Here is a 57,671-nt window from a genome sequence, read left to right on the forward strand (position 1 = left end):
GAGCCGTATGAATCGAGAGGTTCACGTACGGTTCTGTGAGAGGTTTAGGGGTGAAACTCCCCTTTACCTACTCGACTGTGCTTTCGTGCTTTTATTTTTTAATTAACCAATCATGTAACTCATTTAAAAAGGAAAATTCATCCTCTGTAACTGAGTACTGATGAAAGTTTTCATTTCTCAATTTTTCAAGTTTAACCATCCATTGAGTTTTGGCGTCTTTTCCGCCACTAATTTTCTGTTCTGTTGGCTTTGTGTAATGTTTTTCAAAAACATCTCTCCAATTTTTTAAAGCTATTGCCCTGTAAGCTATAATTGTCAAACAATCCCAAACTTCGACTTCATCTTCTTCATTTTCAATTTTCAAGTTTTTTTCAAATGCTATTTCATTAGCTTTTTTAGCTACTTGTGGCGGAACACCTTTTTTAAACCAAGACTTACCAAATTTATCTTCCAGTCTTTCTTGAAAATCTTTCTTGAAAAATGTCTCAAGATCTCTAATTATCTCAAAAGCTTTTGTGTTGAATTCTTTAGCTTCTTTTTTATTGTACTCTTCTAAACCGTCTGGCACAAAATCTGTATGGACTTCAGAAACTTGCTGTTGTAATGTTCGCCAATATTTTATATCTCCATTACCACCATATGCTTTCCTTAATGCTAATTCAGTTTCTTGGTCTATGTTCTCAAAAAATGTTATTATTGGATCTAAATAAGTTTTACTTTCTTCAAAAACTTTATTTGGATTATTAGTATTCTTTAATACTCCTTGTTCCAGTAAAAAATCAATAATATCACTTTGAAGTCTTATAATAGCATATATTCCTTTATTCATTACTATTATATTATTTTCAGCTTCCCATAATTCAGGTAATGAGTCTTTTATGTAATTAAATACTAAAGTCAATAATTTACTTAATCTATCATATGTTGTATCTAAATCTCCATTGTAAAAACTACCAAGTTCCTCTATTTTAGACTTTGTAACTTTACCAATAAGATTAGATTTTTTTAATGCGTTGATAATTGTCGCTTGAGTAACAATCTTACTATCTTCACCTATAGATATTTTATCAAACAATGCGGATTTTCTTACTTCGCCTAAATAAATTGCTATTCTAGCACATAGTGCTTGAATTTGATCTGTGTAGCTATCTGATGTCCATTTTAGATCAGCATCTAATGTTGTTCTTAAATTCTTAGAAACAGCTTTTTGGTTTTCATTTATCTGCATGAACAACTTAACTTGCTCTTCTCTGTCTAGATTTAGAAAAGCGACAACTGGTATTGAGTTACTACTTTTATACATTGAGTCTGAATAACCATATAATCTATGTTGTCCATCAATTATAAAGGCTGACCTGTATCGTTTTGGTAAGTGTAATATTCCAATTTTTGCAATGCTAGATTTACTTTGTGTATTTGCAGGTTCAAATTTTAGTTCCTTTCGTCTTCCTGAATCCAAACTAATTATTATTGAATTAGGGAAGTAACCTTTTTCTTCATCTATGAAGTTGTGAATAGATTTTAATCTTGAACGTTTTATGATACGTTGATATGTAGGCATCATATTGACATTTGCTTTATTTCTATGAAGTACATATCCTATTTTCAACAATTTCTCAGGTTCAATAGAAAATGAATAATATGTATGTCCACCCATTTTGCCTTTAATTGCTGGAATTTTATTGTCTAATTCGGGAATCTCTTGATCATGAAATAAATTTCCAAGCAATTGATATTTTGTAGCAATTCCAATTTGACGAAGCATTTTAGAATAATAGTCTATTTGTTCTTCATCAAAGTGTATTCCGTTGATATTTTTTAACCTATTTAAATCATTATCTGATAAAGCATAATTTTCTGTAGCAAAAATGAATCTAAATTTCAATTTTTGATCTGGGAAAATTGATCTTAACGAGGTTCTGATCCCTTCTATTTTGCTGTTATATGCTTCAAGTTCTTTTTTGAAGTCTCCTTTCTTGTTTTTCTCTTTTGTAGATTTACATTCTACAATAATTAACGACTCATCATCTTTTGCTAGAACATCTATCTGTTGAGTTAAATTCGGATTATTTTTATCATAAGGAATATCTAATTTTCTATTTCGGTTTAAGATTTTGAATCCAAGAGAAGCGAACATGGTCCATACCTTATCTTCAAAAAGAACATCATGAGTTTTTAATTTTTTCAAGCGAATTTTAGTTTTGAATTCTCGCTCTAACTCCCAATCTTTTGCATAATATTCTTTTAAAAGTTCTTCATTTTTTTTAAGAATACTTTCGCTGATGAAATCCTTTTTTCTAGTCCGTAATTGGGTTTTGATTTCATTACCTGAAACTAGTTTTTGAAGTATAGCTATTTTTAAATCTTCTGTCATATTTCAGTATTGGTTATAATAATTTCTCTATAATTTGTTCTAGATGCCCCTTTACCACCAATAGTACTTGATCTTGAGATTGGTATTTGATTACCTGTTGTATATAATTCTCTTATTGAATCGTGAAATGCATTAGTTACTAAAAAGTGCACACCTCTGTTTTCAAAATCTTCTGTGATTTTTGCTAACTGAATTTGATTTTTCCATGAAAAAATTGATTGATTGTATTGAATAAAACCATTATTTTCATGTGCAACAGTATATGGTGGGTCAATAAAAACGAAGTCATCAGTATTTGGCTTTCTGCATCTGTCCTTGAAATCTTGCGTTGAAAAATAAGTTTTATCCAAAATTTTAGATATTTCTTCTAAATGTTTAAAATCATAAATTTTCTTAAGCTCTCTTTTTCCATATGGTACATTATATTTACCATTTAGATTTACTCTGTAAATGCCATTGAAAGAAGTTCTATTTAAATAGATAAATTGTGATGCTTTTTCTATAGGATTTTCAAAATTTTCTTCTCTCATTCTGTAATATTCTTCTTCATTATCTTCATGATTAGATAAATGATTTATTAGTTCTGGAAGATTATTTTTAATTACTCTGTAAGTGTTTATTAAATCTTTGTTTGAGTCAGATAGATATGCTTTATTTTTGATTAAGCCTTTAGATTTTAAATAAAAAAAGATTGACCCTCCGCCTAAAAAAGGTTCGTAATAATTTTCAAATTGATTAGGTACAAAGTTTTCAATGTGCTTTCTAAACCAATTTTTTCCACCTGCCCATCTTAAAAATGGTTTTATGTATGTGTTTTTTTCTTTTTTAGTCATTTATTCTCTTTCTGTTTAGGCATGAAGCACAACAATTGGCTAATCGTATTACGTTTAGCCAACCTATATCTTTTTACCAAATATAACATTAATTTCAAGCACTTCGCCCTTCTAACCCTCTAAAGTAAGAGCAGTTACAGGCCCAATCACAAAAAAAACCTCCTTGTCGCTATCCGATAACAAGCATTTATAAACACTTACCTTCGATTAAAATGATAAAACAAAAAGCGCTCTCAATTCAATTTTAATCTTCGTTGTTAATCCTCCAAGTCCTTCAGCTCTTCTTCAACAAATTCAGCCAATGCTTTGATGTTCTTTTTTGAGAAGTCAAAGGTAATGTTTGCCGTTTCGTAAACGCCAGGAATTGATTTGGTGTATCCTAAAGCCAAAGCCTTTTTATATGCTGAGATGGTCTTTTTAAAATCGTCTTTGCTGTTTTTCCAAACGGCCAATGCTCCCAATTGCGCCATTCCGTATTCGATGTAGTAAAAAGGCACTTCGAATAAATGCAATTGACGCTGCCAAGAGTATTCACGAACAGCTTCGTAACCTGTCCAGTCCGTAATTCCTGTTCCGTATTCATCCAGTAGGGCAATCCACTTTTCTTTTCGTTCCTCTTTTGAATGCGTAGGGTTTTCATAAATCCAGTGTTGGAATTCATCAATTGTTGCTACCCAAGGAAGTACTTCCAAAACGGTTTCTAATTGCTCGATCTTTGCGCGGGTCAAATCTTCTTGATTGTCGTAAAATTCATCCCAATAATCCATGGTTAACATTTCCATGCTCATTGAAGCCAATTCAGCAATTTCTGAGGGGAAACTTTTAAAAGAAGTCAACTCCAAATCTCTTGTTAAAAACGATTGAATGGCATGTCCTCCTTCGTGAATCATGGTGATCAAATCTCTTTGTGAACCAACAGAATTCATGAAAATAAACGGAACTCCAATTTCATACAAAGGATAGTTGTAACCTCCTGGAGATTTCCCGTCTTTTGAATCTAAATCTAGGTAACCCATCGCATCCATGGTTTTTAAACAATCACCAAAGTAAGGATCGATTTTATCAAAAATAAGGGTTGTTTTCTCTAATAATTCTTTGCCGTCTTTAAATGGTTTCAAAGGTTTTCTTCCCAAAGGATCAACCTGACTGTCCCATGGTTTTAATTTCTCTTTACCCATCAATTCTGCCTTTTTTTGACTGAATTTCTTGACCAAAGGCACAATTTCATCTTTTACAGACTGGTGAAAGTCAAAACAATCTTCTTTGGTATAATCGAAACGACCGAGTTCGTCAAACATGTAATCGCGGAAGTTGTCATAACCGGCATTGGTGGCTACTTTATGACGCAATTGAATCAATTCAGTAAATAAATCGTCCAATTGTTCAGTGTCTTCAGCTCGACGTTTGGCCATTTTTTCAAAAATGGTTTTACGTAAAGTTTCGTCGTTTTCTTTTAATAAAGAACTTGCTTTTTGCATCGTGATTTGCTCTCCTTCATGCTCAATAGATTGCGCACCACTTACTGCTCCATGAATTTGACTTTTCTCCGCCAACTCAGCATTTAATGGAATATTTTCTTCACGAAACAATTTAATCGCTGTGTCAATTCCTCTAAAGTAGATTTTATACGCTTCGTCTTTAAATTCAGATTTGAATGGAGAAGCCGATAGTTTTTTATTTAAACGAAAGGAAAAAGGCTCAAGTTTGGGTTGAATTTCTTGAACGAAAAAAGAATATGCTTCCGCTAATTCTTGATCCTTTGTGTCAATGGTCATTTTAATATAGCGCCACGCTAAATCTTCAGAAATCACTGCTTCCAATTCACTTTGGTCACTGATCCATTTTTCAAACGTTTCTTTTGTATCGATAGCGCGGTTTTCTAAATCAATAAAAAATGGCTCTAAATTCTCCCAAGTATCTATTTTGAAACTATCGGGTAAAAATGTTCTTTTTGGACGTGTAACTTTCATTGTGATATTGTTTTCTGAAAATGATTACGTCCCGAATAAAACTCGGGACGTAAAATTTAAAATGCTTATGAATAAAAAGATTATTTCTTTTCTTTATCTTCTTTCTTTGCTGCTTTTTTTGGAGCAGCTTTCTTAGTCGTTTCTTTTTTCGCCGCTGGTTTTTTGGCTGCAGGTTTTTTATCTGCTGCTTTTTCAGTTGCTTTTTTCTTTTTAGCTTCCTCTTTAGGTTCTTCTTCCTTTTTTTCTTCTTCCAACTTAATTAAACCCGCTTTCTGAAGAATGTTATACCACTGGAATAATTTCTTAATGTCAGAAGGATATACACGGTCTTGATCATAATCAGGAAGAATTTCTTCTAAATAAGCTGATAATTTATTTAAGCTTTCTTTATGAGAAGGTCCCTCACCACAATTTTCTTTGGTAGCTAAACTAGTGTATACTTCTTTCAAAGGAACATCTTCTTCGTAAGTATAAATACTAATGTCTTCTAAGGCTGAAATACGATCAGTTGAATAAGCAGGGATGCGCTTATTGTCAATTAATGACTCAACGATAATGTTATTCTTTGATTGGGCAACTACTTTAAATAATCCAGGCTTTCCTGAAATTGAGATTATTCCTGATAAATCCATATAATTTATTATTATTTTAGAACGTCAAAAATAGAAAGAATATACTAAAAAGTAGCTTTACTATTCTTTAAAAAATGGTAAGACCTTTATTCCTTTGTTCGATTCTACCTTTATAAGGTAAGCACCACTGGATAAATGGGTGATGTCAATATTTTGTTTTTGCCCGTGAATTGGGCTTGTCATTACTTTTTGACCGGTAATGTTGGTAATTTCAAATTGAAGTAGGTACTCTCCTTCGGTCTTGATGTTTAAGATGTTATTGGCTGGATTTGGATAAATTACCAGTGTGGATTGATGCTCTTTTGAAACATTTAAAGTCCATTCAATTGCATTGGAAAAGCTTTTACAATTATCTGGTCCTTGAATTGCCACGCTGTAATAACCCATCTCTGTCGGGGTATAACTTTGTTGCGTTGCTCCTGGAATTGGAGTGTCATTCAAATACCATTGGTAATTTGGAGCGCTGCTAGAAATTAAAGAATCTCCCGAAATATTGATGCTGGGATTCTCTAGTGGACTGCCTTGAACAATAATGACTGTGTCTGAATAAATTTTACAAGCTTGTAGGTCTCTTCCAAAAACAGAAATTGTGTCTGGTTGAGGAACAATAACTTCTGGTGCGAAGGAACCGTTCGACCATTCATAGCTTAACATAGGAATGTTGGTGGTCAATTCAACTGGCATTTGGCAAATTGCAGAGTCTCCTAAAATCTGAAGGTTTCCATTCCTACTTACCAGTAAATCAAAAGCATTAATTTTTCCATATCCATATCGATTGTTTGGTGTTGTTCCGGTATAAACGTCACTCTCAGCAGTTCCGAAAAGGTCATTTTTGAAATCATCAATTGAACTGTTTGGACATCGTTCAAGATAAAGCGCTGCAATTCCTGCAACTACTGGCGAGGCCATAGATGTCCCTCCATTTCTTAAATGATAACCTCCTTCGCCTAATGATCCATTGTATGCTGGATTGCCCACCATAAACATGGGGGCACTTCCTAAAGTAACGTCCCCTGCTGCACTAATGTCGGGCTTAGTTACTCCACCACGTGAAGGTCCTCGACTAGAAGAAGGAGCTATTTTGCCTGTTGGCGTTACATCTGAAGGGGTGTAGAAATTTCCATTGTGATCAGTATGACCTTGTCTTCCTCTTAGGTTTGCTACGGAAAGTATTTTCGGCGAACAATTCCATGAGGAGACTACACTTTGCAAACTGTCCGGCATTACATAATTTACAATAGGTGGAAAATCGCTTGCTGAAGGTGGATTGGCGACAATGGTATTCAGTCCAAACGAATAACCACTCCAAAGGTCGTATTTCCCATTGCCCGTTGTGCTGAAACGCATCAGATAATCAGTAGAGTCAACTGTAGAGAAAAAGCCTTGCATGTGGTAATTACTTCCTACATATTCGGTGTAAATCTCTAAGGTTGCAATGCGCTCTCCATTTTGATTATATAAAGTGTCGTAAATAGGAATGCCAACATTTAATTGCGCAAATCTGTATTGCGTTTCTGCAACATTTGAATAAGAAGGAGCGTTTTTATTCGCACCAAAAGAATAATGAAATTGAGCATCATTGATATCGGACCATAGGTCAAAAAACACGGTATTGTTTCCTAAACTACCAGAGGGATTGTTTTCAAACCAAACAAAGTTGGTGTCTGTTGAGTTCATGATTTGCTGCGCGTGGTAGGGGGCGTTGTTTCCAGAGTTCCCAGCAGCGCCAATGATAATTCTTCCATTTTTTTCTTCAACCAGTTGGGTCATGAATTCACCCGCGGGGTCTTTTCCGTCATGACTACCCAAATAACTTCCAACACTTAAATTGATTACTGCCGGTTTCCCTAAGCTATCAGCAACTTTGAATACATAATCGCAGGCATCTGCAACGGTAAGCGTCCAGTTGGGTAAGTTAAAGTTGGTTTCTATAAAAATGATTTCGGCTTCAGGCGCCATTCCTTTATTTTTACCATTGGCCAAGCCATTTCCAGCACAAATTCCTGTAACAGAAGTTCCATGACCAACAGATTCTTCTGTGCTCGTAATGGTACCATCTTGAATTTGGTCTTCGTACCAGATTTGACCATAATTATAAGGGGCTGGTGAGTTTGTAGGGTTGGTGATGGATTGGTCCCAATAACGAATAATGCGATTTTTACCATTGGCGTCTGTAAAGTCGGGATGGGTGTGGTCTAATCCCGCATCGACCAATCCGATAATTACTCCTTTCCCAGTATAGCCTTCGAGAAGTGGAGGAATCCCGCTGTGGGCTTGATTAACATTGTGCATCACACGAACAGAATCATCGAGAAGTGATGGGGGAGCATATTCAAAATAAAAATCAGAAATATTGTGCTCATTGATTTGTTTGAATACCCATTCAGGAGATTGCGTAATATAGAGCCAATTTTCTGTCGTTTTTTTGATTTCTATTCCTTCAGACCTTAGGAAGTTGATGTTTTTTGTATTGTTTTCTAAAGAAAAAGGCATGATTGTTCCAGGGGCTTCTTTGATTAACTTGTTGAATCCCAGTTTTTGTGAAAATAAAGTACAAGGACTCAAGAGGAGTATTAAGTATAATATGTATTTTTGGAACACCATTTGTTTATGTATTTGACCAATTATTTTATGAAATTTGTCGTACAAACAATAAATATCGTAAAATTGTTAAATAATTTCAACATTTGCGTTAAATTCAACGTGTAAATAAAAACAAGTATGAGAAAAATATTTTTAAGGCTTATAATGCCTGCACTTATTGGAGCTTACTTTTCTACAGCAACAGCACAAGTAGATAAGAAGGTTTTAAATTGGTACAACTCTTCGAAAACGGGGATGTCAACAGACAAAGCATACAAAAAGCTGAAAAAAATCACTCCTGATACAGTGATTGTAGCAATCATTGACTCTGGAATTGATACAAAACATGAAGATCTTCAGGGTGTAATTTGGGTAAACAAAGGAGAAATTCCAGGAAACGGAATTGATGATGATGGAAACGGGTACATTGATGATATCCACGGTTGGAACTTTTTAGGAAATGCCGATGGAGAAATGCAAGGACCTGCACGTTTAAATGTAACAAGAATCTATGCTGAATTAAAGCCAAGATTTGAGGACGTAGAAGCAGATGATGTAAAAGCAGAAGACAAAGAAGATTATGCTTTATACCTTGAAACAAAGGCCGTAGTAGAAGAGAACCGTGAAAAGTACGGAAACTATATTGCTCAAATCACTCAGTTGAAAGACCAAATGCTGCCAATGTTGCCAGAAATGATTGCCAACATGATGGGCGTTGAAGAGTTAACTGAGAAATCTTTGAAAAAATGGAAAGCTGAAGGTGCTCAAGAAAAACAAATGAAGCAGTTAGGTCTTCAAATTCTTTCTGGAGAACTAACAGAAGAAACATTGAATGAACAAATCGAGCAACTTCAAGGAATGATTGATCACCACCATAATCCTGATTATGATGATAGGTCTTTAATCGGGGATGATGTTTACGATATTACTGATACCAACTACGGTAACAATAATGTGAAAGGACCAGACTCAGAGCACGGAACTCACGTTGGTGGAATTGTAGCTTCACTTCGAGGAAACGGATTAGGTGGAGACGGTGTTGCAGATAACGTGAAACTAATGTCTTTAAGAGCAGTTCCTGATGGAGATGAGTTTGATAAAGATGTCGCTTTGGCTATTCGCTATGCTGTTGATAACGGAGCAAAAGTAATTAACGGTTCGTTTGGTAAATCTTATTCAAGCCTTCCACATGCAGTGTATGAAGCAATTATGTATGCGCAAGAAAACGATGTGCTTTTCGTTCATGCTGCAGGTAATTCAGCTTTAGACTTGGCATTAAATCCAAACTTCCCAGCAGTGAAATATGATTTCCAAGAGAAACCGTTTACACACTTGTTGACGATTGGAGCATCTACACGTGTTCATGATGAGGAATTAGCAGCAAGATTCTCAAACTATGGTAAATGTGAAGTAGATATCTTCGCTCCAGGATTTGAAATCTATAACGCATTCCCAGAAAATGAATATAAAGCAATCGCTGGAACATCAATGGCTGCACCAATGGTGTCTGGAGTAGCAGCATTGTTGAAAGGATACTTCCCTTCTTTGACAATGGCAGAAGTGCGTCAAATTATTCTTGATTCTGGAGACTATTTTGGTGATACCTACCAAAAAGTTCCTGGAAGCGATGAGTTAGTTATGTTTGACAACTTGTCTAAAACTGGAAAAGTAGTGAACGTACTTTCTGCAGTTAAACTTGCACAAGAAAGAGTTGATGCGAAAAAAGCAAAATAGATGAACTCTATGTTAAAAACGAAAGTTTAAATAAACGTTTATAATAAAAATATAAAAAGGGTGTTCTATATTGGACACCCTTTTTCATACCAAAGAATTATGATTAAAAATTTCATTCTTTTATCCTTACTATTGATTGTTACTTATGGTTCAATGGCCCAAGAGGTTTTTCCTTATCTTGACAATAGGGATTATTTTAAAAGCTTTCACGAAGGTCGATCTACACAATTGGACCATTTAAAACCTATCGATGTTAAGTTTTCTGAACACATCATTGCGTTTATTGACAATAAAAGTGACCTTATCATTTTTGATGGAGTAAAGACAGAAAAACTTTCTGGACTTGCAAATGATTACAAAATTGGACTTAATCTTGTAGCCTGGAATACTGGACCAGTGGTATACGTGTGGGATGATGGTTTCAAACAAATTTTAACTCACTTTGGTAGAGGATATGCAGTTTCGGATAGCTTAGTTGTTTTCGAAGACATTAGAGACAATGCCGTAAGGGTTTATTACAATGGTCAAATTCATGATCTGTATTATAGTGTTTCAGATATTTATTTACCTCAACACATTGGTTCAAACACGGTCGCTTTCCAAGGAAACGGAAATGTTAACTATGCCTTTATTTCAGGTGAAATCGTTGAAATAGGTGTGTTCAACGAATATATCCAATATGCACCAGGAGGAAATCTAATCGCTTTTAACGATCCTTTTAATCAATCTTTTGCTGTCGTCTTTAAAGATGAGGTGGTCGATGTTGAACCGACAATGGTTCAGAGTTACAAAACTGGCTATGATATGATTGTTTATTTAGACCGAAACAATAACTTAAAAGGATATATTGATGGCGAATTGGTCACTTTAAGTTCTTATGCTTCCAGTTATGAAGTGTTTAGAGATATGGTTGTTTGGATTGAGAATGGTGTGCTCTATACTTTTAACAAGGGCAGAAGGTATGAAATTGCCAACTATGTTCCTGAAGAATATAAAATTCGTGAAGGTATTGTAGCTTTTAGGAATTTGAATGGAGGAGTTTCAGTTTTCCATAATAATGAAGTAGAAATTGTCAGCAACTTAACTGGTGCTCCTTTTGAAGTCAATGGGAATACAGTAAAAGTAACCGTGCATAGGGGAAATTATATTTTCTTTAAGAATGGATATTCCTATCAGCACTAAATCATACGATAATACTTTCTTAATCTTGAGCTAATCTTCACTTCTTAAGATATTTTGAGTTTTGCATAAAAAAAATGGAACTATTTTTTTATGCATTCGCAGCAATTATTTCAATTGCTAACCCTTTAGGAACCTTACCGATATTTGTAGGGTTGACTTCCGATTACTCGAAAAAAGAACGCCGAAAAACGGCCTTGCTCACAAGTTTTAACGTACTGGTGATATTTCTAATGTCCTTTTATTTGGGGTCATATTTGCTTGACTTTTTCGGAATTAGTTTGAATTCACTGCGTATTGCAGGAGGATTAATAATTGTTTCCTCTGGGTTTGCTTTGTTGACTGGAAGATTCAATAAGCACAAAGGAATGGACAAAGAACGTGTTAAGTCCGATATTGCTTCAAGAGAAAGTATTTCTTTGACCCCACTCGCTATACCCATGCTGGCAGGGCCTGGCTCAATTTCTTTGTTGATTGGTCTGCACCAAGAATACACTTTATGGAATGCGCATTATCTAATTATCATAGCTATATTACTGGTATGTCTGGTGATCTGGGGAATGCTAAGTGCATCTTCAGTAATTGTTAAATACCTTGGAGCATCTGGAATCAATGCTGTTTCACGCATCATTGGTTTTATAGTCATTGCAATAGGAATAGAATACATCAGCACTGCCGTGGTCAATGTTGTGTTGTCGATAATTGCTTCAGTTTAGTTTTGGGAATCAGTCTCAAAAGTTGGTGAAGGATTCATCCCTCACTTATTGAGTAAGCAAATGATTGATTAGTGGTTTTAACCACTTTTATGGTCAAAATATTGATTAATCCTATTTCAGATAGATAGATATTTATCAATTAGTCTTGACGCTAATTTTGCCTGTTTTTTTATCATACTATATTTAATTTAATACTATTCACACAGCTATATTTTAGAATTAGGGAAAACCCTTGGTCAAGAGTTGAGCAAACACCATACTTTTGTTATATAAATTTTAAAAACAAACGTTATGAAGTTAAACAGACTATTATTATTGAGTTTAGGAGTTGTCTTGTTGATGGCATGTAGACGAGAAGGTTGTACAGACCAAACCGCAATCAATTATGACGATAAAGCAAAGAACGACGATGGAAGTTGTATGTATGATGATGGAACACCTGGAGGTGGAGGTTCTGGAGGAACAGGACCTGGAGGCGAAACATTGCCGATTAGGTTGACAGGGACTGAGACAAGCAATATTACCATTCAAGATCAATCTACGAATCCAAATGTTGCTGATTATTATATAGACAATACTTGGTCCATTGATGCTGCTGTTACAATAGAGCCGGGTGTTAAAATAGATATGCGCTCTGGAGCAAGGATAGTTGTGAAAAGCAACGGTTCTTTAAACGCTACGGGTACACCAACGAATAAAATTGTATTATCAGGATCCCAAGATGTTGCTGGTTATTGGTACGGAATTGATTTTGAGAGCAATAATCCAAACAATAAGTTGATTCATTGTAACATTTCAAATGGTTCAAAGTATTACAATTCACAACCTGCAACTATTGTTGTTGAAAATAATGCACAGGTTACAATTCAAAACACACACCTTAGAAAAGGAGGCGATTATGGAATAATGACAGATGGAGGCGATGCAAAATTACCTGACTTTATGAACAACACCATTAGTGAGTTTGGAGCTGCGCCTTTATTGTTGTCAGGATTAGGTCACACGCGATATCTAGACAACTCTACACAATTTTTAAACAATGCAGTTCAAATGATTTATATAAATGGATCAGATGTAGAGAGTGCATTAACAGTTCCTAAGCTTTCGATTCCCTATTCATTCAGAAAGAATGTTTTCCATAATTCTGGACACACTAGTGTGGAGGCTGGTACTGAGTTTAGAATGGCTGCAAATATAAGATGGATGGTTGGTATTAATGCTTCATTATCTTTAGATGGTACTTCCTCAAACCCCATTACAGTTACTGGAGTGCAACCTTCTAAAGGGTGGTGGTACCATATTCAATTTGAGAGTAATAACATGAATAATAATATCTCCTATGCCGATATATCAGGAGGTAATAAATACTATAATAGTCAGCCTGGTATGGTTTATATTAAAAATGCAGGTAGGCTTTCAATGGATAATACTCACTTGTCAAACTCCTTGACTTCTGCAATTGATGCTGGTACTCCTTCGAACTTTACAAACAATAACGGTAATACTTATAATGACTGTGATGAGGGGGGAGGTTTACTTCCTTAAGTTCAAATATTTTATACCTTTGTTATAACATTAAATACTTAAAAAAATGAAAAATATATTAGCAGCAGTATTCTTATCAGTGTTGTGTATCGGATACACTCCAAATACACAGGCGCAAGAAGGGTACGAAGGGAAAAAGCTTTACCTTGATTTAGGTGTAGGGTTATCGAGATATGGATTTGTAGATAATTATTTATATAATTACTACGGGTATGATAGATACTCATTGCCAACACTAAGAGCGAACTTGGAGTATGGGTTTAACCACTTTATTAGTGGGGGTCTTTATGCAGGATACAATCACTATGGTTATAAAGGAACTGATGTTTATAATTCACTCGAATATGAATATAGAAACCATACCAGCTATTTTTCTGTTGGGGCAAGAGCTACTTTTCATATTTGGGCTTTCTTGAACAACCATCTAGATTTAGGTCTTGGTGTAAATCAATTGGATCTATATGCATCCGTAATGACAGGTATTCGAGTTAGGACACATACAACTAAAGACCTTTCGAAAACAAGTACAAAACGTACTTTTGGTGGTCACTTTGGTCCAACAGTAGGTGCAAAATATTACTTTGTAAACAATATGGCTGTATTTGCAGAAGGAGGATATGGTTCTTCAAGCTTTGGAGTATTTGGAATTACATTCAAGTTTTAACAGCCTAAACAATCAGCAGTAGCTGATTAACTTCAGGAAGCGGAGCTCTTTTTTAGGCTCCGCTTTCTTTTTCCTTGAAATACCGTCTGTTATTCCTGACGGGAATTAGTTAAAATGCTTTTAATTAGAGAACTAGTTTATCAATCAGGAATCCTTATATTTGTTTTTATTATTATAAAAGCAGATTTATGCTACCTAGATTACTCTACAAAATACTGGCCTCCTTAGTGTTTAAGCTATTTGCTTTTTCTTCAGTAATAGCGCAAACAGAATTCCATGATGATTCATTGAAAATTGTCGAAAACGCCAATAAAATACTTGCTGTTGAAATTGATATTGAAAATCAAGAAGAGATTATTGATTTCTTGGGACAAGGAGTAGTGCGTCAAAACGAACTTGCAAAAGATTTAATTCAGTTCTACCTGGCTCGTTTTTATTACCTAAAACAGCAATTGCCTAAAGCCATTATTGTAGCCAATAGAAACATTGAAGACAACTACAACCCTAACGATAGTGATGCGAAGTTTTTTAATATTAAAGGGGCTATTCACAGTCTAAGGCGAGAGTACAATCTTGCTATTCAATCATTTTTAAAGGCGGCTAAAGGATATCAGAATCAAGGCAACGAATTGCGTGAACATGTGATTTACAACAATATCGCTAATATCTACCTAGCATTAGGCGATCATAAACAAGCCTATCATTACAGTAAATTGTGTTTTTCTGTGTATGGCCAATATCCTATGAAACCCAATTTTTTGAGTTTTTTAGGAATTTTAATCGTTTGTGAAAACAACTTGGACATGCTGGACAGTGCAAAAGCTCACATTGATTTAGGAATGAAATATGTCGATACCACTAAAGATATTCAAGGGAAAATATTAATGAACTTTGTTAAATCAGAATGGGAGTATAAAAATAAAGAGTTTCACAAAGCGATCCCTTTTGCAATCAAAAGTTTAAGACTGAGCGAGCAATATCAACTGAAACAATTTGTAATTATGAGTGAAATTCTATTGATGAATATTCACAATGAATTAAAGGAATATCGATTGGCACTCGATTATGGACTTTCAGCAAAAAACAATCAAAAGTATTACAGCAATATTTCGATGCAACATTCTATCACCAATGGTTTGTCGGTGGCGTATGCAGGAATCGGAGAATATGAAGAAGCGTATCTTTTTATTAAAGAAACAGATTCTTTAAAAAGCATTGATCGATCTGAAAAAAACAAGAGAAGTATGGATAGCTTGTTGGTGCAGTTTGAATCTTTGACCCATAAAAATAAAATCCTAGGTCAAGAAGCTGTTATCGCCATTCAAAACCATACGATAGAGCGTCGTAATAACGTGTTAATTATCATTGGATTCACTTTGTTGCTTCTGTTTCTTTTTATTATCTCTTTCTTTATTTATAATCGTCAAAGGTTAAAACTGATAAAAAACCAACAGGAAGTTGAAATTGCAAACGCCATCACAGCCTCTGAAGAAGCAGAACGAAACCGATTGTCAAGTGAGTTACATGATGGACTCGCGGCTGAGCTAACCGCTTTGAAGTTAGAATTAGAACAACACAATTCTATTTCTGAACGTGTTTTCTTTATGCTGAATAAAGCCCATCAAATTACCAGAAGAATATCACATAACCTTTCGCCATTCGTGATCAATAAAAAAAGTCTTGTAGATGCACTAGCATATCTAGTGGGCAATAATAATGTCAATGGAAACCTGTCTTTTTATTCTAATGTTTCTAATGATCTCAACCTGAAGCCTAAAGTAAAAACCTTATTGTATCGGTCTACCCAAGAATTGCTTCAAAATGCACTTAAACATTCAAATGCAACAGAGATTGTTGTACAAGTAATTTTAAATAAAGACATGTTGACCATAAGTGTTGAGGACAATGGAGTTGGAATGGAGAAAGAACTTATTCATAACTCTGTAGGTTTAGGTTCTTTGATGAACAGAATTCAATTAATCAATGGTAGTTTAGACATTGATTCATCGCCAAATCGAGGAACAACAATATTTATTAATTATAAAATTGAAAAATGAAAGATCAAGCCTTTAACATATTAATCGTAGATGATCATCAAATGCTACTTGAAGGAGTGCGGAGTTTTGTTGCAGGCCAATTTCCAAACGCATCCATTCTGTTGGCTTCTTCTCATAAAGAAATTTTAGGCATCTTGAATAAAAGGAATATTGATGTATTGCTGCTGGACCTTATTTTAGGGAATGAAGATTCAAGAACCTTCTTGTCTCAACTTTTGCAAATTCAACCCGAAATGAAAATCATCGTTGTTAGTTCAATGGAAGAAGAATCAATTGTAAATGCCTTACTTCAAAATGGTGCTAAGGGTTTTGTGGGTAAATCAAGCTCTACAATGTATATTGCCGAAGCTATTAATGCTGTAGCTGCTGGAGAAGTATACATTGATCCTTTGCTAAAAAGTCATATTCAAAAAAAGAATGAACACTTAAATACGACTGCAATTGTTTTGACACTTAGAGAGAAAGAAGTGTTGAGTGAAACCTTGAAGGAAAAAAGGATAAAAGAGATTGCAGAAGCACTATTTATTTCTGAAAAAACAGTAGAAAATCACCGCTCGAACTTGTTTACAAAGTTTGAAGTTTCAAATGTGTCAGGTTTGGTGAAAAAGGCTCTTTTACTAGGGTATATCCCCGGAAAAATTGATTAATTCAGTGACTTATATTCAGCGATCCATTGTGGATCCATGACGTCTTTCAATAATTTAAAAAAGCTAGTGTCGGCAAAAAAATCTTGGTCATATCCGCGAACGCCATACCGATCATAAATATAGGCTTGTTGCTTAAGTGAAGGCCTGATTTCGCCCATGCTCCATCCATCTCCTAAACGATGATCAAAGGGATGTGATTTGAAACGGACTTTCCACAATGAATCAAAAGCGGCACCATAGTCGATTACAGTTCCGTCATCTAAAGTATCATTGTACATGCCGTGCTCTTCAAAGAAATCGTGAAATGTAGTGGTCCTGGGAATAGGCCATTGACCAGTGCCGATTTTAATTAAGCGATCTAAGCTCACTTCTTGAATGGATTGAAGACGTTCTCCTTTATAAAAAACCAAAGCGTATTGCGTAAGTCCCCCTGTTGGAATAATACCAATCTTGACACCAAAAGAAACTTTGTCTGGTGCGCTCCCTTTCGCTGAATTGTTTTTTTGAGTCAAACTTAACCCAACAACCAACAGCAGAATAACAACGCTATATAATAGACCTCTTTTCATAATTTATAAGTCTAAATTACAAAAGGGATGCGTTAAATCAAAACATATTAAGATTGCTCAAGGTGAGATTTGTTAAGTAAATCTAAAACTGTTTTTACTGGAGTAAAAGTTTCCGAAGGAACCTCCACAAAAACACTTAACCAATCAGACATGCTGCCATTCCATAATCCAGGTCGCTCAATAAAGCGAATGTCTTTGTCTTGATAAGATTTTTCTACAATGAAATATTTCCCAGGATCTGCAAAGTCCTTCAAATCTAGCTTTTTTCCATTGATGTCTTTTGTGGAAACCGCCATGAGTACTGGGTTAAAGTACTGACTTTGAACCATGAGCCTGTATTGATCTCCATCTTTTCCAATTTGAGATTTCTCAACAATTTGCTTTGAAATTTTTCCGTTTTCTTTTACCCAAAATGGTCCACCACCAGGTTGACCTTCATTTCGGACCATCCCACAAATGCGAATTGGGCGATAAACAATTGATTTGATCTCCTCATCCGACATTTCTGCAAAATTTGTTTCTGGATTTACAAATTGATATTGCAGGTTTAAGGTCGTCAATTGAGCTCTTGTATTTTCGCTTTCCATCGCCTCTTTTAATTCCGATTTCAGAATGTCAAGCATTCCTCCTAAGTACTTTAGGTTTTCAATTGAAGGCTCTGATTTGGCTTCGTGTTGAATATTATCAATGTTCTTGATGAAAATAATATCGCTTTCTATAGCGTTGAGATTCTCCAGTAAAGCACCATGTCCAGATGGACGTGTAAGTAAGTTTCCTGCTTCATCTGTGAGGGTGTTCTTGTCTTTGTCAAAGGCAACAGAATTCGTTAACGGATCTTGTTCAGACCATTCGATATTACAGGCTCTACCTGTAAGTTGACGAATAGAGTCTAACGCCGAAGCAATTTCTGATTCATGCGCTTTGTTTATAGTGAAGTGGAAGTTGATCTTGTCTTCTTTTAACCTTAGTCCTTGCAATAACTGTTCTTGAAAAGCATTCAATACAAAGCTCCTTGATTTATGGAAAGGAACCAATCCTTTTGGAATTAGACCTAAACCTAGTCCTTCAGGTTTTAATAAATAAGAAACAAAGTCATCAAGACTTATGTCGTATTCTCGCACTTTTTTCTTTAAGTCATAAGGCAGAATATCAAAAAAGGCAAAAGATTCAATCGCATTTAAAAAACGTTCGGTAGAACTGCGGGAAACTTCGTCTGGCTGCGCCAAGAATTCATATAAAAATTTAAACATTCTTGATCCAGTTCCAGATGCTGGAATGAAAAAGTAAATGGTTTGTTGCCCATTCTCAAAACGAATTTTGAAGCGATTTTTCTCAAAGTCAGAATGGCGAATAATTCCTTCGTTCAACCTACATGGGCTAACTAGGTTGATTTCAGGTTGGCTACTGAACACCATTTCTTTGTGCTTCTCAATTAAAGTCGATTTTTTATCTATTTCCATACCATTTCAATGTTATGATCACTATATTTATCCTTGATTCTGGTTTATTATGCTGATTTTAATTCGTGAATATATAAAATATTGCTTGATTGCAAAGCGCAGGCATGGTATTCATTCCCCATTCATGTTCGATTTTGGAGATAAATGCTTGAATTTGTCAGTGCCCACCTATGAGTTCGAAATGTTCAAAGCATTAAAGGCTTCATTTTTAAAGAACAAAACCTTGATCGAGGTAGATGATTTGGGAGCAGGATCTAAGAAGTTGAACCGTCAACGCTCAATTCAACAAATCGCTAAAATTTCGGGCAGCAACGACAAGTACGGAAAGTTACTTTTCCGATTGGTAGCACATTATCAACCCAAAAATGTTTTGGAGTTAGGAACATCACTCGGATTAGGTACATTTATGTTAGCGGCTGGGAGCAGTGATGTAAATGTTACAACGGTAGAAGGTTGCAAAAACACCTACGAAGTGGCGAGACGTAGTTTCCCTTCTTCTCAGCATCATAAAGTTCAATTTGTAAACAGTTCCTTTGTTGATTTCTTGAAAAACCTAGAAAAAAAGCAGGTCTTCGATATGATTTTTATTGATGGTGACCATAAAAGCGATAGCTTGTTTGAACAGCTTAAAATACTTGATCCACACATTCATGACGAAACAATAATTGTTCTGGATGACATTCGTTGGTCGAAAAACATGTTGAATGCTTGGCAAAAGTTAACCTTAAATAAAAATTACCACTTAACCATTGATCTTTTTAAAATGGGAATCATCGCAAAACGATCTCACCAAGAAAAAGAACATTTTGTAATCAGGTATTGAGTTTTGCTTCTTCGAAACGACTAAAGCCGTTGTTTTAACGATAAATCTTTGTTTTTTTTCGACAAGCTAAGCGTCTAATTTTAAGATGCTCTAAATGTTTTTTTACAGAAAACGATACAAATGTTAAAATAATCAAATATTTTTTCTATATATTAGTATCTCAAACACCTAGCAGATGGATCGATATATAGAACAGTTAATAGAGGATTTACTCAGTGCGGAGGCATCCCAAATTGCCATCAGGAGTCATCTTGACATTTTAGGTGAATGCGAAGTTCTGGAGCCTGATTCAGACGATTGTGAATTTAATGATTGTTCAGAAACGATGCCCCTATCTCAAATCGTGAACCTCGATAAATCAATTTTCCCACCTGCTGAAAAATTATCCGACGAGCAAATAGATTTAATCTATATTCACCTATTGCGTGTATTAGATAATTATAATTTTTTCCTCGACTTTCCAGACAATGTGCCCAATAGAGTAAAATATAGCATGTTGCTCGCTATTTTTGACGAGGAAACGACTTGTTCTAATGCCTATGTTACGAATATTGAGTTTTGTGATTATGATTACGATACATGTCCATTTGGTATAGAGCTTTGTCAATGTAAAATGTACGAAGACCGATGTGATTAAGAATTTGCTTTCTTGCTGCAACAGTTGAATTCCCAACCCATTAACATTCCCATAATCAATGTTAATGTTTCCTTAACATTAAAGTTTGACTTGCTATTGAATACGGATGTATTTTTGTTCTAGATTTTAATAAAGATTAATGAAAAACAATATCATTTTATCGTTGACATTCTTAATGTTTGCTTTCATGCCTTTTGGTTTGAGCGCTAAAAATCAAGAAGCAACCAGTCAGTTAGAACAAAACTTTGAACAAGAACTCAAAGACGGTTTTGTAGAAAACATCACTTCTAAGTCTGCAATTGAAGGTTTTACAGCCTCATGGAATCTAGACTATGAATTATTTGAAGAATTAAAGGAAGAAGGTTTTACCATTTCCATTCAGTACAACACAAAAATTGGTGCAAAACGCCATGAAAAAGGCTATGACAATTCAGACTGGACTGTAGTTGAGGGAATTGATTTACATAAAACAAGTTACACGTTTACTGATTTAGCTGGAGAAGAGTCGTATGTGTTTAAAGTTGGAGTAAGTAACGGTGAACATACTTTTTGGTCTGAAAAGAACAGTGCAAGTACAGAAAGAGGTTGGGGGATATTTAGGTTTTTAGTGCTGATAGGATCACTAGGAATGTTCATCTACGGGATGAAAATCATGAGTGAAGGACTTCAGCAAGCGGCAGGTTCAAGATTAAGATATTTATTGGGCTCCATAACATCGAATAGGGTTAAAGGAGTGTTAACAGGATTTGGGATTACCTCTATTGTGCAATCCTCTTCTGTTACAACGGTAATGACAGTTTCCTTTGTAAATGCTGGATTAATGACCTTGGTTCAATCTGCTGGTGTTATGATGGGAGCTAACATCGGAACAACAATTACAGGATGGATCATTAACATCTTTGGATTTAAAGTAAGTATTGGCTCGTATGCGTTGGTACTAATTGCTATTGGAGCACCAATGATGTTCTTTGGTAAACAAAGAATTAAAGCTTGGTCGAGTGCAATTATTGGATTCTCTTTATTGTTTATGGGACTTGGATTCTTAAAAGACTCAGTGCCAGAACTAGGTCCAGAATCAGCATTGGTTCAATTCTTTATTGATTTTAAAGACATTCCATTTTTGAGTACCATCCTATTCGTGTTTTTAGGAACCTTAGTAACGATTATTGTACAGTCTTCTTCCGCTGCATTGGCCTTAACAATGACACTTGTTGCTGGAGGAATCATTCCTTTTGAAGTTGCAGCAGCAATGATTTTAGGTGAGAATATCGGTACAACAATTACTGCAGAGTTAGCTTCTACGGTAGGTAACGTACATGCGAAACGATCTGCTCGTATCCATTCTTTGTTTAACGTGATTGGTGTAGTTTGGGCGATTCTTCTTTTCCCTTTCTTACTGAAAGCAATTGAGGTGTTTATGGTTTCAATAGGAGCTGGAAACCCAGTTGATAATTCGAAGGAATATGCCAACACTGGAATTGCCATCTTCCATACTGCATTTAACTTACTCAACGTTTTGATCATGATTTGGTTTGTTCCATGGTTGGTGCGTGTGGCTGAGAGAACAGTTAAATCTAAAGGTGGCGTGGACGAAGAGTTCCATTTGGATTACATTGGCGCTGGATATATGTCAACCCCTGATCTATCACTTCTTGAAGCGAAGAAAGAAATTGCAAAGTTTGGTGAATTAACCAGTAGAATGTCCAAATTCTCTCGTGACCTCCTGTTCGAAAAGAGCCGTAAAAAGCAGAAGCAATTGATTGAACGTATTGCAAAATATGAGGAAATTACAGATAGGGTTGAGGTGGAAGTAGCCAACTATTTAAGTAAAATATCAGAAGGGGAATTAAGTATTGATACTGCAATTCGTATACGTGGAATGAACAGTATTGTGAATGACTTAGAACGAATTGGAGATATTTTCTATCAAGTCTCAAAAAGTCTAGAACGTAAAGCTGAAGCGAAAATATGGTTTACACCGCATCAACGTAACCGATTGGCAGAATTGTTTGATCTAGTTGATGAAGCATTCGTTGTGATGTGTGAAAACTTAAAGAAACACTCGGCAGATGTGGAATTAGAAAGAGCAAATATGCTAGAAGGAAAGATCAACAGTAAACGTGATGAAATACGTAGCGAGTATCTTGATGCATTGTCTAAGGATGAAGAGTTACACATGAAAGGAGGAATTATCTATAACGATATCTTTGCTTCGCTTGAAAAAGTTGGAGACCATATTATTAACGTATCGGAAGGTATTGTTGGAAAAGTGTAAATACTCATTGAGCTTAATATCGTTTGAGGCGTACTTCGGTGCGCCTCTTTTTGTTTAGGGTGTTGATTTTACTTTGATGAAAAATACAGTAGGAGTGATCTCCTGCTTTGTTTTAAACAGCAATGGTTTTGTCTTTAAATCTGAGTTTTTAAATCAAGTAGCTCAGCAGAACAGCAAGCATTGCGGATAATCGTAGGTTTTTTCACCTACTTCGATTTCGTTCTGCACAAGTGTGGTGTTTTCTGATAATCGCAGATTTTTAAAAAGTTTATTTCTTAAAGAATCTTTAAGGCTTATTCTCAAATGTAATGCCGTAGCCCAGAAAATTGAGGGTAGAACCTTTAAATAAAGACTGCGCAACTTTAATTTACTGCTAAAGGGATGAAGGTTGTGAAATTGATGAAAGAGAACACCATCTGCGGATTGTTGGGGTTGGTAGGTTTAAAGCCTGAGTGAAATAAAAATGAGGTGCTGCCATTAAATACAACACCTCATGAAATTCAGTAATTAATTCTACAAGAAATTCAACGCAAGTATTAAATTCGGTATAGAATCAAGCCAACAATATAGATTTAAAATCCAACCTCAATTTGAACCCTCCATGTCAAACCGTCATCAAGCAATTGATTCTGAATATAACCCAAATCAGTCTGAACTTTTAAACTATGACCTTTAATGTATTTTGAAGCGCCAAGTGTATAATGATTTGATATATCAGCCATTGAAAAGCTTTCTGGTCCCAAGTGAGAATACCTTGCTGCCAATTCAAAATTGTTCTTGAATACATATCCTGCTTGAAGGTTCACAGCAGTTCCTGTGAAATATTGAAAAGGGGTAAAACCTCCATTTTGGTCTACAAGCATAGGACTGTTGCTGCTGGTTTGACGGATTACATATTCTCCCATCATAGAGAATCCTTTGTATTTAAACATGAAATCAGCAAAACCTGTGTATAAATCTTGTAATACAATACCGCCTGGGAAGAAAGCACCTTTATTTCCCCTGGCCCTTCCTGCTCCTGCATTTCTATCAAAAGCTACAGCAACTGCAAGTTTTGGTTTTTGTTCGCGGTAAACATCTCCACCAACATAAGCCCCTTTCTTAATGAATTTACCAAAAGGCATGAGCTCTATTTTAAATGTAGTTTGATAGCCGCCAATGTTTCCAGAAGTAATGTTTCTCCCTTCTCCTTGAGCGAATGCAGCACTTAAATGGAGTCCAAATTGCTTTCCTAATACTTTGTCGTAATGTAAACTCGCTCCAATATCCCTGTCTAAGTTAAAACGGCTATTTAAAATAGAACGATCTACAAACTGCATATCCGCTGAAGAAACCAAACGCGCTCTATTTCCAGACAGTTTAAATTGGCCCACTTTTAATGAAAAACCTTTGTAAAAGTTCCATTTAAGATAAGCGTCTAGTATTAAATTACCTCCCTCGCCATAGTATTTTGCACCTTCATGATCTAAATCTCGGTTGGAAAGTCCAAGCTCAACCTTGTAGCTTAGCTTTGGTGAATAAGCAAAACCATCAAATTTTAAGCGTGCTCTTCGAATAAGAATGTTGCTTTCTAAATTTCCTATATCATTTAAATTGTCATTATGGACATTCCAATTGGCCATGAATAAGGACTGGAAACGAAGAGATGCTTTTATACCAAATGTGGAATCTTTTGCAGTGTATTGCAACCCTTCTCCAAAGGAATAGTCCTTTACCTGTGCATAGGAATAATGGGTGAACAGTGAAGCAAATACGATGAAAATAAAAGATCTAAAATTAACCATAGATTAAATAATTATTAACTGTCTTCAATTCGTTGATAATAGAGGCTTTATGCAGCTATTTCGAAGAGGGATAGTTTGTTTTTATCCTCAAATATAAGGTTTGAATGGTTAAGCACCATTTTTTTAATGCGGATTTAACCATTGCTTAACGTTGGTATCATTTTGATAACTTAAAGGTAAAATGCAGATGACATACTCCTGTTGCTGACTGTTTATCTTTGGACAAGTTAAATTGAAAACAATGAATACAAATACAACTATACTTTTCGCAGATGATGATCCAGACATCCTAGAAATGATTACTTACAATTTGGAAAAAGAAGGTTATAATGTGGTTACAGCAACCAACGGAGAGGAAGCTGTTGCTTTATGTCGTAAAGTTCAGCCTGAATTGATTCTGCTCGATGTGATGATGCCTAAAATGGATGGGGTTGAGGTCTGCGAAACTATTCGAGAGATGGATATTCCCGTCCAGCCATTGATTGCATTTTTAACTTCAAGGTCAGAAGATTATTCGCAAATTGCAGGACTTTCAGCAGGAGGTGATGATTACATTAACAAGCCTATTCGTCCTAAGGTTTTGTTGAGTAGAATTGAAGCTTTGTTGAGAAGAGCGCCAATATCAAAAGTAGAGAAGTCCAGTTCGGAATTAAAGTTAGATACTGACCGTTTTCTCCTTTTATTCAAAGGAGAAGAATTATATTTACCCAAAAAAGAGTTTGAATTGTTGGCCTTCTTGATGAAAAAACCAGGAATTGTATCCAATAGAGATCAAATTATGAATGAGGTCTGGGGAGATGATACTATTGTTGGCGAACGCACGGTGGATGTCCATATTCGTAAACTTAGAGAGAAAATTGGGGACCAATATATTCGAACAGTTAAGGGTGTTGGCTATACTTTTGTTGAGCAATGAAAAACATAAAACCTATACATGTATTATTGATTGGAGCAGCTGCACAAATCATCTTGGTTTCTGTGTTGTTGAGTTTTTACAGCGCATATGTTTCTCCAATATCAACACTGTATATCGTGCTGATTGCTGTGGTAAGTGCTTTGCTTTTTTTTGGAATAAGTTATTTCCTATTGAAGCATTTCATCGAAGATCGTATTCAAACCATATTTAGAATTATTGACCAGGGCAGTAATGTACAAGTAAGCAAACCGAAAATTGATTTAAATACGGATATCATTGGAAAGGCCGCTGATGAATCAATGATGTGGGCCAAAGAACGAAAAAAAGAAATTGCCAAATTAAAGGAGCAGGCAGCGTTTAGACGTGAGTTTCTAGGTAACTTAGCCCATGAATTGAAAACGCCTGTGTTTAGTATTCAAGGATATATTCTTACTCTTTTAGAGGGAGGGTTGGAAGATGAAAAAGTCAATAGAAAATTCCTCGAAAGAGCTTCATTTGCAGCAGAAAGGATGACTGAAATTCTTGAAGATCTTGATCAAATCATGAATCTTGAAGTCAATCGGGTAGAATTAAGAATGGAATCCTTCGATATTGTAAAACTGACCAAAGACATCATCAATTCATTTGAAGAGAGGGCTTTAGAAAAGTCGGTGAAAGTAAGGATGGCAAAAAAATATGAACCACTTTATGTGAAGGCGGATCGTCCTAAAATCAGTCAAGTCTTAACAAATCTGATCGCCAATTCAATCAATTACTCTAAAATTAATGGTGAAACTGTGGTCCGTTTCGAAGTAGTCAATCAGTCGCTAATTACTGAGGTTTCGGACAATGGAATTGGAGTCGCTGAGAAAGATATTCCGCGACTTTTTGAGCGATTTTATCGTGTTGAACAAAGCAGAAATAGGGAAGAGGGTGGTTCTGGTTTAGGACTGGCCATTTGCAAACACATCATCGAATCGCATAAGGAAACAATTGGAGTGAAAAGTAAGCTCGGCGAAGGAAGCACCTTTTCATTTTCATTAAGAAAATCTCCAAAATCGATTTAATTTTAATTGTTTGAAAGTCAGATTTCTGGTCATAGAAAACTACGCACGACCCAGAATGGGTCAACTGTTGATAACCCCGTGTAAGCGAAGGGCGATTTGGGGTTGTAAACTCAATCGATAATTCTGTTTTGGCCGCATTTTATCGCGAAGCAAAATAAAAATGATGACAAAACAATGGCAAGCAGAAGCTCAACCAAAAGTTTGTTGTAAACAAGCCCAATTGATCAAACTAAAACTTCGAAGACAAGCTAACAAGAAAGTTATAAATCATGAAAATTGATTCTCGCTTTAATTATTTGAAAATCAATCTATGGCCCTAAAAAACTGCACACGACCCAGAATGGGTCAACTGTTGATAACCCCGTGTAAGCGAAGCGCAACTCGGGGTTATGAACTCAACTGATGATTCTGTTTTGGCGGTATTTTTATCGCGAAGCAATATAAAAATGATGACAAAACAATGGCAAGCCAAAACGCTGTCTACCCGCATAGCGTATGTCCGAAACTTTAGTTGTTAAAAACCACGTCTCGAAAAATTTGAGACGTGGTTTTTCTTTTCGCTATTTCAGGAAAGAACAAAAATTCAGGTCCTAAATTTCAACCGTACAAAATCATATAAAACCTATTTTTAGATATATAGAACTTCATTTTTAGACTTTTTTTATAACTTGTCAAAAACGAGCGTATGCTTTATCGGATATTAAAATTTATTATAGGTGTTGGAATTCGCTTGTATTACAGTGAAATTAAGGTGAATAATAAGCAGTATCTTGCTGCAGGTAAAAAGCCCATGATCATCATTGCGAATCACCCCAATACTTTGATGGATGCATGGGTAATTGGAATGGTGTGTAATCAGCCGATTTATTACATGGCAAAAGCCACTCTGTTTGATTCAAAATTCAAATTAAAACTGTTGACCTCTCTAAACATGATTCCCATCAACCGAAAAGGGGAAGGCGTAACCAAGGGGGTGGATAATCAACATTCTTTAAGCGCATGTTACAAAGTGTTGAGCGAAGGAAAAACATTAGTTATTTTTCCCGAAGGAACTTCATATAAAGAAAGGGTGCTCAGAGAACTGAAAACCGGTACCGCTCGCATTGCCTTAGAAACCGAAAAAATGAATAAGGGTCAACTCGATTTGCAAGTTGTTGCGGTTGGCATTAACTATTCTCAACCCGAACGTTTTCGCAGTAATATATACATAGATGTAGACCAACCCAGAACGGTGATGGATCATTATGAACAGTACTTAACGGAACCAAAAACTGCAGTTTACAGTCTGACCGATCAATTCAGAAGCCGATTGGAAAAAGTCTTGGTGACTACAGAAACCAAAGAGGAAGAAGAACTCTTGGATGATATTTACAAGGTGCTGAATACGAAATATGTTCCTTCAGATGAAAAAGGAGTGCAACGACAAGTGAATGAACTTAAGGACATTAAAAATAAATTGGATGAATTGAAATTGATTCAACCATGGAGAGTCGAAGAAATTAGGCAGAAAATAAAGGCCATCAATTGGAAACTCGAAAAGATGAATGTCCGTGCAGACTTTTTGGATAGAAAATTTAGATCGACCTTATTTTTTAGGCAATTTTTGACTTCTCTGATCTTTATTTTGATTGCTTTGCCTTTGGCAGTCTTTGGAGTATTACATAACATATTTCAATATTTGTTTACCGACTGGTTAGTCCCTAAACTGTCCTCAGACATAGAGTACTACGCACCGCTCGCTATTATGGTAGGAATTCTCCTGTATCCATTGTCTTATGCAGGATTTTTAATTGCTGGTCATCACTTATTTGACCTAAGCTGGTTGGGGATGACCATATATCTGATGCTTATGCCACTGACAGGTGTCTTCGCGTATTGGTTTTTTAAGTATTTAAAACACATAAGTTACAAGTGGAGATATATGCTTTTGATGGTCAGCAGAAAAGATACTTTACAGGAATTACAGTCAGAAAAAAAACGATTAAAGGAATTGCTTTTTGATGACTAAACTCAGAAGTTTTCTATTTAGAATTCCCAAGGTTGATTCTAATAAATAACGTATTTTTGTTGAACATTATAATTCAATCTTTTTAGGGATGAGGAAAGTTATTTTATTTGCTTTAACAATGTTTTTAATCACAAGTTGTGGAGAAGAAGAGAAACCAACACGACCAGAAGTGATCAAAGAAACGTATAGACCTTTGACTGTCTTAGATGAAAACGGGAAATATACTGAATGGTATCCTGGCCATAAACAAGTTAAAATTACTGGTCGAAAAGACAAAGAGGGTAAGCGTACAGGGATATGGAAGTATTATTCTGAGCAAGGAACTGAATTGAGCATCACTTTATACAAGCAAGGATTAAGAGATGGACACATCATTGTGAAACACCCCAACGGTGCAATCCATTATTCAGGTGAATACCTAAACGATGAGCCAATCGGAGAGTGGAAGTTCTACGATGAACAAGGTCAACTCGTTGAAACCAAAAATTATTCGAAGTAAAAATGTCTAGAATTCCTTCACATATCATTGATGAAATCATGAATACTGCGCGTATTGAAGAGGTCATTGGCGAATATGTGCAATTGAAAAAATCTGGATCAAATTATAAAGGACTGAGCCCATTTACAGAAGAAAAAACACCTTCTTTTATGGTGAGTCCAGCCAAGCAAATTTTTAAATGTTTCTCTACAGGAAAGGGAGGAACCGCAGTTTCATTTTTAATGGAATTGGAACAATTCAGTTATCCTGAAGCTCTTAGGTGGTTAGCAGAGCGCTACAATATTCAATTGCCAGAGGCCAAGCCTTTGTCGCCAGAGGAGCAACAAGAACTTACAGAGAGAGAAAGTCTGCAAATCATTAATACCTACGCAAAAGACTTTTTTGTTGATACCATTAAGAATACCAATGAAGGAAAAAACATTGGGTATACTTATTTTAAAGAAAGAGGATTTAGAGATGATACCATTGAAAAGTTTCAACTGGGGTACTGTCCAAGAAGTGAAAAATCTTTTACCGATACTGCGCTGGAGAAAGGATACAAGCAAAAGTATTTAGAACAACTTGGATTAACCAAGACCAGCAACGACAGGAAATTCGATTTCTTTAGCGGAAGGGTGATTTTCCCCATTCATTCTGTGTCAGGAAAGGTATTAGGATTTGGTGGGAGAACCTTACAAACGAATTCAAAAACAGCAAAATATTTTAATTCTCCGGAAAGTATCCTTTACGATAAAAGTAAGGTGCTGTATGGAATTTATTTTGCGAAAAACGAAATCATTAAACAAGACAATTGTTTTTTAGTTGAAGGATATACTGATGTAATTAGTTTGTCGCAATCTGGTGTTGAAAATGTAGTTTCAAGTAGTGGAACTTCCCTTACAAAAGGTCAGATTAAACTGATTCAAAGGTACACGCAAAACATTACCGTTTTATACGACAGTGATGCAGCAGGAATTAAGGCTTCTTTTCGAGGAATTGATTTGTTGTTGGAAGAAGGAATGAGCGTTAAAGTGGCTTTGTTCCCTGAAGGTGAAGACCCAGATTCCTTTGCGAAAAGCGTAAGTACAGAAGAGCTAAAGGCTTATTTACACGAGAATCAAAAAGACTTTGTCGGATTTAAAACCGATGTTTTACTTGAAGGAACAGAAAACGATCCTATCCAACGTGCTGGGTTGATTAAAGAAATTATAAGCTCTATCGCCTTAATACCGGACAGTATCACACGTTCTGTTTACCTCAAACAAACGGCAGATCAATTCGAGATTGAAGAGCAGACCTTGTTGAATGAGTTGAACAAAATTCGACGTAGAAAACAAAATGAAAGTAGAGGACTTCCAGTTCCACAAGAGGAGGCAGACGTTGAGTTCATAAAGAAAAAAGCACCGAAGCAAGGTGAAAGTACCCTCAGAGATTTCTACGACCAAGAGTTTGACTTACTCAGAATATTAGTCCTTTATGGAAGTCGTGCAATCGAACTAGAGGAAGCACCTGAAGAAAACACAGGTGAACCTGTAGAAGTGAGTGTGGCTGAATTAATTATTCATGAGTTGCAAAAAGATGACTTAAGTTTTCATAATCCTTTGCTTCAGAAGATTTACTTGCTTTGTGTACAAGGACTTGAAGAAAATATATTTTATGAACCTGCGCGTTTTTTGCGTCATGAAGATCCAGAAATAGTGAGCTTCGTTACAGATATTATGTCGCCACGTTATGAACTGAGTCGAAAGTGGTTGAGTGATTTTAAGATTGAAACAACGGAGGAAATACATAAAATACCACAAGCGGTTAAGGAATCACTTTATGCGTTTAAGAATTCTGTGATAATGAGAAGAATTGAAGAAATTCAGGAAGAGTTAAAGAACAATATGACCTATGAACCTGAGGTGGTAAATGAGTTGTTGAGTGAACAAATTCTACTTGAACGAATTAAAGGAAGGTTCGCAGAGCAACTGGGACGAATAATTTTATAATTGAAAGACCATGTTTACATTATTTCTTGATTTTACTATAGGTACTTATAAGGCTTCCTTTTTGGTGGTCCTTATTTGGATTGCAACCATTGTGGTGACAATCATTTTCAATCGATTCATTAAACGTATCTTAAGTCGTTACCTCAAAAAGCCCAACATAAAAATTAAGGGAACGCGAATTACTTTATTGAGAGTGTTGAATCAGGTCTTGTATTTGGCCGCTTTTGTGGTCGGATTTCAGGCTTTTAGACTCGAAAATGAGAACATTTCTATACGCGAATTTTTAAGCTACGATATTGTTCCGAAAATGGCTGACGGTAAATTCCACCTGAGCATGATGGATGTGATTACCATTATTTTCGTGTTTGCACTTTCTCGTTTTATTATCAACATCTTTAAAATTTATATTGATCGTAGATTTACAGGGAATAAAGACTTTGATGAAGGAACGCGATTCGTTTATATTCAACTCGCGAAATACATCATTTATACTTTTGCGACCATCATCTCATTGCAATTCCTGTTTTCTGATTTAAGTGTATTGTTGGCAGGTTCTGCAGCGGTTTTTGCTGCTTTAGCTTTAGGACTTCAAGGCATGTTCAGGGATTTGGTTTCTGGGATTGTCTTGCTTTTTGAAGGAACCGTGAAAGTAGGAGATATCGTTCGTTTTACAAGTCCAGTTACTGGGGAAGACATAATTTCTAGGGTCTTGAAAATTCATGTGAGAACGGCTAAAGTTGAAACACGTGATGGAAACACCTTGATTATTCCAAACTCTTTATTGACACAAGATAAAATAGAAAACTGGACCTTCAATCAAGGGCCTACTCGTTTTCATATCAATATGAGAATTGCCTATGGTACAGACACAGAGTTGGTGAAGAAAATCCTAAAACAAGCTGTTTTAAGTCACCCCGAAGTGAAAAAAACCAAAGGGGCTTCAGTACGAATTATTAACTTCGGTGAATATGCCCTAGAAATGGGTGTCGTGTTTTGGGCGGAAGAGAAATGGTTCTCCGATTACTATATGTCTGAAATCAGATTTGAAATCGACAGACTCTTTAGAGAACATGGAATCAAAATTCCTTTCCCACAACGAACAATACACATGTCACAAGAAGATCGTCCCAATTATGGGAAGTCTTCGGGGCTTGATGCAATTAAAGAGTAAGGAAAACTTCTTCTTGATCTTCTGCTTTCTGCCCCTAAAAACGATTCACACTTATCCTTGATGAGGTCGTATATCCTTCACCATTAATTGAGGTGTGGTTCTTCCTCTAAATTGATTTTCTTCTAAGGTGAAAACCATATCAAATGCTCCTTGGGTTACAATGTCTAAAGCTTCTGGACATTTGAAGTAAATAGCATCAATGTGTTTTTGGAAATCGGGTTGATAAACCTTCATTTTTAAATGCTCATCTTTTAAAAGCTTCGCGCCATGGGCATATACATTTCTTGCCACAAACAAAGGCTTCATGTTTTCTGGACCATGTGGTTCAAACTGCTTTAAAACTCGCATCAGTCGTGGAACTTCGTAAATAGATTCACCGAGATTAAATAAATGACCAAAAGGCAATTCTTTTTCTATGATTTGCTCCGGAATAAGACTTTCGCTACCAATGATTTTACGTACCTCCTCATCAAACAATTCAATAAAACGAGGTAGGTGCTCACCTTTTAAGGTTAACCCAGCAGCAAAGTAATGTCCTCCAAACTTTTCTATCACTTCACTGCACTGTTCTAAGATATCGTACATATTCACACCTGCTATGCTTCGTGCTGAACCTGTCCAAGTTTCACCATCTTCAGATTGGGTAAGTACTATGGTAGGACGATAATGCTTTTCGATTAAACGTGAGGCAACAATTCCAATTACTCCTTTGTGCCAGTCGGCATCATAAACTACAGTTGTACATTTTTGTTCAAAGTTTGAATCGGCTTCAATTGCCGCCAAAGCTTCCTCAGTGATGTTTTTATCAAGTGCCCTGCGCTCTTCATTATAATCATGAATGGTTTGGGCTATTGTTCTGACCTCCTGCTCATCTTTAGAAGTTAAGAGTCTAACTGCTTTTTTAGCATCATCGATTCGCCCCGCAGCATTAATTCTTGGTGCGATTGTGAAAACAATATCGGTAAAAGACAATGGTTTTTCTTTCTTCGCAAGGTTCAGCATGGTGTCGATACCATAACGAGTGTTCTCATTCAGTTGTTTAAGTCCATATTGCGCGAGTATTCTATTTTCTCCTGTGACCGGAACAATGTCAGCCGCAATACTAATGGCAAGTAAATCTAAATCGGCTAAAAGAGGAGTTTCATCCCATTGATTTTTCTGTATTAATGCCTGCAAAAGTTTAAATCCAACGCCACAACCTGAGAGGTCTTTGTAAGGATATGAACAGTCTTTTCTTTTGGGATCGAGCACTATAGCCTCAGGAAGATGCTCTCCTGGAGTATGGTGGTCGCAAATGATTACATCTACACCAAGTGTATTGGCAAGTTCCACTTTGTCATTGGCTTTAATTCCACAATCAAGTGTAATAATTAAAGAAAACCCTTGCTCATGCGCCACACGAATTCCTTTTTCACTCAAACCATATCCCTCTTCATAACGATCTGGAATGTAGTAAGCGACTAAATCTGTCAGTTGCGATAGGTATCCATAAACTAAGGACACTGCAGTGGTTCCATCTACATCATAATCTCCGTAAACCATGATTTTCTGCCCTTCTTCAAGTGCATTATTGAGTCTGTCCACCGCTTTATCCATGTCTTTCATTAGAAAAGGATCGTGTAATTCATCAAGTGTTCCTCTGAAAAAAGAACGTGCAGCATCGAAATCTGTTATACCTCGTTGGACTAACATATATGCTACAACTTCAGAAACATTCATTTCTTTTTTTAACGCTTCTACTTTATCTAAATTTGGAGCGTCTTTAATAAGCCATTTTGTATTCATTTCCTGGTAATTTTGATTTAGGTCTTATTTAAGTTAGGAAAAATATTGAGGTATTCTAATTAATTATGGGTGAAAATAATTAAAAGTGAATAATTAAAAATGATAAATGTATAATTAATAAAGAAAAATTGGGTCCATCAAAATTCTTCATTGATCACTTCTCATTTAATAAAAAATAATGGTTGTTATAGATAGATGAGCGAAAAAAAATCAAAGCCATTAGAAGATAAAAGTTCTACTTTTGCAATCCAAACTGTAAGATTAAGTCAGTATTTAGTTGCAGAAAGAAGGGGATATGTTTTGTCGAAGCAATTACTTCGTTCAGGAACAGCCGTAGGTGCTTTGATTAGAGAAGGTGAGTTTGCTGCAAGCAAAGCTAATTTTGTCAATAAGTTTACGGTTTCACTTCAAAACTTGGTGTTTGCACTAAAACGCACTCATTGATCATTGATCATTCATCACTTCCTCAAACCCCTCATCAATCAGCAGATTGCTTCCCTCAGCTGCTTTTACCGCCAATTGGTCACAGCGTTCGTTTTCGGCGTGGCCTGCATGACCCTTCACCCAAACAAATTTTGGAGAATGAATTTTATGCACTTCTAAATAGCGTTTCCATAAATCAACATTCTTTTTACCTTTAAATCCTTTTTTCTGCCAATTAAAAACCCAACCTTTTTCTACTGCATCAACAACATACTTTGAGTCAGAATAGATGGTTACTTTATGTTTGTTGCTTTTTAAAGCTTCTAGTGCAACAATAACAGCAAGTAATTCCATGCGATTATTGGTGGTTTTGCGAAACCCTTGGGAGAGCTCTTTCTCTATACCTTTAAAGCGAAGTAGAGCTCCATAACCACCTGGACCTGGATTCCCTTTCGCCGCACCGTCTGTATAAATTTCAATTGCCATACAAACAAAGCTAAGTTTTTGTTCCAAAATAGAACAGGGTTTCCTATGAATATTTTTTTTAGGCAATGTTGAAACGATTTTCAGGGGCTTGTGGGTAGGTGTAAACATCTTTAAATCAATATTTAAGGTTTGATTTATTTTGTTTTGAATCTAGTAAAGATTAAATTAATGTTAAATAATGGAAACTTTAAGCATGAAAATAGTTTCCATCGTTTATTTATATGTACTTTTGCGCACAAATGGATAAAAAGCGTAAAGAAATAATCGATAAATCAGCAATGATTTTTCTGCGACACGGAATTAGGTCCGTGACAATGGACGACCTAGCCAGAGAGTTGGGGATGTCTAAAAAAACCATCTATACCCATTTTAAAGATAAAGATGAATTGGTCATCCAAATCGTAACGACTTTAATAGAGCGAAATCAAGTGGCTTGTGAGGTCGGAAGAGCAAAGTCGGAAACAGCAATTGATGCCATGATGAGCATTAGTGAATTCTCCACACGTTTGTTTACAGAAATTCACTCATCGGTGTTTTATGACTTACAAAAATACTATCCTGAAGCATGGAACATTATTAAACAATACCGATTAAGTTTTATTAGCGATCAGATTACCCAAAATATTATACGAGGACAAGAAGAAGGCTTGTACATCGCAGAATTGGACCCGAAAATAATGGCGGGTATACATTTGTCAGTTGTGAGTATGCTAACAGATAGTAATGTTTTCGAAGTGGTAGCAAACGAGTATGGTGCGTTGTTAGAGGAAATAGTTTTGTTTCAGCTGCGGGGAATCGTAAATGATAAAGGAAGAAAGTTAATGTCAAAATACATGAAAAACAATAAGTAATGAACAGTTTAAAAACAGTTGTAATTTTAACTTTTGTGTTTGTAATTCAAACTACATTTTTTGCACAAGAGTTTTCACTTTTTGAAGCGCAAAGTTATGCTTTAGAAAATGCTGAGCAAATCAAACGATCAGAGTTGGATTTGGAGTCCGCGAAAAAACAAGTTGTAGAAACACGAGCAATGGGTTTGCCACAAATTAATGCCGAGGGAAGCTTTCAACAGTTTATTAATATCCCTACTCAGGTAGTTGATGGTGCTTTGATGGGACAGCCAGGAACAAACGTTGAGTTTCGAATGGGTCAAGAATACAATGCCAATGCTGGAGCAACATTAAATCAATTGATTTTTAATGGATCTTATTTTATTGGTTTACAAGTGTCAAAATTCTATACCGAATTTGTTTCAACAAACATCAAGAAGTCACAAGAAGATGTTTTGATGAATGTCACGCAAGCTTATCAAATGGCTTTGGTAAGTGCAAGGAATAAAGCTTTTGTGGATACTTTGGTTGGCTTAACAGAAGAATTAATCAACAAGCAAAGGGCGCTTTATGAAATCGGTTTGATTACTGAAGAAGAAGTTCAGCAAACTGAATTTTCATTGTTGTCTGCTCAAGCCAACCTAGTTGCAGCCAATACCGCACATCAAAATGCTTTGGTTATGCTTAAATTAACAATGGCTTATCCGATGGATAAGGAAATTACGTTAACTGAAGATTTAGATCAGTTATTGTCGGATCAAGAAAGGGAACTTTCAGGAGAAATTGAAAACAACTTAGAGTTAGAATTACTTAAAAAACAAAAAGTTCTTTCAGAATATGATTTGAAAAACATCAGAATGACCAATTATCCTCAATTGGTTGGGTTCTTTAATCATCAGTTTAACGCTTACAGAAGTGAGTTTGATTTTTTCAAGAGTAACCAATCATGGTTTAACCAAACAGTATGGGGCTTGAAACTCACCGTACCTATTTTCGCAGGTGGTGAGAGATGGGCGAAAATCCAAAAAGCCAAGATAGCCATTAAACAAGATGAGTTAATGGTCCAAGAGTTTCAACGCTCTTTACAAGCCCAAGAAGTTCAGTTGAATAATGAATTGAGAAGTGCAAGAGCAAATTTGAAATTGCAAAGACAAAACATTCAGTTGGCTAAAATCATTCATGAAAATGCTTTAGTAAAAGCAGAGATTGGAAAAGAAAACAGTATCATGGTGACTCAAAAATACAATCAACTTGTACAAGCCCAAAGTCAGTATGTAAGTGCAATGGTGGAAGTGTTCAACAAGAGGTTAGAGTTGGACAAATTATACAATGAATTAATAAGAAAATAATAGTTTTAAGACCGATGAAAAAATACTTTAAATCACTGATTGTTTTAGGAATACTAACATCAGTAGCGAGCTGTGGTTCAGATGCGAAATTGGATAAGTTAAAGGAGAAAAGATCAACTTTAAAAGTTCAATTAGCAGAGATTGACCAGCAAATTAAAAGTTTGGATACTGCGAAGGTAGTTATGCTACCTCTTGTTGAAGCAACGCCAGCGGAAATTAGAACATTCAAACATAAAGTGGTTGTGCAAGGAGATATTGAAACCGATAAAGCAGCAATGATTGTTGCCGAGGCAAGTGGGTTAATTCGCTCCATTACTGTAAAAGAAGGTCAAACAGTTTCAAAAGGACAAGTGTTGGCAAGAATTGACACTGAAATATTGGCCAGTAATATTAAAGAACTTCAAACGCAACTTGATTTCGCAGAGTATAACTTAGAAAAACAATCACAACTTTTCGATCGTGGTGTAGGTACAGAGTTTGAATTGAAGCAAGCAAAAAACCAAGTAGCGGCTTTGCGCTCACAATTGAATACGGTAAAAACACAATCGTCTAAATCTACTGTGAGAGCACCATACAGTGGAGTGGTGGATGAGATTGTTACACATGAAGGTGAAATGGCAAGTCCGCAGTCTCCAATTTTAAGGCTAGTCAACAATAAAGAAGTAGATGTTATCGGAAATATTTCTGAACACTATTACAGAACAATAAAAGAAGGAACTAAGGTTGAAGTTTTTGTGCCGACACTTAGAGATACCTTTGATTTGGAAGTCAGTTCTGTAGGAAACTTTATTAATCCTACCAATAGAACGTTCAGAATTAAAGCCAAAATCAAGAACAATGAGAGATTATTGCCGAATATGCTAGCTGAAATGCACATTACAGACTTGGTTATTGATAGTTCTGTAGTGGTTCCCGCTGTTTCGTTATTAAAAACTCAGAAAAACGAAAGTTATATTTTTGTATTGAAAAAAGAAGGTGAAAACTATGTTGCAAAGCAAGTTATGATTGAAGTAGTGAGTCAATACCAAAATAGTGCAGCCATAAACCTGATCGATACTAAAATTAACGCAGGAGATTTAATTGTTTCAGCAGGAGGGCGCGGAATTTCTGATGGAGATGTTGTTCGAATCGAGATAAAATAGAGTGATGGAAAAGAAAAATAAAATAAAGCTTTTTGGAATGTCCAATTGGGCAGTGAATAACTCCAAAACAGTTTTCTTGATTATTGCGATCCTTTTTATTGGTGGAGCTTTTTCTTACCAATCGATGCCCAAAGAAAACTTTCCAGAGTTACAAATCCCTGAAATTTATATTGGTATTGCTAAGCCAGGTTCTTCTCCGAAATATATGTCAGAGAAAATTGCTGAGGCCATTGAAAAGAAAGTAAAATCGATCAAGAAAGTAGACGAAATCAATGCCGATTCACAACACGGATATACAACCATTCGTGTCAAGTTTGAATTTGGAATAGATGTCAATGATGGATTAAACAAAGTGAAAGACGCTGTAGATCAGGCGCGTGCCGAGTCAGATTTCCCGGAATTACCTGTTGAACCCAATATTTTCGAGATTAATCCTAGTGATTTCCCAATCATGAACATCAACTTGAGTGGTGATAGTCCAAAGGTATTAAAAGAAATTGCTGAGGACCTTAAGGATTTGATTGAAGATTTAACTGAAATCAATGAAGTGAATATCCGTGGTGTTCAGGAAGAGGAAATGCGTATTGATGTTGACCGCTTGAAAGCTGAAGCGGTTCAAGTTTCGATAACTGACATCGAGAATGCTGTTTCTGCAGAACACGCAACAATTTCTGGAGGTGAAATCTTAATGAATGGAATGAGAAAAACCATTATGATTGATGGTGAGTTCCAAAATGCAGAAGAACTTGGAGAGATTATCGTGAAGCAAGAAGACTATATGCCGGTAAAATTGAAGGATATTGCTGATGTGTACTTTGGAAATGGGGATACCACTTCTTTTGCACGTGAGTTTGGTTCTCCTGTGGTGATGCTTGACATTATTAAACAAGGTGGTGAAAACTTATTGATTGCCGCTGATAAAATCAATGATATAGTTCAAAAAGCCAAAGATGAAAATGTTATTCCTCGAGGGGTAAATGTTTCTATTACCAATGACCAATCTGACCAAACACGTGATATGGTGGCTAACCTTGAGAATTCTATTGTGTTTGGAGTAATATTGGTGGTTATCGTTCTACTTTTCTTCCTTGGTGCAAGAAACGCTATGTTTGTTGGGGTAGCAATTCCTCTCTCTATGTTGATGTCGTTCATGATTCTACAAACAATGGGGGTTACCTTAAATACTATTGTGTTGTTTGCCCTGGTACTTGCTTTAGGTATGCTGGTGGATAACGGAATTGTGGTCGTCGAGAACATATATCGTTTAATGGATGAGGAAAATTATCCCCCATTTAAAGCAGCAATTCATGGAGTTAGTGAAGTGGCTTGGCCAATTATTGCCTCCACAGCTACAACTTTAGCGGCCTTTGTTCCGTTGGCGATATGGCCTGGAATATTTGGTGAGTTTATGAAGTTTCTTCCCATTACTTTGATGATTGTTTTAGGCTCATCCTTGTTTATTGCTTTGGTTATTAACCCGGTTCTTACGGCATTATACATGACGGTTGAACAAAAAAAACCAAAGAAAACGAAAACCCTAATTTATGGTGCAGCTACCATTGGAATAGGATTCTTGTTGGTGATGTTTAATATGGTTGTTTTTGGTAATATTGTAATGTTAATTGGAATCATAGCATTGCTAAATACTTTTGTTTTCTTTCCAGGTACAGTTGCTTTCCAAGAAAAGTTATTACCGGTACTAGAAAGATGGTACAGAAATTTTTTGACTTTCGCATTGAAAGGGTCAAGACCTATTCTATTTATCGTTGGGACTTTCGTATTGCTTATTGGGTCTATTGTTTTATTTACATTGAATCAACCAAAGGTTGAGTTCTTCCCTTCAAATCAAGCCAAGTTTGCAAACGTATTCATAACGCATCCAATTGGAACGGACATTATGGAAACAAACAAATCTGCATTGTTAATTGAAGAAAAAATCAATGAGATTCTAAGTCCATACATGGAAGGAATGGATCCAAATAATGTGAAAAAATCAGACTTGGTGCAGTCCATTATCGCACAGGTTGGGAAAGGTACAAGTGAACAAGGGATGGACATGGGGAATACCCCGCATAAAGCGAGAATTACCATCGACTTTACCGAGTTCCAATACCGTGACTCATTAAATACAACAGGTTATATTTTAAAGAAACTACAAAACGAACTAAGGGGAATTCTTCCAGCTGACGTTCAATTGTCGATTAAGAAAAATGAGATGGGACCGCCTCAAGAGGCCCCAATTAATATTGAGTTGACGAATATTTCTAAAGGAGAATATAAAGAGCTGATCTTAATTGCAACTGAAGTGAAGAAGTATCTAGACCGTCAAGCTGTTGAAGGTGTGGATGAATTGAAACTCAACGTTGAAGCAACCCGTCCAGAGATTCCGATTGTGGTAGATAGAGATCAAGTGAGAAAACTAAATGCTTCTACATCACAAGTGGGTATGGCCATTCGCCAAGCACTCTTGGGAGCAGATATTGCAACATTCACAAAGGACGAAGAAAATTATGATATGGTCGTTCGATTCAAACAAAACTCACGTTATGATTTGGATGCCTTGTTGGATCAAAAATTAATGTTTAGAAATAACAAAGGACAATTGTTGAATATTCCGATTCGAAGTGTGATTGAAGAACCTGAAGAAAACATTTCATACACGGGAGTGGTAAGAGAGGATCAAACTTCAAAGGTGATTATCTCCTCAGATGTTACCGAAGGGTATAATGGAAATGAAGTGGTTGAAGCGCTTAAAGAAAAAATGTTAGACTATGTATCGGAAGGAGGGTTACCTAAAGATGTGAAGTATAGTTTTACTGGACAACAACAGGAACAAGCGGATGAAATGGCCTTTTTAAGTAATGCTTTGTTAATCGCTGTTTTCTTAATATTGTTGATTATTGTAACACAGTTTAACTCGTTTTCTACTCCTGCAATTATCTTGTTCTCTGTTCTTCTTTCATTCATTGGAGTGTTCTTGGGATTAGCATTGAGCGGACAAACATTCGTGATTATGATGACCATGATCGGTATTATCTCGTTGGCTGGAGTTGTGGTAAATAACTCTATTGTATTGATTGATTACACGAATCTTATCCGTAGAGAAAATCGTGATAAATTAGGCCTTGAAGAAACTGAATTAGAGCCAGATGATGAGGTCGTAGCAGCTACAATCCGTGGGGGAGAAGTACGTTTACGTCCTGTTTTGTTAACGGCAATAACAACAGTTCTTGGATTATTGCCACTGGCAACGGGATTAAATATTGACTTTGTTGGTTTGTTAACCGATTATGATCCCAACATTTTCTTTGGTGGAGACAATAATATGTTTTTTGCACCTATGGCTTGGACGATTATTTATGGTTTGACATTCGCAACCTTCTTAACCTTAGTTATTGTCCCAGCAATGTATTTGAGTCTTTATAGATTTAAAGTGTGGATCTACAAGAAAATGAAATGGACCTTGAAAACTAACGTTTAGTTCTTTTGTTATAAATTATACTCAAAATTGCGGCGCTCTGTTTATAGGGTGCCGCTTTTTTGTTTCACATGATGAAAGGGTGCAAGGATGACGTTGGTCTTCGACCACTGATTTCCAGTAGATTATAAAATAATAATATATGATTTTGAATTAAACGAACTGATAAAGAGTAAGTTAAAAAATACGTCATCATCGGCATGCCAGTTTGAACAAACCGCACAAAAACAATTATCTATTGTCCATGATCAATTATTTTCTCCACCGCCTTCCACAAATCCCTAGCGGTATAATCCCAAGAAAAGGCTTTGGCGCGCTCTAAACCTTTTGCAATTAATTCGTCCCTTAAGTCCTTGTCTGTTAGAATGACCTTTAATTGGCTGGTTATTGAATCTACAGAATAGGGGTCGCAATACAAAACGGCATCTTCTCCTATCTCAGGAAGGGCTGTTAAATTTCCAGCTAAAACCGGAACTCCTGATTGCATGGCTTCAACCAATGGTATACCAAATCCCTCAAAGTAGCTTACAAAAGAAAGACAATCTGCACCTGCCATAATTTTAGCCAAACGATCTAAGGAAACATGTCCTGTAAAGTGAATAAAGGATTTCATGTTTTCATCAACCTTAATGGTTTGACTTTTCCACATGGATTCCCCCACAATTAATAAATGATGTGGAATGGCCCCTTTTGATTTTAATTTGGAGTAGGCTTCTATCAATCGTTGAAGATTTTTGCGTTTATGGATTGCTCCAACAAAGAGAACATAAGGATGACCTGCTGTGAATTCTTGTTGAACTTTGATTTTTTCTTCCGTTTGTATTTGTTGAAATACAGGAGAAACTCCATTGTAAGTGACATCAATTTTATCAGCTTCAATTCCATAGGTATCAATAATATCCGCTTTTGAAAAATGAGAAACCGTGCAGATGCGATCGGCCCTTTGAGCAAATAATGGAAATCGTTTTTTTAAAAACTTCAAAGCGCTTTTGGGCAAGTCACTTGGATTGTGTTCAAAATTTAAATCATGAATTACCGTGAGTTGTGGTAAATCTGTTTTTAGTGATAAATAGCCATCTGTAGAAACAAAAACATCACATTTGTACTTTTTTAAAGCCCTTGGAATTGCATAATCAAACCAAATGATTTGCAATATTGGATGCCTTGCAGGTGGATTAACCACAACTGGAGTGATGTTGTTTGAAAAGATAAACTTTTGATCAAAAGGCCTGTCAAAAAAGAAAATAAACTCATGCTCAGGGTGCTGTTGGGTAATTCTCAACATGGTTTCATAAGTGTACCACCCAAAACCCTCCATTTTATTCTTTAGTAAAAACCTCGCATTTATGCCTATTCTCATGTTCCCAAAGATATTAATATTCTCCTTATTTATGGCTACTCTTAATGTTTGGTGCCAAGTTTGTATAAACGGGGGCGTACAATGGACAATTAGAAGAAATATAATGCTTAACGTTTAATTTATTGGTCTCAGAAAGAGTTAAAACTATGTTATTGATAGACCTTGGGATTAGTGCATCTCGCTTTAGCTTCTAAAAATCTTATTTGATAGTAGACTTTAGATGTTAGACAAATAGTCTAATATCTAATGGTCAACTATTTTTTTAAGCATAGAATTTTATTCTCATGTGAACCTATGGTACTTTTGTCCATAGTGGTTCAATTTTACGAGGCTTCACTCAATACACTTGGAGCAAAGGCATAAACTCACAAGATTTTTTATTTATATTAAACTAAAAGCAGTACTTTTGTCCATTAAATTAAAGAGAACCGATAACATTTTATCATTCGAATAATCACATTAAGAACCATGTTTTTATTGCGCTTCCTTCGAAACAGCATATAGTATTATGGAAAAAGCATTAGCCGTTTTTCAATCATTAGCGTCAGAATTATTAGCAGATGAAAAAGTTAAATCTGTTGTGGATTATATTCCAGCAGAGCAGTTGTTCGACCGCTTAGACCTTTCTTTAAACGACAATCCGATTGATGATGCAACACATTTGGAGAAGTTGAAGGCCTTGATTATGGCAACACCAAGAACTGCAACAAACGGCTTTTTTAATCAGCTGTATGGAGGGAGAAATGAAAAAGCAGTACTCGGAGAATTGCTTGCTGTTTTGTTAAATAATAGCATGTACACCTACAAAGCTGCAGGCGCACAGGTAGGTGTTGAGAAAGTAGTTTTGCGTAAAGTTTGTGAAACAATCGGTTGGGATACAAATGCTGATGGAACCTTTGCTACTGGAGGCTCGCTGACCAATTTCATGTCTATGTTAATGGCCCGTGATGCTGCAAACAGTAAAGTGAGATTTGAAGGTGTTCGTCAAAGAATGACGGTTTATACTTCCATAGAGTCTCATTACAGTATTCCGAAAAATGCTGCTTTTGCTGGAATCGGTAGAGACAATGTGCGTTATATTCCTGTGAATAATGTTGGAGAAATGGACCCTGTGGCGTTAGATAAAGCCATTGCAAAAGATGTTGCTGATGGCTTACTCCCTGTGTTGGTTAATGCCACTGCAGGGACAACTGTTTTGGGGGCGTTTGACAACGTAGAGGCAATCAATGCGGTTTGTAAAAAACACGATGTCTGGATGCATGTAGATGGTGCTTATTGTGGTTCTGTTATTTTCAGTAAAAAATACAAACATCACCTAAAAGGCCTCGAAAATGTAGACTCTTTTAGCTTCAATGCCCATAAAATGATTGGTACGCCCTTAACTTGTTCCATTATTGTGGTAAAAGACAAAAAGCATTTGCGTGACTCCTTTGCAAACGATGCAGAGTACCTTTTTCAAACTGATGAGGATGAGTTTAACCCAGGGAAAACTTCACTACAATGTGGTCGAAGAAATGATGCTTTGAAGTTCTGGACTTTATGGAAAAGTGTGGGTACAAAGGGACTTGAGAAAATTGTTGATCACCAATTTGCCCTAGCAGATACCGCAAGAGAATATGTGAAAAATCATCCAGATTATACTTTCTATAGTTTTGATGACTCGATCTCAGTGTGCTTCAATTACAAAAACATTCCCGCACAGGAGCTGTCGGTGAAACTCTATGAAAAGGCCGAATTGATGGTGAGTCACGGAAACTTTCAAGAAAATGATTTTATTCGCTTCGTTACCATTAATGCTCAAAATAGCCATGATGAAATTTTAGCTTTCTTTAAAAGGTTAGAGGAATTCGTTGAAGAACACATGCCGGAGTATAGTGATGTGAAAACTATATAATTGAGAAATGCTTTCTCTCGGATTAAAATGGTATTTTGGTAAAAATTGACTTCTGGTTAAGTGGAACTAACCCCAATTTATTCCTAATTCAAAACTAATAATCATCTGAACTTTATCACCGTAACTTCGTCCATTAAGGTGATTTCAGGATAGAAACGCTGCATCTTTTCTCGCATATCGTCATGGTCTTCAAATCCATCATTTTTTAAGTCTTCACTTGTCACATTTGCCAAGTCTGTGTAATATACGGAAACTACCTCTACGATTTGTTGACGTTTTGTGCTAGCGCTTTCAAACAATAATTTGCCTAAAGCAATGTTTCTCCGACCTTTTCTAATGGTGGTTAACTTGCCTTTCTTCAAAGCATCAAATACATCTTCGTGTAAGCTTAATTTCTGCATTTTTTTGGTAAATAAAAGTCGGATGACTTCGAATTAAAAATAATCTTCTGTTAAAGTACGAATTTTCATTCCTTAAATAACCAATATTTTTTTGTAGTTTTATTCTTAAAAATAAAGAAAATGAAAACGCTATTACTATTACTTAAATTGATTTTATCACTCAGTGTTTTTGCTCAAACAGGACTTCAATCTACCCAAACTATGACCCACGATGGAAAAACAAGAGAGTATATTCTTTATGTTCCTCAGTCGTATGACGGCGCAGTGGAATTCCCTTTAGTTATCAATTTGCATGGCTATACTTCTAACATGAACGAGCAATTATTGTATGGTGACTTTCGTAAAATTGCAGATACAGCAAATTTTATTTTGGTTGTTCCGAATGGCTTAGTTGATGGCTCAGGGAATCAACATTGGAATTTCTTTCAACCTAATGGAGAAGATGATCTAGGCTTTTTATCTGCATTGATAGATGAATTAAGTACTAACTATACGGTTAATACCAACAGGGTTTATTCTACCGGAATGAGCAATGGTGGATATATGAGTATTCATCTGGCGTGTAATCTTTCTCATAAAATTACCGCAGTAGCATCGGTTACCGGCACAATGAATCCATATGCAATGTCGTCTTGCTCACCCAACAGGCCTGTTCCAACTATGTTGATACATGGGACTAATGATCCTACTGTTCCTTATAATGGAACAGCGACATCTGCTTCGGTTCCAAGCGTTATTGCACATTGGGTGGCTCAAACCAATGCTAACCCAACACCTGTTGTTACCAATGTACCAGACATTTCTACAACAGATGGATGTACAGCTGAGCATCATTTGTATACGGGAGGAACCAATGGTGCTTCTGTTGAACTGTTTAAAATTATTGATGGTGGACATACTTGGCCAGGCGCTCCAGTTAATGTTGGAGTAACGAACCAAGACATTGATGCAAGTACTGAAATTTGGAGGTTCTTTAGTCAATTCTCTACTTCCGAATTGGTAAGTGTTCAAGAAGAATTTATGGATTTGGTGACACTCTACCCTAATCCTTCACAAGGAAGTATTAAAATATCTCCGAAACAATCGATCGACAGAATTCTGGTTTTATCATCTGAAGGAAAAGTGATACGCTCTATAGAGAATATAATTCAAGAAATTAGCATTGACAATTTAGATTCAGGAATTTATTTTGTTCAAATTCAAACCAAAGATAAATCCATTTCACAAAAAGTAATTGTAAACTAATCATTCACCATTACAAACCTCTTCCTTTTCGATTAAAACTAAAGTCAACCTTATAATAGAATATTGGCAAGAAGCCTAATTGATAACGTTCTGCTATTGGTTCTGCAGATGGATTAATCAAGTTGGGAGCATAGCTTAATGCCAAAATGTTTTCTGTATTTAGGATGTTGACTAAATCCAATCCAATTTCATGGGTGAGCTTCTCTGTATTTAAAACATAAGTTATTTTGAAATCCAGTCTGAAGTAATCCTTAAATTGACGGGTATTAAATAAAGAATCTTTGTAAACGAGTTCGTTGGTGGCAATTGTTTGATCTATATCTACATAGCCATACCTTCTTCCTCCCGCAGCAGTAACTTTTACACCTGCAGAAATCATGTTCTTATCATTGATTTTGAATTCCTTTCCTGCCAAGAAGTTCACCGCATAGTTTCCGTTGAAATCTGTATTTCTTTCGATTCCATCACTTCCTTTATACTTTGATTCGAATAAGGAGCCTGTTACCAAGAAATAAAATGATTGATCAAAATGCTTCTGTAGGGTCAATTCAACTCCATAATTGGTTCCTGTTCCTTCATTTACAAGTTTTTCTGGAAAGAAGCGCTGAAAACCAGAACCTTGATTGATTAAACTAAAAGATGAAGAAAACTCGTCTACAGGAATGTTGTATAAATGTTGGTAATAGACTTCTGTTTTTACAGTGAGAGCATTTTTAAATGCTTTTTGATATCCAATTGCACTATGGAAACTTTTTGTGAAGTCCATCTTTTGATTATGTCTGCGCATTTCACCACTCTCATTTACCCTTTGATATGTATATTGATAGGTAGGTTGCATCTGAGAATGCAATCCTGCGCCGGCACTGATTTCATTTCCATTCTTCAATCGCCATTGCCAGCCTAACCTAGGTTCTGCATAACTCCAGCTTTCACTTAAGGAATAATATTGACTGTGCACACCCAGTGATAAATCCATTTTGTCATTAACCCTCCATTTATATTGTACGAAAGGTTGAATTAATGCACTAAAACCACTGTAGTCATGGCGGGTTACAAATTCTGTATGAGCTGAATTTAGCGCAGAGTCCACATTGCTGATGAAATATCCATCTACGTTAATTCCTGCCCGAATAATATGGTGCTTGTTTACTTTGTGATTTAAGCTTGCGTATAGTGCGGTCTTATGTGTTTTAAATAAATAACCCATCAGCTGATAAATAGAATCAGTCCTGTATGAATATTGAACCTCACCATCAGAATAAGTACTGTCTACACCACGAATCAAAAAGTCGTGACGTGATTTCTGTTGATCATAAGATTGCGCTACTGTTGCTTTAAAAAATGTGTTTTGTGACAAGGGTTTTTTGTAAGTAACTCCCAAAATACCCATGGCAGTTCCGAAGTACTGGTCTCTATCTCCTTCTCCGAAAGCTTCTTCTGTAACTTCCGTTTGGTCAGAAATTTTTATGGCGATATCAGATGCTCCTCCAATTCCAAATACGCCAAGATGTCCTCCTTTTTTCAATGGGAAGGAAAGTTTAAATGCTCCGTCTCCATAGGTGGGAACAGCATCTGTTCCAATTCTAATGTTCATTGCTTGGAATATGCTTAAGGTACTGTATCGACCCATGACCAAGTAACTCGATCGTTTATCTCTGTTGATTGGACCTTCGGCCATCACTTCTGTTCCTAGAAAACCAAATTGACCTGTGAATTCATGTTTGTCTGTGTTTCCATTTCTTAAACGCAAATCAAACACTCCTGAAATGGAGTTACCATAATCTGCTGGGAAGGCGGACATAAAGAAATCAGAGTTGGCTAAAATCTTATTGTTTAAAATGGCTACTGGTCCTCCTGTTGAACCTGAAGTTGCAAAGTGATTTGGATTGGGGATGTCCACACCTTCCACTTTCCAAAGAAGTCCTAAAGGCGAATTTCCACGCACTACAATGTCATTACGTGAATCGTCGGCTCCTTGAACACCAGCAAAATTGCTGGCCATACGTGCGGGGTCTCCTCGCGAACCAGCATATCGATTCGTTTCTTCTACACTAAATTGACGCGCAGAGATTAATGCCATGTCGTTATTGACTTCTCCTCTTTTACTTCCTACAATGTTAATTTCTTCAGTTGTTAGAATGTCTTCAACCAGGCGAATATTAACTACACTTTCTTTTCCAGAATTAACGATTACAGTTTGTGTGTTATTAAGGTAAGAATTGTAGCTGGTTGTAAGAAGGTATTTGCCAATTGGCACTTCAGAAAAACTGAATAAACCGTCTAAATCAGTCATGTTGTTGATGATCTTTGATGAATCATCAGAAACTAGTGTTAATCGTGCTCCGATTAATGGATATTGTGATTCTGAATCTACAACGCTTCCTTTAACTGTTTGAGATATTTGGCCCCAAATAGGGAATGAAATCAATGCTAAACCAATGAGTAAGTATTTCATCATAGGACTTTGTTTAAATGCAAAGAAACATAAAATTATTTTTTAGAATGTTCCTCCCATTCTTTTTTTGTCCACTCTTTAATGTATACATCTCTAAAAACGTAGTGGTTCATTTCATTTAGTTGTAAGTTTCTGACTTTAGAATAGGCAATTTTTATGGTTTCCTCATACCATAAGATAATAAACGGAGAGTCTTCCATCAAAATACTTTCTGCTTCTGCAAAGTGTTTATACCTCTCTACAATGTCTGTTGCGCTTCGACCTTTTTCAAAAGCTTCATCGAATGCTGGATTGCTGTACCGTGAATGATTCGTCAACGAAGGTTGAGAAGGGTCTTCGGGTACAGTTTTACCATAGCCGTTCATTAAGAACGACTCCGGACTATAATAATCAGCAAACCAAGATGACCTGAAAATTTGTCCGTTAGCATTTTCTTGATCCTTAATTTTATTCTGAAAGGGCATTCCATCTAAGTTGACATTAATGTTTAATACCTTCTTTAGTTGTTTCGCAACATCATCTGCTACCGCAGAATGAATAGTTCCTAAATTAAACTTGATATTCACATTAGGAAACCCTTCTCCATTGGGATATCCCGCCTCGGCTAAAAGCTGTTTTGCTTTTTCAGGATGGTATGAATAAGCGCTTTTCTTGACCATTTTAGAATCGTAACCATTAAATGCCGCTGGTGGAACAATACCTCCATCTCCCTTGCTGTAGGCCTGGTTGTTTAAGATGTTATTTACTATAGCTCCTTTGTTTATCGCATAATTAAAGGCTTTTCTTACCCTTACATCTTTAAATTCTTCTTGCAATAAATTGAAATGGTAAAACTGAGTCCCTAGCAATGGCTTGCGAATTAATAATAATTTCGGAGGCGTACTATTAAAGTCTTCTATTTTACCTTCTCCTAGCATCGTCGAAATTCTGCTTGGTGGAAGCCCATCGATTAACATGATCTCCTCGTTTTCAAACATTTCTAATTGCCTTAAACTACGAGACTCTACTTTAATAATTAAACTGTCTAAATAAGGCAGTTGATTTCCGGCTTCATCTTGTTCATAATAATTTTCGTTTCGTGTCAGAATAATGTTTGTAAGGCCATCTATTTCTCTATAACCCATAAACTGAAATGGTCCTGTTCCAATTAAGTCCGTTTCTAATCCTGCTTCAACTATTTTTTTGGAAACAACAACTGCTAAGACTTGCGCCATCTTGTTGATGAAGTTAATGTCTCTTTCAACCAGTTCAAAAATGATAGCGTTTCCTTTTACTTTTATCCCTTCTATATGGTCAGCTTCCTGGTTGTAAAATTGATCAGCTCCTTTAATTAACCCTTTGTAAATTGTTGAATATGCAACGGACTCCTTATTTTTATTTGGAGTGCATGCAAGTTCAATTGAATAAACCACATCTTCAGGAGTGAGTTTAATAAGCTCTTTAAAATCTTTATGTTGATGAAAGTAAACATCGTCCCTTAATTCAAATTGAATGGTTTTGCCATCTTCCGAAATATCCCAACTTTTTGCCAAACACGGTTCAACCTCCAAAGTTGTAGGGTTAAAAGTAACCAATCCTTGGTATACTTGATTTAGTAAATACCCTGAATATACATCTGATACATTTCTTGGAAGTAAAGTTTGGGGTTCGTTACTGATGGCAAACTTAAATGTTCCTCCTGCATGTTCAAATTTCTTTTTATCTCCTGAACCTGAACAAGAGATGAAAGTTAAAAGTAAGAATAAGAAGGCAACAAGTCCCGTAATTTTTGTTGAATACAACAATAGTCTGTGTTTTAAGTAAATTAGCATCGAATAGTAGTGTTTAAACTGAAGAACTAATTTAATAATAATTATTGCATTAAAAGTTTTATCTTCGCTTTTTTTTGGTTCATGGGGTGATTTTATACTTTTAAAGAAAAAAAAGATGCGAACTTATTGCTTTTTTAATAAATACCTACTAATATTGCAATTGATAAAACTATCATACAACTAATATAAATGAGAGCATTACTATTTTCAATCGTTTTTCTACTTACTGCCTTTAACCTCCACGCGGATTTATCCATAGAAGGAAGTTATCAAGGAAAAAACCTTTATGTTCAAAATCCGGCTTCTGAAGATGGATTTGGATTTTGCGTAACGAAGGTTACTGTGAACAATAATATTATGCCTGGAGGTGTCGGGAGAAGTGCATTCGAAATTGACTTTTCTTTGTTTAATGTAAAAGTAGGGGAGCCTGTTTTTATTGTTATTGAACATGGTGACGGATGTACGCCTAAAATTCTTAACCCAGAAGTACTTCTTCCAAAATCGACTTTTGAAGTGTCAGAAATGATTGTTGAAAAAGATGGAAGCGTTAAGTGGACAACGACTGGAGAACAGGGAGAATTACCTTATGTAATCGAACAGTACCGATGGAGTAAATGGGTAAGTGCTGGAGAGGTTGATGGAACTGGTGAAGAAGGACCAAATACCTACGAATTTAAAGTTACTCCACATTCAGGAGAGAATAAAATACGTGTGGTTCAAAAAGACCATTCAGGAACAAAAAGGAAATCTCCAGAGAAAACATTTACTTCTGAAGTAGAAGAGGTGAAAATGTCACCGACTAAAGTGAAAAGCGAAATTAAATTCACAGCCAACGGTGAACCAGCTGAAACTAAGTATGAAATTTATGATGCTTATGGAAACATCGTTAAAAAAGGATTCTCTTCAAGTGTAAATTGCGAAAATTTACGTAAAGGAGCCTACTATATTAACTTTGATAATAAAAATGAGAAATTCATAAAAGGTTAGTCGAAACTAAAAGATATTGTCCTGCTACATCTTGTGTAGCAGGATTTTTTTTACCCAAAAATAAGTGATGTATGAATAAAATTGAACATATTGGAATTGCTATAAAAAATATGGATGAGGCCATAAAGAACTATGAGATTTTGCTAGGTACAAAGTGTTACAAGGTTGAAGAAGTGGCTTCAGAAGGCGTTAAAACTGCATTTTTTAAAGTGGGGGAGTCTAAGATTGAATTGCTAGAAGCAACAAACCCAGAAAGTCCAATAGCAAAGTTTATTCTAAAAAGAGGTACGGGAATGCATCATATTGCATTTGACGTTACTGATATTTCAAAGGAAATCGAACGCCTTGAAAAAGAAGGGTATCAATTGATCCAGCGTTCCCCAAAAAATGGAGCAGACAATAAGTTAATTGCTTTTTTACACCCTAAATCTACTGAAGGTGTATTGGTAGAATTATGTCAGGAGAGAGTTCAGTAAGTAAATTACATTATCTTGTTTGACATCGAGGTGGTAGGCATGTAAACCAGCCTTATTCGCACCTTCTACGTGTTGGATAGAATCGTCTATAAATATTGTTTCAGAAGGATTAAAGCCTTCTCTTTTGCAAACTTCGAGAAATATCTCTGGGTTCGGTTTCCGCATTCCCATTGCGCAACTAAAATAGGTGCTTTTGAAATAAGCATCAAGTGAAGTGATTTGATGTGTCTCCTGTAGCTGTTGGTGAAAAAAATCTAAATGAATGGTGTTGGTATTGCTCAGTAAGGCGGTGTTGTATTGCTGTTTAAGTCTAGAAAGGTAGTTTAATCGCTCTGTGGGGAAGTCCAACAGCATGGCGTTCCATGCATTGATGATTTCTTCATTTTTTATTCCTTCTGGTAGATATTTACGTAATCCTTTAAGGAACTGTTGATCAGAAATATGACCAGTTTCTAAATCATCAAAAAGATTGTTTTGGGCGGCTTGACTGTATAACTCATCGAAATTTATAATTCCTAATTTTTTAAATGCGTTAATCGTGAGGTGATAATCGATGTTTAATAATACACCGCCTAAATCCAGAATGATGTTTTTGATTTTCATAAGGGTAAACATAAAAAAAAAGAGCGAACCCGATTAATCGAGTCGCTCTTTTTTAAAGTGATTGAATAACTAATTACTTAGTTAACTCAGCATTTAATTCAAAGTTAATCATCGTTGAAACGTGACCAGCTTCTGGCTTCTCAGGATTAACCTGCATTCCTGCTAGACCTGCTTCAGCAAAATCTACAGCGAATTTTCCAGAAATATTCATTGTCTTATCGTTGGTTGATACTTCAACTGGGAATGTTTCATTCATTGTATTACCAAAGAATTCAATTGCTACAGTTGCTTTTCCGTCAACGATTTGCGTTAATTTAACACCAACTTTTCCGTGTGCCTCAACATTGAAGAAATCTTCACTTGCAAGGTGTCCTTGAAGTTTGTCTTTTCCGCTTTCTGCATCTAGGTCTTGAACGTCAATTGTTGTCATGTCAACAGTGAATGTACCTTCGTAATCATCACCTGTTTTTGTTACAGACCCTTCTGTGATGCTTACAACACCATTGTGTGTTTTACCATCACTTTCTCCACCAGTCCAAGAACCTTCCCACATTAGTGAGCTTGCTTCAGCGTTTAGAGTGTATGTTTCAGCAACAACCTCTTCAGTTTTGTTTTCTTCTTTTACTTCTTTTGCTTCTTCTGTTTCACCACATGCAGTGAACAATAGAGCAGCAAAAGCTAATACTCCGTAAATTGATTTTTTCATTATTTTTCTCTTTAAATTATAATTCATGCAAATATAATTAATATTTATTTACCAAGGTAGTTAAATTAAATTAAGTTTTTCTGAAAATTCTTGCTAAATTCGTGGTTCAAATGGGAAAAGATATCGAAAAATATAGCAGAAGAGGACTCCAGTCTGGGTATCTTTCTGTAGTGGTTGGAATCTCGCTGGTGCTGTTTATGCTCGGTTTAGTTTTGGGTGCTTATTTTGGACTTGAGTATACGCAAAACGCAGCTAAAGAAAATATTGAAATCGACTTGTTCTTTAATCCAGAACTAAATGACTCAGATATTAAAATGATTGAACAGGAACTAAAAAGCTGGGAAGAAATAAAATCTGTTTGGTTCGTTTCTCCAGAACGTGCGCTCGAAGTCTTTCAATCCAATGAACAAGAAGCACAAGAAATTAAAGAAATCTTTAACGATAGAAGCCCATTTCCGCCTTCGGTATCCTTTAATCCAGTTGGAAATATTGTAAACAAAGAAGGACTGGCAGAAGTCAAAGAGAAAATTTTACAAGCCTATCCTGAACAGGTGGCAGAAGTTAACTATGACGAAAACCGAGTGAGTCAAGTAAACCTCGGATTCCTACAATGGATTTATTTGTTCGTGGCAATTGGTGCGCTGCTCACTATTATTGCCTTCGCAATGATCAACAATACCATCCGTTTGGCCTTATATTCGAAAAGATTTACAATAAAAACAATGCAATTGGTAGGAGCGAAGTCAGGTTTTATTCGTCGCCCTTTCTTAATTAACTCCATTATTCAAGGATTTTTATCTGCACTTATTGGTGTAGCTTTGTTGTTGGGAGTGTTCTTTGCTTTGAAAAGATATATGGACATTATCGCCTCAACTTATAACTTAGAAACATTTTTAATTTTGTTTGGTGTACTTGTTTTGTTAGGAGTTTTAATTAGCTTACTTTCGACATGGTTTGCATTAAATAAATATTTGAGAAAAAGACTTGATAATTTATACTAGAACTTATTCATTATGAAAGAAAAAGAAAAAAGCACTTTCCTTTTTAATAAATCAAATTACACCTTTTTAATCATTGGTGTGTTGCTTAATATTATTGGGTTTTTGTTAATGATTGGTGGTGCAGCAGAAAGTTTGGATGAATTTAATCCTGATGAATTGTTTTCTCCTGTTCGACTAACAGTAGCGCCAATCTTAATCCTTTCAGGTTATGCTGTAATTATTTATAGTATCATGAAAAAACCAAAAGGATTGAAGAACAATAAGGATTTGATTGAAAAGTAAAGCTGAAACTTACTGAATGGATAAACGCGACTATGATTTTCGAAAAGGAGAAGTGCTACTTGTAGATAAACCGCTTCACTGGACATCTTTTGATGTGGTAAACAAGTTGCGTTGGCCCCTCAGTAAAAAATACAAGATTAAACGTTTTAAAGTTGGGCATGCCGGAACTTTAGATCCGCTAGCTACTGGTCTTCTAATTATTTGCACTGGCAAAAGCACAAAGCTAAGCGAGTCCTTGACTTCTGAAGATAAAACCTATACAGGAACACTTCTTCTGGGGAAAACCACACCAAGCTTCGATTTAGAAACCGAGTTTGATCAAACTTTTAAAACGGAACACATTACTGAAGCGAAAATTTACGCGCTTGCCCAATCGTTTGAAGGTGCTCAAAAGCAAACTCCACCGGTTTTTTCTGCAAAGAAAGTGAACGGTAAAAGGGCATACGAATCCGCAAGAAAGGGACAAGCTATTGAGTTAAAAGAAAATGATATTTTTATTCATTCTTTCTCGATTGAAGCGATACGTTTCCCAGAAGTTGACTTTAAAATAAAATGCTCAAAAGGAACATATATACGTTCTATAGCCAACGATTTTGGAAAGGCATTGAACTCCGGAGCAACTTTAACGGCCTTGAGGAGAACTGCTTCAGGTGATTTTCTCATTGAAAATGCAAAATCGGTCGACGAGTGGGTTGAAATCATTGCTGCTACTGAAATATTGGAAGAACAGTAAAACGTTATTAACATGGAAGAGACGACTAATCAACGAGTTCTAGTTCTAGCAGACTTAGAGGCGTTGGAGAATGAGCACGACAAAACCAATGCTTTTCTTGTAGAGCACTCTTCAGCAATTCTTGATGTTGCTAACTTTGAAATCGGGCAGGTTACAGAAAATGACAAGGTGCTTTTGTACCTCTGTGATTCAAATATTAAAACGATACTTCCCAAATTGGCTAAGCTAGGTTGTGCAATTGGTTTCTTGCCTCATCCAGAAGCCACCCAAGCACGGTCTGGTTATAAAGTTCCCAAAGATACTAAAGAGGCTTTTGAGGAGCTGTTGAATTCTGAAAGAGAGGTTGAAACAGGGATTCTAACGTGTAATGAAGAGATTGTTTTAAACTATGTGGTGATCGGTGAAATGGTCACGTTTTTAACCAAAAAGTCCTCAAGAAAAAACATATATTATAGAATGTTGAGGTTTTTTAAGTACCTCAAAAGATTAGTGAATATTAGGGCCTTGCCTTTTACCGTACAAGTAGAAGATAAAACTCCGATTGAAACAGCAGCAACCGATATATTGATTGTTCAATATGCACACAACTCAATTGTTTCTCGAATTTTTGTATCCAAAGAACTGTCTAGCGAAAGGCTCTTTCATACATTTATTTTTACGCCAAGAAGTGTTTTGCAATTGACCAGGTCGTATATTGTTAAACTTCTTCTTGGAGCAGGTCAAAAAAATAAAGCGTTTAAATTTTTAAGTCGATTAAAAACGGAGGATTTAACCATTTCTTCTGTTCAAGAATTTAAATGCAATATTGATGGTAAATACACGAATGTAAAAGAGTTAAAGTTTGTATTTGAAAGTAGTTTTAACCAAATTCCAAGTGATTCTATCCAATACGAAGTGGAGTCCAAAGACAACAGTAGTTCGAAAACCTTTCAGGTAAAAAACCTTCCTAAAGGTGAGGCGAGAAAAGAGATGGTTAGGAAGCGACTTCCTTTTATTACACACGCTTCAGCCGATGAGTATAAAGAGCTCTTTACTCAGTTGAGAGAGAACGCTCGTCCCAGTCAAAATTATGTCATCCTCATGATTTTGTCAGTTATCCTTGCAACTCTTGGTGTTTTTGCAAATTCATCACCAGTGATTATTGGAGCAATGATTTTGGCCCCATTAATGTCTCCAATTATATCGTTCTCAATGGGAGTGCTAAGACAGGATAGAGAGCTGATGAAGAATAGTTTTATCACTATTCTTGTTGGGGTTGGTGTAGGGTATTTATTTGCTATTCTTTTCACTTTAATAACACCAATCAATCAAATCAACGCTGAAATCACCTCGCGAATTGAACCCAATATTATTGATTTAGGTATTGCTGTGGTTTCTGGTGCTGCTGGCGCTTATGCCTTTTCTAAAGAAGAGATTGCCAAAACCCTCGCAGGTGTTGCAATTGCAGTAGCTCTTGTTCCTCCTCTAGCGGTTTCTGGAATAGGCTTGGCATGGTTAAATTTTGATATCTTTTTTGGTGCTTTCCTCTTGTTGATCACCAACCTTACAGGAATGGTTTTAGCAGCGGCCTTTACTTTTTTAATGACAGGATATAGTCCGTTTAAATTGGCCAAAAAAGGTTTGCTGATTTCTTTGGCTGTCGTCCTTTCAATCAGTATTCCATTGGGATATGGGTTCTTTAAAGTCGTTGAAGAAAATAAGATCATTCGTTCATTAAATGGTACAGAAATCAATAATAATATCCTTGAAAATGTTATTTTAGAGTCGCGTAAACCATTTGTAATCTCTCTAGATGTGTTGGCAAAGTCTATACCTGACGATGCTGAGATTGACAATATAAAGCGAGAGATAGAACAAATCGTGGGCGAAGATGTTACCTTAAAAGCAGCAATACGTCTAAAAAGATAAGCTGCATATTGTGTTATTAAGGCCATAAAGTTGAGAACAAAGTTATTGCTTTCACAGATTGACGTGATTCACAGATATATTTCTTATCTTTGTAGCCCTTAAAAAAAGATGCCGATTTGAATAAAATGAAACTTTCAGAGTTTGACTTCGAATTGCCCGAAGAACTCATTGCAAAATATCCTGTTGAAAATCGGGACGAGTCTCGAATGATGGTGATAAACCGT

The 57,671-nt window shown here is 36.0% G+C and carries 46 protein-coding genes (1 of these 46 running past the window's edge); 30 read left to right on the plus strand and 16 right to left on the minus strand.

The features are described 5' to 3' along the window. Positions 1 to 91: 91 nt before the first annotated feature. The 5 genes from ACN0U3_RS12230 to ACN0U3_RS12250 all read right to left on the minus strand — a co-directional run bounded on the left by ACN0U3_RS12230 (position 92) and on the right by ACN0U3_RS12250 (position 8,413). Positions 92 to 2,374, minus strand: coding sequence for a DGQHR domain-containing protein (locus tag ACN0U3_RS12230; protein WP_417266442.1), 2,283 nt, complete (start codon positions 2,372 to 2,374; stop codon positions 92 to 94). Next, on the minus strand, positions 2,371 to 3,207 hold the full coding sequence (locus ACN0U3_RS12235; RefSeq protein WP_417266443.1) for a DNA adenine methylase: 837 nt from the start codon (positions 3,205 to 3,207) through the stop codon (positions 2,371 to 2,373). The genes ACN0U3_RS12230 and ACN0U3_RS12235 overlap by 4 nt, the downstream gene beginning before the upstream one ends. A 257-nt stretch (positions 3,208 to 3,464) precedes the next feature. Next, positions 3,465 to 5,177: a M3 family oligoendopeptidase gene (locus ACN0U3_RS12240; RefSeq protein ID WP_417266444.1), complete on the minus strand. Its 1,713-nt coding sequence runs from the start codon at positions 5,175 to 5,177 to the stop codon at positions 3,465 to 3,467. Positions 5,178 to 5,257: 80 nt separating this feature from the next. Beyond that, on the minus strand, positions 5,258 to 5,809 hold the full coding sequence (locus ACN0U3_RS12245; protein WP_417266445.1) for a DUF5606 domain-containing protein: 552 nt from the start codon (positions 5,807 to 5,809) through the stop codon (positions 5,258 to 5,260). 60 nt (positions 5,810 to 5,869) lie between these two features. Next, entirely contained in the window at positions 5,870 to 8,413 is a 2,544-nt protein-coding gene (locus tag ACN0U3_RS12250) for a S8/S53 family peptidase (protein ID WP_417266446.1), read from the minus strand. A 117-nt stretch (positions 8,414 to 8,530) separates the two neighbouring features. Between ACN0U3_RS12250 and ACN0U3_RS12255 the strand changes: the two genes are divergently transcribed. The 7 genes from ACN0U3_RS12255 (at position 8,531) to ACN0U3_RS12285 (ending at position 16,934) form a co-directional block, all read left to right on the plus strand. Then, positions 8,531 to 10,126 (plus strand): S8 family peptidase, encoded by a 1,596-nt coding sequence (locus tag ACN0U3_RS12255; RefSeq protein WP_299207704.1) that lies wholly within the window; start codon positions 8,531 to 8,533, stop codon positions 10,124 to 10,126. Between the two features lie 99 nt (positions 10,127 to 10,225). Continuing rightward, entirely contained in the window at positions 10,226 to 11,308 is a 1,083-nt protein-coding gene (locus ACN0U3_RS12260) for a hypothetical protein (RefSeq protein WP_417266447.1), read from the plus strand. A 74-nt stretch (positions 11,309 to 11,382) separates the two neighbouring features. Further along, entirely contained in the window at positions 11,383 to 12,021 is a 639-nt protein-coding gene (locus ACN0U3_RS12265) for a MarC family NAAT transporter (RefSeq protein WP_417266448.1), read from the plus strand. Positions 12,022 to 12,312: 291 nt separating this feature from the next. Beyond that, entirely contained in the window at positions 12,313 to 13,566 is a 1,254-nt protein-coding gene (locus ACN0U3_RS12270) for a hypothetical protein (RefSeq protein WP_417266449.1), read from the plus strand. Positions 13,567 to 13,612: 46 nt separating this feature from the next. Then, positions 13,613 to 14,230, plus strand: a complete 618-nt coding sequence (locus ACN0U3_RS12275) for a hypothetical protein (RefSeq protein WP_417266450.1) — start codon at positions 13,613 to 13,615, stop codon at positions 14,228 to 14,230. Between the two features lie 188 nt (positions 14,231 to 14,418). Further along, the gene (locus ACN0U3_RS12280) at positions 14,419 to 16,287 is read left to right on the plus strand and encodes an ATP-binding protein (protein WP_417266451.1); all 1,869 of its coding nucleotides are present in this window, start codon (positions 14,419 to 14,421) and stop codon (positions 16,285 to 16,287) included. Beyond that, complete coding sequence (locus ACN0U3_RS12285) at positions 16,284 to 16,934, plus strand: response regulator (protein WP_417266452.1); 651 nt, start codon at positions 16,284 to 16,286, stop codon at positions 16,932 to 16,934. Before ACN0U3_RS12280 ends, ACN0U3_RS12285 begins: the two co-directional genes overlap by 4 nt. Here the strand turns inward: ACN0U3_RS12285 and ACN0U3_RS12290 are convergent. Both ACN0U3_RS12290 and ACN0U3_RS12295 read right to left on the minus strand, forming a co-directional pair. Further along, positions 16,931 to 17,503, minus strand: coding sequence for a hypothetical protein (locus ACN0U3_RS12290; protein WP_417266453.1), 573 nt, complete (start codon positions 17,501 to 17,503; stop codon positions 16,931 to 16,933). The two genes, ACN0U3_RS12285 and ACN0U3_RS12290, sit on opposite strands and share 4 nt — an antisense overlap. Before the next feature lie 47 nt (positions 17,504 to 17,550). Continuing rightward, on the minus strand, positions 17,551 to 18,963 hold the full coding sequence (locus ACN0U3_RS12295) for a DUF4301 family protein (RefSeq protein WP_299207679.1): 1,413 nt from the start codon (positions 18,961 to 18,963) through the stop codon (positions 17,551 to 17,553). A 49-nt stretch (positions 18,964 to 19,012) separates the two neighbouring features. Here ACN0U3_RS12295 and ACN0U3_RS12300 point away from each other — a divergent pair, with 49 nt between their 5' ends. The 3 genes from ACN0U3_RS12300 to ACN0U3_RS12310 all read left to right on the plus strand — a co-directional run bounded on the left by ACN0U3_RS12300 (position 19,013) and on the right by ACN0U3_RS12310 (position 22,698). Then, on the plus strand, positions 19,013 to 19,786 hold the full coding sequence (locus ACN0U3_RS12300) for an O-methyltransferase (protein WP_417266454.1): 774 nt from the start codon (positions 19,013 to 19,015) through the stop codon (positions 19,784 to 19,786). A 175-nt stretch (positions 19,787 to 19,961) separates the two neighbouring features. After that, positions 19,962 to 20,423, plus strand: coding sequence for a hypothetical protein (locus tag ACN0U3_RS12305; RefSeq protein WP_299207673.1), 462 nt, complete (start codon positions 19,962 to 19,964; stop codon positions 20,421 to 20,423). A gap of 139 nt (positions 20,424 to 20,562) precedes the next feature. Beyond that, entirely contained in the window at positions 20,563 to 22,698 is a 2,136-nt protein-coding gene (locus tag ACN0U3_RS12310) for a Na/Pi cotransporter family protein (protein WP_417266455.1), read from the plus strand. A gap of 572 nt (positions 22,699 to 23,270) precedes the next feature. Here ACN0U3_RS12310 and ACN0U3_RS12315 read toward each other — a convergent pair. Further along, positions 23,271 to 24,482, minus strand: coding sequence for a porin (locus ACN0U3_RS12315; protein ID WP_417266456.1), 1,212 nt, complete (start codon positions 24,480 to 24,482; stop codon positions 23,271 to 23,273). 241 nt (positions 24,483 to 24,723) lie between these two features. Between ACN0U3_RS12315 and ACN0U3_RS12320 the strand changes: the two genes are divergently transcribed. From ACN0U3_RS12320 to ACN0U3_RS12345, 6 genes are all read left to right on the plus strand, one after another. Next, positions 24,724 to 25,398, plus strand: a complete 675-nt coding sequence (locus ACN0U3_RS12320) for a response regulator transcription factor (protein ID WP_417266457.1) — start codon at positions 24,724 to 24,726, stop codon at positions 25,396 to 25,398. Next, positions 25,395 to 26,444 carry a sensor histidine kinase gene (locus tag ACN0U3_RS12325; RefSeq protein ID WP_417266458.1) on the plus strand — a complete coding sequence of 350 codons (1,050 nt, stop codon included), beginning with the start codon at positions 25,395 to 25,397 and terminating at the stop codon, positions 26,442 to 26,444. Before ACN0U3_RS12320 ends, ACN0U3_RS12325 begins: the two co-directional genes overlap by 4 nt. A 685-nt stretch (positions 26,445 to 27,129) precedes the next feature. After that, the gene (locus ACN0U3_RS12330) at positions 27,130 to 28,452 is read left to right on the plus strand and encodes a 1-acyl-sn-glycerol-3-phosphate acyltransferase (protein ID WP_417266459.1); all 1,323 of its coding nucleotides are present in this window, start codon (positions 27,130 to 27,132) and stop codon (positions 28,450 to 28,452) included. An 88-nt stretch (positions 28,453 to 28,540) separates the two neighbouring features. After that, positions 28,541 to 28,951, plus strand: a complete 411-nt coding sequence (locus ACN0U3_RS12335) for a toxin-antitoxin system YwqK family antitoxin (protein WP_417266460.1) — start codon at positions 28,541 to 28,543, stop codon at positions 28,949 to 28,951. Positions 28,952 to 28,953: 2 nt separating this feature from the next. Further along, positions 28,954 to 30,921, plus strand: a complete 1,968-nt coding sequence (gene dnaG / locus ACN0U3_RS12340) for a DNA primase (protein WP_417266461.1) — start codon at positions 28,954 to 28,956, stop codon at positions 30,919 to 30,921. Positions 30,922 to 30,931: 10 nt separating this feature from the next. After that, positions 30,932 to 32,092: a mechanosensitive ion channel family protein gene (locus ACN0U3_RS12345; protein WP_299207651.1), complete on the plus strand. Its 1,161-nt coding sequence runs from the start codon at positions 30,932 to 30,934 to the stop codon at positions 32,090 to 32,092. 51 nt (positions 32,093 to 32,143) lie between these two features. Here ACN0U3_RS12345 and recJ read toward each other — a convergent pair whose 3' ends face one another. Then, positions 32,144 to 33,877, minus strand: a complete 1,734-nt coding sequence (gene recJ / locus ACN0U3_RS12350; RefSeq protein ID WP_417266462.1) for a single-stranded-DNA-specific exonuclease RecJ — start codon at positions 33,875 to 33,877, stop codon at positions 32,144 to 32,146. 195 nt (positions 33,878 to 34,072) lie between these two features. Between recJ and ACN0U3_RS12355 the strand changes: the two genes are divergently transcribed. Then, entirely contained in the window at positions 34,073 to 34,321 is a 249-nt protein-coding gene (locus ACN0U3_RS12355) for a four helix bundle protein (RefSeq protein WP_417266463.1), read from the plus strand. On the opposite strand, the gene rnhA is transcribed toward ACN0U3_RS12355, so the two are convergent. Then, on the minus strand, positions 34,322 to 34,786 hold the full coding sequence (rnhA, locus tag ACN0U3_RS12360; RefSeq protein WP_417266464.1) for a ribonuclease HI: 465 nt from the start codon (positions 34,784 to 34,786) through the stop codon (positions 34,322 to 34,324). It abuts the gene before it with no gap. 239 nt (positions 34,787 to 35,025) lie between these two features. Between rnhA and ACN0U3_RS12365 the strand changes: the two genes are divergently transcribed. Genes ACN0U3_RS12365 through ACN0U3_RS12380 form a run of 4 tightly spaced genes read left to right on the plus strand, consistent with a single transcriptional unit; the run spans position 35,026 to position 41,588 of the window. Beyond that, on the plus strand, positions 35,026 to 35,637 hold the full coding sequence (locus ACN0U3_RS12365; protein ID WP_417266465.1) for a TetR/AcrR family transcriptional regulator: 612 nt from the start codon (positions 35,026 to 35,028) through the stop codon (positions 35,635 to 35,637). Then, positions 35,637 to 36,965, plus strand: coding sequence for a TolC family protein (locus ACN0U3_RS12370; RefSeq protein ID WP_417266466.1), 1,329 nt, complete (start codon positions 35,637 to 35,639; stop codon positions 36,963 to 36,965). The genes ACN0U3_RS12365 and ACN0U3_RS12370 overlap by 1 nt, the downstream gene beginning before the upstream one ends. A gap of 14 nt (positions 36,966 to 36,979) precedes the next feature. Then, complete coding sequence (locus ACN0U3_RS12375) at positions 36,980 to 38,107, plus strand: efflux RND transporter periplasmic adaptor subunit (RefSeq protein ID WP_417266467.1); 1,128 nt, start codon at positions 36,980 to 36,982, stop codon at positions 38,105 to 38,107. Positions 38,108 to 38,111: 4 nt separating this feature from the next. Then, positions 38,112 to 41,588: an efflux RND transporter permease subunit gene (locus ACN0U3_RS12380; RefSeq protein WP_417266468.1), complete on the plus strand. Its 3,477-nt coding sequence runs from the start codon at positions 38,112 to 38,114 to the stop codon at positions 41,586 to 41,588. Positions 41,589 to 41,820: 232 nt separating this feature from the next. Here ACN0U3_RS12380 and ACN0U3_RS12385 read toward each other — a convergent pair whose 3' ends face one another. Further along, complete coding sequence (locus tag ACN0U3_RS12385) at positions 41,821 to 42,945, minus strand: glycosyltransferase family 4 protein (protein ID WP_417266469.1); 1,125 nt, start codon at positions 42,943 to 42,945, stop codon at positions 41,821 to 41,823. A gap of 508 nt (positions 42,946 to 43,453) precedes the next feature. Here ACN0U3_RS12385 and ACN0U3_RS12390 point away from each other — a divergent pair. Next, entirely contained in the window at positions 43,454 to 44,839 is a 1,386-nt protein-coding gene (locus tag ACN0U3_RS12390) for a pyridoxal phosphate-dependent decarboxylase family protein (protein WP_417266470.1), read from the plus strand. 101 nt (positions 44,840 to 44,940) lie between these two features. Here ACN0U3_RS12390 and ACN0U3_RS12395 read toward each other — a convergent pair whose 3' ends face one another. After that, positions 44,941 to 45,240, minus strand: a complete 300-nt coding sequence (locus tag ACN0U3_RS12395; protein WP_417266471.1) for an ASCH domain-containing protein — start codon at positions 45,238 to 45,240, stop codon at positions 44,941 to 44,943. A 120-nt stretch (positions 45,241 to 45,360) separates the two neighbouring features. On the opposite strand from ACN0U3_RS12395, the gene ACN0U3_RS12400 reads away from it, so the two are divergent. After that, positions 45,361 to 46,485 (plus strand): T9SS type A sorting domain-containing protein, encoded by a 1,125-nt coding sequence (locus tag ACN0U3_RS12400; RefSeq protein WP_417266472.1) that lies wholly within the window; start codon positions 45,361 to 45,363, stop codon positions 46,483 to 46,485. 10 nt (positions 46,486 to 46,495) lie between these two features. Here the strand turns inward: ACN0U3_RS12400 and ACN0U3_RS12405 are convergent, their stop codons facing one another. Continuing rightward, the gene (locus tag ACN0U3_RS12405) at positions 46,496 to 48,943 is read right to left on the minus strand and encodes a carboxypeptidase regulatory-like domain-containing protein (protein WP_417266473.1); all 2,448 of its coding nucleotides are present in this window, start codon (positions 48,941 to 48,943) and stop codon (positions 46,496 to 46,498) included. A 32-nt stretch (positions 48,944 to 48,975) separates the two neighbouring features. Continuing rightward, positions 48,976 to 50,751, minus strand: a complete 1,776-nt coding sequence (locus ACN0U3_RS12410) for an ABC transporter substrate-binding protein (protein ID WP_417266474.1) — start codon at positions 50,749 to 50,751, stop codon at positions 48,976 to 48,978. A 189-nt stretch (positions 50,752 to 50,940) separates the two neighbouring features. Here ACN0U3_RS12410 and ACN0U3_RS12415 point away from each other — a divergent pair, with 189 nt between their 5' ends. Next, positions 50,941 to 51,738: a T9SS type A sorting domain-containing protein gene (locus ACN0U3_RS12415; RefSeq protein WP_417266475.1), complete on the plus strand. Its 798-nt coding sequence runs from the start codon at positions 50,941 to 50,943 to the stop codon at positions 51,736 to 51,738. 71 nt (positions 51,739 to 51,809) lie between these two features. Further along, a complete protein-coding gene (gene mce, locus ACN0U3_RS12420) occupies positions 51,810 to 52,214 on the plus strand; it encodes a methylmalonyl-CoA epimerase (protein ID WP_417266476.1) in 405 nt (134 codons plus the stop codon). Here mce and ACN0U3_RS12425 read toward each other — a convergent pair. After that, complete coding sequence (locus tag ACN0U3_RS12425; protein ID WP_417266477.1) at positions 52,191 to 52,817, minus strand: HAD family hydrolase; 627 nt, start codon at positions 52,815 to 52,817, stop codon at positions 52,191 to 52,193. The two genes, mce and ACN0U3_RS12425, sit on opposite strands and share 24 nt — an antisense overlap. 73 nt (positions 52,818 to 52,890) lie before the next feature. Next, entirely contained in the window at positions 52,891 to 53,523 is a 633-nt protein-coding gene (locus ACN0U3_RS12430) for a YceI family protein (RefSeq protein WP_417266478.1), read from the minus strand. 110 nt (positions 53,524 to 53,633) lie between these two features. Here ACN0U3_RS12430 and ACN0U3_RS12435 point away from each other — a divergent pair, with 110 nt between their 5' ends. The 5 genes from ACN0U3_RS12435 to queA form a co-directional block, all read left to right on the plus strand. Then, positions 53,634 to 54,524: a cell division protein FtsX gene (locus ACN0U3_RS12435; protein ID WP_417266479.1), complete on the plus strand. Its 891-nt coding sequence runs from the start codon at positions 53,634 to 53,636 to the stop codon at positions 54,522 to 54,524. Between the two features lie 12 nt (positions 54,525 to 54,536). Beyond that, the gene (locus tag ACN0U3_RS12440) at positions 54,537 to 54,806 is read left to right on the plus strand and encodes a DUF3098 domain-containing protein (protein WP_299206687.1); all 270 of its coding nucleotides are present in this window, start codon (positions 54,537 to 54,539) and stop codon (positions 54,804 to 54,806) included. A 16-nt stretch (positions 54,807 to 54,822) separates the two neighbouring features. Next, the gene (truB, locus tag ACN0U3_RS12445; RefSeq protein WP_299206685.1) at positions 54,823 to 55,539 is read left to right on the plus strand and encodes a tRNA pseudouridine(55) synthase TruB; all 717 of its coding nucleotides are present in this window, start codon (positions 54,823 to 54,825) and stop codon (positions 55,537 to 55,539) included. A gap of 12 nt (positions 55,540 to 55,551) precedes the next feature. Continuing rightward, positions 55,552 to 57,447, plus strand: a complete 1,896-nt coding sequence (locus ACN0U3_RS12450; protein ID WP_417266480.1) for a TIGR00341 family protein — start codon at positions 55,552 to 55,554, stop codon at positions 57,445 to 57,447. Between the two features lie 125 nt (positions 57,448 to 57,572). Next, positions 57,573 to 57,671, plus strand: the 5' end (the start) of a protein-coding gene (queA, locus tag ACN0U3_RS12455) for a tRNA preQ1(34) S-adenosylmethionine ribosyltransferase-isomerase QueA (RefSeq protein ID WP_417266481.1). It continues 951 nt past the right edge of the window; 99 of the gene's 1,050 nt are visible here — the first part of the coding sequence; its start codon is at positions 57,573 to 57,575; its stop codon lies beyond the right edge, outside the window.

It is taken from the genome of Brumimicrobium sp., from assembly GCF_048268645.1.
In the GTDB taxonomy this organism is placed as follows: domain Bacteria; phylum Bacteroidota; class Bacteroidia; order Flavobacteriales_D; family Crocinitomicaceae; genus Brumimicrobium; species Brumimicrobium ulvae.

Coding starts and splice junctions, on each gene's coding strand:
- ACN0U3_RS12310 (WP_417266455.1), top strand. CDS start 20,563: ATGAAAAACAATATCATTTTATCGTTGACATTCTTAATGTTTGCTTTC.
- ACN0U3_RS12295 (WP_299207679.1), bottom strand. CDS start 18,963: ATGGAAATAGATAAAAAATCGACTTTAATTGAGAAGCACAAAGAAATG.
- ACN0U3_RS12400 (WP_417266472.1), top strand. CDS start 45,361: ATGAAAACGCTATTACTATTACTTAAATTGATTTTATCACTCAGTGTT.
- ACN0U3_RS12275 (WP_417266450.1), top strand. CDS start 13,613: ATGAAAAATATATTAGCAGCAGTATTCTTATCAGTGTTGTGTATCGGA.
- ACN0U3_RS12290 (WP_417266453.1), bottom strand. CDS start 17,503: ATGAAAAGAGGTCTATTATATAGCGTTGTTATTCTGCTGTTGGTTGTT.
- ACN0U3_RS12410 (WP_417266474.1), bottom strand. CDS start 50,751: ATGCTAATTTACTTAAAACACAGACTATTGTTGTATTCAACAAAAATT.
- ACN0U3_RS12280 (WP_417266451.1), top strand. CDS start 14,419: ATGCTACCTAGATTACTCTACAAAATACTGGCCTCCTTAGTGTTTAAG.
- ACN0U3_RS12395 (WP_417266471.1), bottom strand. CDS start 45,240: ATGCAGAAATTAAGCTTACACGAAGATGTATTTGATGCTTTGAAGAAA.
- ACN0U3_RS12365 (WP_417266465.1), top strand. CDS start 35,026: ATGGATAAAAAGCGTAAAGAAATAATCGATAAATCAGCAATGATTTTT.
- ACN0U3_RS12415 (WP_417266475.1), top strand. CDS start 50,941: ATGAGAGCATTACTATTTTCAATCGTTTTTCTACTTACTGCCTTTAAC.
- ACN0U3_RS12325 (WP_417266458.1), top strand. CDS start 25,395: ATGAAAAACATAAAACCTATACATGTATTATTGATTGGAGCAGCTGCA.
- ACN0U3_RS12370 (WP_417266466.1), top strand. CDS start 35,637: ATGAACAGTTTAAAAACAGTTGTAATTTTAACTTTTGTGTTTGTAATT.
- ACN0U3_RS12245 (WP_417266445.1), bottom strand. CDS start 5,809: ATGGATTTATCAGGAATAATCTCAATTTCAGGAAAGCCTGGATTATTT.
- ACN0U3_RS12285 (WP_417266452.1), top strand. CDS start 16,284: ATGAAAGATCAAGCCTTTAACATATTAATCGTAGATGATCATCAAATG.
- ACN0U3_RS12235 (WP_417266443.1), bottom strand. CDS start 3,207: ATGACTAAAAAAGAAAAAAACACATACATAAAACCATTTTTAAGATGG.
- ACN0U3_RS12250 (WP_417266446.1), bottom strand. CDS start 8,413: ATGGTGTTCCAAAAATACATATTATACTTAATACTCCTCTTGAGTCCT.
- ACN0U3_RS12230 (WP_417266442.1), bottom strand. CDS start 2,374: ATGACAGAAGATTTAAAAATAGCTATACTTCAAAAACTAGTTTCAGGT.
- ACN0U3_RS12315 (WP_417266456.1), bottom strand. CDS start 24,482: ATGGTTAATTTTAGATCTTTTATTTTCATCGTATTTGCTTCACTGTTC.
- ACN0U3_RS12260 (WP_417266447.1), top strand. CDS start 10,226: ATGATTAAAAATTTCATTCTTTTATCCTTACTATTGATTGTTACTTAT.
- ACN0U3_RS12330 (WP_417266459.1), top strand. CDS start 27,130: ATGCTTTATCGGATATTAAAATTTATTATAGGTGTTGGAATTCGCTTG.
- ACN0U3_RS12355 (WP_417266463.1), top strand. CDS start 34,073: ATGAGCGAAAAAAAATCAAAGCCATTAGAAGATAAAAGTTCTACTTTT.
- ACN0U3_RS12435 (WP_417266479.1), top strand. CDS start 53,634: ATGGGAAAAGATATCGAAAAATATAGCAGAAGAGGACTCCAGTCTGGG.
- ACN0U3_RS12405 (WP_417266473.1), bottom strand. CDS start 48,943: ATGATGAAATACTTACTCATTGGTTTAGCATTGATTTCATTCCCTATT.
- rnhA (WP_417266464.1), bottom strand. CDS start 34,786: ATGGCAATTGAAATTTATACAGACGGTGCGGCGAAAGGGAATCCAGGT.
- ACN0U3_RS12240 (WP_417266444.1), bottom strand. CDS start 5,177: ATGAAAGTTACACGTCCAAAAAGAACATTTTTACCCGATAGTTTCAAA.
- ACN0U3_RS12425 (WP_417266477.1), bottom strand. CDS start 52,817: ATGAAAATCAAAAACATCATTCTGGATTTAGGCGGTGTATTATTAAAC.
- ACN0U3_RS12255 (WP_299207704.1), top strand. CDS start 8,531: ATGAGAAAAATATTTTTAAGGCTTATAATGCCTGCACTTATTGGAGCT.
- ACN0U3_RS12390 (WP_417266470.1), top strand. CDS start 43,454: ATGGAAAAAGCATTAGCCGTTTTTCAATCATTAGCGTCAGAATTATTA.
- ACN0U3_RS12450 (WP_417266480.1), top strand. CDS start 55,552: ATGGAAGAGACGACTAATCAACGAGTTCTAGTTCTAGCAGACTTAGAG.
- recJ (WP_417266462.1), bottom strand. CDS start 33,877: ATGAATACAAAATGGCTTATTAAAGACGCTCCAAATTTAGATAAAGTA.
- ACN0U3_RS12265 (WP_417266448.1), top strand. CDS start 11,383: ATGGAACTATTTTTTTATGCATTCGCAGCAATTATTTCAATTGCTAAC.
- ACN0U3_RS12335 (WP_417266460.1), top strand. CDS start 28,541: ATGAGGAAAGTTATTTTATTTGCTTTAACAATGTTTTTAATCACAAGT.
- ACN0U3_RS12375 (WP_417266467.1), top strand. CDS start 36,980: ATGAAAAAATACTTTAAATCACTGATTGTTTTAGGAATACTAACATCA.
- ACN0U3_RS12385 (WP_417266469.1), bottom strand. CDS start 42,945: ATGAGAATAGGCATAAATGCGAGGTTTTTACTAAAGAATAAAATGGAG.
- ACN0U3_RS12440 (WP_299206687.1), top strand. CDS start 54,537: ATGAAAGAAAAAGAAAAAAGCACTTTCCTTTTTAATAAATCAAATTAC.
- ACN0U3_RS12430 (WP_417266478.1), bottom strand. CDS start 53,523: ATGAAAAAATCAATTTACGGAGTATTAGCTTTTGCTGCTCTATTGTTC.
- mce (WP_417266476.1), top strand. CDS start 51,810: ATGAATAAAATTGAACATATTGGAATTGCTATAAAAAATATGGATGAG.
- ACN0U3_RS12300 (WP_417266454.1), top strand. CDS start 19,013: ATGCTGATTTTAATTCGTGAATATATAAAATATTGCTTGATTGCAAAG.
- ACN0U3_RS12305 (WP_299207673.1), top strand. CDS start 19,962: ATGGATCGATATATAGAACAGTTAATAGAGGATTTACTCAGTGCGGAG.
- ACN0U3_RS12345 (WP_299207651.1), top strand. CDS start 30,932: ATGTTTACATTATTTCTTGATTTTACTATAGGTACTTATAAGGCTTCC.
- truB (WP_299206685.1), top strand. CDS start 54,823: ATGGATAAACGCGACTATGATTTTCGAAAAGGAGAAGTGCTACTTGTA.
- ACN0U3_RS12380 (WP_417266468.1), top strand. CDS start 38,112: ATGGAAAAGAAAAATAAAATAAAGCTTTTTGGAATGTCCAATTGGGCA.
- ACN0U3_RS12270 (WP_417266449.1), top strand. CDS start 12,313: ATGAAGTTAAACAGACTATTATTATTGAGTTTAGGAGTTGTCTTGTTG.
- dnaG (WP_417266461.1), top strand. CDS start 28,954: ATGTCTAGAATTCCTTCACATATCATTGATGAAATCATGAATACTGCG.
- ACN0U3_RS12320 (WP_417266457.1), top strand. CDS start 24,724: ATGAATACAAATACAACTATACTTTTCGCAGATGATGATCCAGACATC.